This is a genomic window from Zobellella iuensis, from assembly GCF_016746085.1.
Lineage (GTDB): Bacteria > Pseudomonadota > Gammaproteobacteria > Enterobacterales > Aeromonadaceae > Oceanimonas > Oceanimonas iuensis.
In genome coordinates this window covers 1-55,330 of the sequence record NZ_JAERTZ010000030.1, presented here as the reverse complement: position 1 = coordinate 55,330, position 55,330 = coordinate 1, and the positions used below count along the sequence as shown (strand labels likewise).

Annotated in this window: 53 protein-coding genes and 1 riboswitch (1 of these 54 cut by a window edge); of the genes, 29 read left to right on the top strand and 24 right to left on the bottom strand. The window is 63.7% G+C overall.

Annotated elements, in window-relative coordinates; translation table 11 throughout:
* Both JKV55_RS17300 and betT read left to right on the top strand, forming a co-directional pair.
* Positions 1-194, top strand: the end of a protein-coding gene (locus JKV55_RS17300) for a SulP family inorganic anion transporter (RefSeq protein ID WP_202088118.1). It extends 1,444 nt beyond the left edge of the window; the window shows 194 of its 1,638 coding nt (coding positions 1,445-1,638); the start codon falls outside the window, past its left edge; its stop codon occupies positions 192-194.
* Between the two features lie 12 nt (positions 195-206).
* Positions 207-2,225: a choline BCCT transporter BetT gene (gene betT / locus JKV55_RS17295; RefSeq protein ID WP_202088117.1), complete on the top strand. Its 2,019-nt coding sequence runs from the start codon at positions 207-209 to the stop codon at positions 2,223-2,225.
* Between the two features lie 206 nt (positions 2,226-2,431).
* On the opposite strand, the gene JKV55_RS17290 is transcribed toward betT, so the two are convergent.
* Positions 2,432-3,310: an aldo/keto reductase gene (locus JKV55_RS17290; protein WP_202088116.1), complete on the bottom strand. Its 879-nt coding sequence runs from the start codon at positions 3,308-3,310 to the stop codon at positions 2,432-2,434.
* 157 nt (positions 3,311-3,467) lie between these two features.
* On the opposite strand from JKV55_RS17290, the gene JKV55_RS17285 reads away from it, so the two are divergent.
* Entirely contained in the window at positions 3,468-3,806 is a 339-nt protein-coding gene (locus tag JKV55_RS17285) for a hypothetical protein (RefSeq protein ID WP_202088115.1), read from the top strand.
* Here JKV55_RS17285 and murQ read toward each other — a convergent pair.
* Genes murQ through JKV55_RS17270 form a run of 3 tightly spaced genes read right to left on the bottom strand, consistent with a single transcriptional unit; the run spans position 3,803 to position 6,013 of the window.
* A complete protein-coding gene (gene murQ, locus JKV55_RS17280; RefSeq protein ID WP_237332972.1) occupies positions 3,803-4,717 on the bottom strand; it encodes an N-acetylmuramic acid 6-phosphate etherase in 915 nt (304 codons plus the stop codon). The genes JKV55_RS17285 and murQ overlap by 4 nt on opposite strands.
* Before the next feature lie 16 nt (positions 4,718-4,733).
* Entirely contained in the window at positions 4,734-5,828 is a 1,095-nt protein-coding gene (locus JKV55_RS17275; protein WP_202088159.1) for an anhydro-N-acetylmuramic acid kinase, read from the bottom strand.
* The gene (locus JKV55_RS17270) at positions 5,828-6,013 is read right to left on the bottom strand and encodes a hypothetical protein (protein ID WP_202088114.1); all 186 of its coding nucleotides are present in this window, start codon (positions 6,011-6,013) and stop codon (positions 5,828-5,830) included. The genes JKV55_RS17275 and JKV55_RS17270 overlap by 1 nt, the downstream gene beginning before the upstream one ends.
* A gap of 102 nt (positions 6,014-6,115) precedes the next feature.
* Here JKV55_RS17270 and JKV55_RS17265 point away from each other — a divergent pair, with 102 nt between their 5' ends.
* On the top strand, positions 6,116-6,562 hold the full coding sequence (locus JKV55_RS17265; protein ID WP_202088113.1) for an EVE domain-containing protein: 447 nt from the start codon (positions 6,116-6,118) through the stop codon (positions 6,560-6,562).
* A gap of 1 nt (position 6,563) precedes the next feature.
* On the opposite strand, the gene JKV55_RS17260 is transcribed toward JKV55_RS17265, so the two are convergent.
* The 6 genes from JKV55_RS17260 to JKV55_RS17235 form a co-directional block, all read right to left on the bottom strand.
* Positions 6,564-7,358: a Cof-type HAD-IIB family hydrolase gene (locus tag JKV55_RS17260; protein WP_202088112.1), complete on the bottom strand. Its 795-nt coding sequence runs from the start codon at positions 7,356-7,358 to the stop codon at positions 6,564-6,566.
* Between the two features lie 34 nt (positions 7,359-7,392).
* Entirely contained in the window at positions 7,393-8,433 is a 1,041-nt protein-coding gene (locus tag JKV55_RS17255) for an alpha/beta fold hydrolase (RefSeq protein ID WP_202088111.1), read from the bottom strand.
* 97 nt (positions 8,434-8,530) lie between these two features.
* Positions 8,531-10,648 (bottom strand): bifunctional GTP diphosphokinase/guanosine-3',5'-bis pyrophosphate 3'-pyrophosphohydrolase, encoded by a 2,118-nt coding sequence (spoT, locus tag JKV55_RS17250; protein WP_202088110.1) that lies wholly within the window; start codon positions 10,646-10,648, stop codon positions 8,531-8,533.
* Between the two features lie 105 nt (positions 10,649-10,753).
* Positions 10,754-11,029 (bottom strand): DNA-directed RNA polymerase subunit omega, encoded by a 276-nt coding sequence (rpoZ, locus tag JKV55_RS17245; protein ID WP_202088109.1) that lies wholly within the window; start codon positions 11,027-11,029, stop codon positions 10,754-10,756.
* A gap of 49 nt (positions 11,030-11,078) precedes the next feature.
* A complete protein-coding gene (gene gmk, locus JKV55_RS17240; protein ID WP_202088108.1) occupies positions 11,079-11,708 on the bottom strand; it encodes a guanylate kinase in 630 nt (209 codons plus the stop codon).
* Between the two features lie 288 nt (positions 11,709-11,996).
* Positions 11,997-12,788: a glycosyltransferase family 32 protein gene (locus JKV55_RS17235; RefSeq protein ID WP_202088107.1), complete on the bottom strand. Its 792-nt coding sequence runs from the start codon at positions 12,786-12,788 to the stop codon at positions 11,997-11,999.
* Positions 12,789-13,287: 499 nt separating this feature from the next.
* Between JKV55_RS17235 and JKV55_RS17230 the strand changes: the two genes are divergently transcribed.
* From JKV55_RS17230 to bcsC, 9 genes are read left to right on the top strand one after another with little or no spacing between them, the layout of a single operon-like run.
* Positions 13,288-14,820, top strand: a complete 1,533-nt coding sequence (locus JKV55_RS17230) for a BcsE family c-di-GMP-binding protein (RefSeq protein WP_202088106.1) — start codon at positions 13,288-13,290, stop codon at positions 14,818-14,820.
* A 4-nt stretch (positions 14,821-14,824) separates the two neighbouring features.
* Positions 14,825-15,025, top strand: coding sequence for a cellulose biosynthesis protein BcsF (gene bcsF / locus JKV55_RS17225; RefSeq protein WP_202088105.1), 201 nt, complete (start codon positions 14,825-14,827; stop codon positions 15,023-15,025).
* A complete protein-coding gene (gene bcsG, locus JKV55_RS17220) occupies positions 15,012-16,634 on the top strand; it encodes a cellulose biosynthesis protein BcsG (protein ID WP_237332970.1) in 1,623 nt (540 codons plus the stop codon). Before bcsF ends, bcsG begins: the two co-directional genes overlap by 14 nt.
* A complete protein-coding gene (gene bcsR, locus JKV55_RS17215; RefSeq protein WP_202088104.1) occupies positions 16,604-16,825 on the top strand; it encodes a BcsR/BcsP family cellulose biosynthesis protein in 222 nt (73 codons plus the stop codon). The genes bcsG and bcsR overlap by 31 nt, the downstream gene beginning before the upstream one ends.
* Entirely contained in the window at positions 16,822-17,538 is a 717-nt protein-coding gene (gene bcsQ, locus JKV55_RS17210; protein ID WP_202088103.1) for a cellulose biosynthesis protein BcsQ, read from the top strand. The genes bcsR and bcsQ overlap by 4 nt, the downstream gene beginning before the upstream one ends.
* A complete protein-coding gene (gene bcsA / locus JKV55_RS17205) occupies positions 17,532-20,120 on the top strand; it encodes a UDP-forming cellulose synthase catalytic subunit (RefSeq protein ID WP_202088102.1) in 2,589 nt (862 codons plus the stop codon). Before bcsQ ends, bcsA begins: the two co-directional genes overlap by 7 nt.
* Positions 20,117-22,399 carry a cellulose biosynthesis cyclic di-GMP-binding regulatory protein BcsB gene (gene bcsB, locus JKV55_RS17200; protein WP_237332969.1) on the top strand — a complete coding sequence of 761 codons (2,283 nt, stop codon included), beginning with the start codon at positions 20,117-20,119 and terminating at the stop codon, positions 22,397-22,399. The genes bcsA and bcsB overlap by 4 nt, the downstream gene beginning before the upstream one ends.
* A gap of 3 nt (positions 22,400-22,402) precedes the next feature.
* A complete protein-coding gene (gene bcsZ / locus JKV55_RS17195) occupies positions 22,403-23,509 on the top strand; it encodes a cellulose synthase complex periplasmic endoglucanase BcsZ (RefSeq protein ID WP_237332968.1) in 1,107 nt (368 codons plus the stop codon).
* Positions 23,497-26,961, top strand: coding sequence for a cellulose synthase complex outer membrane protein BcsC (gene bcsC / locus JKV55_RS17190; RefSeq protein WP_202088101.1), 3,465 nt, complete (start codon positions 23,497-23,499; stop codon positions 26,959-26,961). The genes bcsZ and bcsC overlap by 13 nt, the downstream gene beginning before the upstream one ends.
* A gap of 74 nt (positions 26,962-27,035) precedes the next feature.
* On the opposite strand, the gene glpX is transcribed toward bcsC, so the two are convergent.
* From glpX to ftsY, 6 genes are all read right to left on the bottom strand, one after another.
* On the bottom strand, positions 27,036-28,043 hold the full coding sequence (glpX, locus tag JKV55_RS17185; protein WP_202088100.1) for a class II fructose-bisphosphatase: 1,008 nt from the start codon (positions 28,041-28,043) through the stop codon (positions 27,036-27,038).
* Positions 28,044-28,072: 29 nt separating this feature from the next.
* The gene (gene can / locus JKV55_RS17180; RefSeq protein ID WP_202088099.1) at positions 28,073-28,723 is read right to left on the bottom strand and encodes a carbonate dehydratase; all 651 of its coding nucleotides are present in this window, start codon (positions 28,721-28,723) and stop codon (positions 28,073-28,075) included.
* A gap of 82 nt (positions 28,724-28,805) precedes the next feature.
* Complete coding sequence (gene rpoH / locus JKV55_RS17175) at positions 28,806-29,663, bottom strand: RNA polymerase sigma factor RpoH (RefSeq protein ID WP_202088155.1); 858 nt, start codon at positions 29,661-29,663, stop codon at positions 28,806-28,808.
* A 176-nt stretch (positions 29,664-29,839) separates the two neighbouring features.
* Positions 29,840-30,793, bottom strand: a complete 954-nt coding sequence (gene ftsX / locus JKV55_RS17170) for a permease-like cell division protein FtsX (protein WP_202088098.1) — start codon at positions 30,791-30,793, stop codon at positions 29,840-29,842.
* The gene (gene ftsE, locus JKV55_RS17165; RefSeq protein WP_202088097.1) at positions 30,790-31,455 is read right to left on the bottom strand and encodes a cell division ATP-binding protein FtsE; all 666 of its coding nucleotides are present in this window, start codon (positions 31,453-31,455) and stop codon (positions 30,790-30,792) included. Before ftsE ends, ftsX begins: the two co-directional genes overlap by 4 nt.
* On the bottom strand, positions 31,456-33,138 hold the full coding sequence (gene ftsY / locus JKV55_RS17160) for a signal recognition particle-docking protein FtsY (protein WP_202088096.1): 1,683 nt from the start codon (positions 33,136-33,138) through the stop codon (positions 31,456-31,458).
* Positions 33,139-33,270: 132 nt separating this feature from the next.
* Here ftsY and rsmD point away from each other — a divergent pair, with 132 nt between their 5' ends.
* Positions 33,271-33,867 (top strand): 16S rRNA (guanine(966)-N(2))-methyltransferase RsmD, encoded by a 597-nt coding sequence (gene rsmD / locus JKV55_RS17155; RefSeq protein WP_202088095.1) that lies wholly within the window; start codon positions 33,271-33,273, stop codon positions 33,865-33,867.
* Positions 33,864-34,145: a DUF1145 domain-containing protein gene (locus JKV55_RS17150; protein ID WP_202088094.1), complete on the top strand. Its 282-nt coding sequence runs from the start codon at positions 33,864-33,866 to the stop codon at positions 34,143-34,145. Before rsmD ends, JKV55_RS17150 begins: the two co-directional genes overlap by 4 nt.
* 6 nt (positions 34,146-34,151) lie before the next feature.
* Here the strand turns inward: JKV55_RS17150 and JKV55_RS17145 are convergent, their stop codons facing one another.
* Positions 34,152-34,469, bottom strand: a complete 318-nt coding sequence (locus JKV55_RS17145) for a putative signal transducing protein (protein ID WP_202088093.1) — start codon at positions 34,467-34,469, stop codon at positions 34,152-34,154.
* A 571-nt stretch (positions 34,470-35,040) separates the two neighbouring features.
* On the opposite strand from JKV55_RS17145, the gene JKV55_RS17140 reads away from it, so the two are divergent.
* Positions 35,041-35,898, top strand: coding sequence for a sulfurtransferase (locus tag JKV55_RS17140; protein WP_202088092.1), 858 nt, complete (start codon positions 35,041-35,043; stop codon positions 35,896-35,898).
* A gap of 201 nt (positions 35,899-36,099) precedes the next feature.
* Here the strand turns inward: JKV55_RS17140 and JKV55_RS17135 are convergent, their stop codons facing one another.
* Positions 36,100-37,476 (bottom strand): class II fumarate hydratase, encoded by a 1,377-nt coding sequence (locus JKV55_RS17135; RefSeq protein WP_202088091.1) that lies wholly within the window; start codon positions 37,474-37,476, stop codon positions 36,100-36,102.
* Positions 37,477-37,548: 72 nt separating this feature from the next.
* Positions 37,549-37,926, bottom strand: coding sequence for an acetyl-CoA sensor PanZ family protein (locus JKV55_RS17130; protein ID WP_202088090.1), 378 nt, complete (start codon positions 37,924-37,926; stop codon positions 37,549-37,551).
* Between the two features lie 90 nt (positions 37,927-38,016).
* Between JKV55_RS17130 and JKV55_RS17125 the strand changes: the two genes are divergently transcribed.
* Positions 38,017-38,268: a YkgJ family cysteine cluster protein gene (locus JKV55_RS17125; protein WP_202088089.1), complete on the top strand. Its 252-nt coding sequence runs from the start codon at positions 38,017-38,019 to the stop codon at positions 38,266-38,268.
* On the opposite strand, the gene JKV55_RS17120 is transcribed toward JKV55_RS17125, so the two are convergent.
* Together JKV55_RS17120 and gpmM are read right to left on the bottom strand one after the other, a co-directional pair.
* On the bottom strand, positions 38,254-39,522 hold the full coding sequence (locus tag JKV55_RS17120) for a peptidoglycan DD-metalloendopeptidase family protein (RefSeq protein WP_237332967.1): 1,269 nt from the start codon (positions 39,520-39,522) through the stop codon (positions 38,254-38,256). The two genes, JKV55_RS17125 and JKV55_RS17120, sit on opposite strands and share 15 nt — an antisense overlap.
* Before the next feature lie 58 nt (positions 39,523-39,580).
* On the bottom strand, positions 39,581-41,113 hold the full coding sequence (gpmM, locus tag JKV55_RS17115; RefSeq protein ID WP_202088087.1) for a 2,3-bisphosphoglycerate-independent phosphoglycerate mutase: 1,533 nt from the start codon (positions 41,111-41,113) through the stop codon (positions 39,581-39,583).
* Positions 41,114-41,341: 228 nt separating this feature from the next.
* Between gpmM and JKV55_RS17110 the strand changes: the two genes are divergently transcribed.
* From JKV55_RS17110 to gpsA, 3 genes are read left to right on the top strand one after another with little or no spacing between them, the layout of a single operon-like run.
* Positions 41,342-41,770 (top strand): rhodanese-like domain-containing protein, encoded by a 429-nt coding sequence (locus tag JKV55_RS17110; protein WP_202088086.1) that lies wholly within the window; start codon positions 41,342-41,344, stop codon positions 41,768-41,770.
* A gap of 35 nt (positions 41,771-41,805) precedes the next feature.
* Positions 41,806-42,291, top strand: a complete 486-nt coding sequence (gene secB, locus JKV55_RS17105) for a protein-export chaperone SecB (protein ID WP_202088085.1) — start codon at positions 41,806-41,808, stop codon at positions 42,289-42,291.
* Positions 42,291-43,298, top strand: coding sequence for an NAD(P)H-dependent glycerol-3-phosphate dehydrogenase (gpsA, locus tag JKV55_RS17100; RefSeq protein WP_202088084.1), 1,008 nt, complete (start codon positions 42,291-42,293; stop codon positions 43,296-43,298). The genes secB and gpsA overlap by 1 nt, the downstream gene beginning before the upstream one ends.
* Positions 43,299-43,609: 311 nt before the next feature.
* Here the strand turns inward: gpsA and nfuA are convergent, their stop codons facing one another.
* Both nfuA and JKV55_RS17090 read right to left on the bottom strand, forming a co-directional pair.
* Positions 43,610-44,188, bottom strand: a complete 579-nt coding sequence (gene nfuA, locus JKV55_RS17095; protein WP_202088083.1) for a Fe-S biogenesis protein NfuA — start codon at positions 44,186-44,188, stop codon at positions 43,610-43,612.
* Between the two features lie 71 nt (positions 44,189-44,259).
* On the bottom strand, positions 44,260-44,955 hold the full coding sequence (locus JKV55_RS17090; protein ID WP_202088082.1) for a ComFC family protein: 696 nt from the start codon (positions 44,953-44,955) through the stop codon (positions 44,260-44,262).
* A gap of 28 nt (positions 44,956-44,983) precedes the next feature.
* On the opposite strand from JKV55_RS17090, the gene bioH reads away from it, so the two are divergent.
* The 9 genes from bioH (at position 44,984) to murI (ending at position 54,376) form a co-directional block, all read left to right on the top strand.
* Positions 44,984-45,754 (top strand): pimeloyl-ACP methyl ester esterase BioH, encoded by a 771-nt coding sequence (gene bioH / locus JKV55_RS17085; protein ID WP_202088081.1) that lies wholly within the window; start codon positions 44,984-44,986, stop codon positions 45,752-45,754.
* Between the two features lie 92 nt (positions 45,755-45,846).
* Positions 45,847-46,167 carry a hypothetical protein gene (locus JKV55_RS17080; protein WP_202088080.1) on the top strand — a complete coding sequence of 107 codons (321 nt, stop codon included), beginning with the start codon at positions 45,847-45,849 and terminating at the stop codon, positions 46,165-46,167.
* A 19-nt stretch (positions 46,168-46,186) separates the two neighbouring features.
* Positions 46,187-46,903 carry a ferredoxin--NADP reductase gene (locus JKV55_RS17075; RefSeq protein WP_202088079.1) on the top strand — a complete coding sequence of 239 codons (717 nt, stop codon included), beginning with the start codon at positions 46,187-46,189 and terminating at the stop codon, positions 46,901-46,903.
* Between the two features lie 103 nt (positions 46,904-47,006).
* Positions 47,007-47,723: a YebC/PmpR family DNA-binding transcriptional regulator gene (locus JKV55_RS17070; RefSeq protein WP_202088078.1), complete on the top strand. Its 717-nt coding sequence runs from the start codon at positions 47,007-47,009 to the stop codon at positions 47,721-47,723.
* 381 nt (positions 47,724-48,104) lie between these two features.
* On the top strand, positions 48,105-48,839 hold the full coding sequence (locus JKV55_RS17065; RefSeq protein ID WP_202088077.1) for an aspartate/glutamate racemase family protein: 735 nt from the start codon (positions 48,105-48,107) through the stop codon (positions 48,837-48,839).
* 129 nt (positions 48,840-48,968) lie between these two features.
* Positions 48,969-50,354 carry an NCS1 family transporter gene (locus JKV55_RS17060; protein ID WP_202088076.1) on the top strand — a complete coding sequence of 462 codons (1,386 nt, stop codon included), beginning with the start codon at positions 48,969-48,971 and terminating at the stop codon, positions 50,352-50,354.
* Between the two features lie 82 nt (positions 50,355-50,436).
* Positions 50,437-51,219, top strand: a complete 783-nt coding sequence (locus JKV55_RS17055; protein WP_202088075.1) for an aspartate/glutamate racemase family protein — start codon at positions 50,437-50,439, stop codon at positions 51,217-51,219.
* A gap of 236 nt (positions 51,220-51,455) precedes the next feature.
* Positions 51,456-51,653, top strand: a riboswitch (cobalamin riboswitch).
* A 41-nt stretch (positions 51,654-51,694) separates the two neighbouring features.
* Positions 51,695-53,503: a TonB-dependent receptor domain-containing protein gene (locus tag JKV55_RS17050; RefSeq protein ID WP_202088074.1), complete on the top strand. Its 1,809-nt coding sequence runs from the start codon at positions 51,695-51,697 to the stop codon at positions 53,501-53,503.
* A gap of 81 nt (positions 53,504-53,584) precedes the next feature.
* Entirely contained in the window at positions 53,585-54,376 is a 792-nt protein-coding gene (murI, locus tag JKV55_RS17045; RefSeq protein ID WP_202088073.1) for a glutamate racemase, read from the top strand.
* A gap of 8 nt (positions 54,377-54,384) precedes the next feature.
* On the opposite strand, the gene JKV55_RS17040 is transcribed toward murI, so the two are convergent.
* Positions 54,385-54,855 (bottom strand): RNA recognition motif domain-containing protein, encoded by a 471-nt coding sequence (locus tag JKV55_RS17040; protein ID WP_202088072.1) that lies wholly within the window; start codon positions 54,853-54,855, stop codon positions 54,385-54,387.
* Between the last annotated feature and the right edge of the window lie 475 nt (positions 54,856-55,330).

The following is a 55,330-nucleotide window of genomic DNA, read 5'->3' as shown; positions in this document are numbered from 1 at the left end:
TCCTGGCGGCGGGCATCAACTTTATCGACTTGAGCGGTATCCATCTGCTCCGGCACCAGGCCAGACGTTGCCATGGCCGGGGTGGGAAACTGTACTTGGTTTGGACCAAACCCGGCGTCATGGCCCGTTTACAACGAGCCCACCTGGTCGATGGCGATGATTGCCATGGCAGGCCAGTGACGATAGGAATCTGAGAGGGATTTCCCATGCTATACAAAACAGTTGTACATGAGCAGAGTAACTGCCTGAACCGGAGCGTTTTTCACGGTTCGGTGGCCGGTATTCTGGTCTTTCTGATCTATGCGATCGCCTTCACCGATCACGCCACGGCCTTTTTCAATGCCGGGCTGGACTGGATAGGTAACACCTTCGGTTGGTACTACATGCTGGCGGTTGCCGCCTATCTGGTGTTCGTGGTGATGATCGGCGTTTCGCGCTTCGGCAAGATCCGCCTCGGCCCCGATGACTCGCGACCGGAGTTTTCGTTGCTGTCATGGTCGGCCATGCTGTTCGCCGCCGGACTCGGCGGCGCCATCCTGTTCTTCGTGATTTCCGAGCCGCTGACCCACTACCTGAATCCGCCGCTCGGCGAGGGAGGAAGCCCCGAGGCCCAGCGCCGGGCCATAGTGCAGACCTTTATGCACTGGGGCATATCGGGATGGGGGCTCTACGTGCTGATGGGCATGGCCCTGGCCTATTTCAGTTATCGCCATCAATTGCCGCTGGCGATTCGCTCGACCCTCTATCCGTTGCTGGGCAAGCGCATCTATGGTCCCATCGGCGATGCCGTGGACATCACCGCCGTGCTGGCCACGGTGTTCGGCATCGCCACCGCGCTCGGCATCGGCGTGATGCAGATGAACTATGGCCTGACCTACCTGTTCGGCATACCGGAAGGGCTGCCCGCCCAGATCATGCTGATCGTGCTGGTGGTGACCCTGGCAACCCTGTCGGTGGTCAGCGGCGTCGGGCGGGGCATTCGCCGGCTGTCGGAGCTCAACCTGCTGCTGGTCGCCGGCCTGGTACTGTTCGTGTTGATCCAGGGCGATACCCTCAAGCTGCTCAATGCCCTGGTGATGAATACCGGCGACTACATGACCGCCCTGGTCGGCAAGAGCTTCGATACCTATGCCTACACGCCCGAGGCCCAGGGCTGGTTCAGCGGCTGGACGGTGTTCTTCTGGGGCTGGTGGATAGCCTGGGCGCCCTTCGTCGGCCTGTTCCTGGCGCGCATCTCCCGCGGTCGCACCATCCGTGAATTCGTCGCCGGTGCCCTGTTTATTCCGCTGATTTTCGTGATGGTGATGATGTCCGTATTCGGCAACAGCGGTATCGACATGGTCGAGCAGGGGCTGGTCGAGTTGGGGGAGCAGGCCCTGAACAGGCCGCCGGCCACCATCTACACCTTCCTCGAGCAACTGCCCTGGGTCGGCCTTACCGCCAGCCTGGTGCTGCTGTTGAGCATCGTCTTCTTCGTCACTTCGGCCGACTCCGGCGCCCTGGTGCTGTCCAACTTCACCTATGTGTTGCGCGACGTGAACCACGACGCGCCCGCCCGGCTGCGAATATTCTGGGCGGCGCTCATCGGCCTTATTACCCTTGCCCTGCTGCTCGCCGGCGGACTGCGTACCCTGCAGAGCGCAGTGGTGATCACCGCCTTGCCGTTTTCGGTGGTGATCTTCCTGACCATGTTCGCCATGTATCGTTCGCTGAAACTCGAAGCCGGCAAGGCCGAAGCCCGCCAGCAGGTGGTCGCCAGCGACTGGCGCGAGCGGCTGGATCGAACCCTGGATGGCCTGACCCTGAGCGGGGCGGAAGCCACGCTGCGCCACGCCATTCGACCGGCCCTGGTCGAACTGGCTGAAGAGCTGACGAGTCGCGGCCATCCGGCCCACATTATCGAACAGGAGGTAAAGGATTCCTCACTGCGTTGCCCGGTCTTGCAGGTTGACTTCGAGGGGGCGCCCAGCTTTGTCTACGGTATCCGCCCGCGGCGTGTGCCGCCGCCGAGTTTCCTGCCCGCGGATGACGACTATTACCTGCGGCTCGACGTGTTCCTGACCGAAAACGGGGCAGGGCAGAACCTCAACGGTTACACCCGGCTGCAGGTGGTGCATGACGTGCTGAACGAATACCAGCACTATCTGCAGACATTCGTCGAGCGAAGCCGGAAGGCCGGCGCTGCCCCTTACCAGGGACCCCTGAGAGGCGGGAGCACCGCCTGAACGGGTGGCTTGCCGGGTATAGGCTGAGCCGGGTCAGTGTGGACTCATGTTTACCGGGCAAGGACACCCGAAGTCGGGCCGTGGCTCTTCATCAATAATAATGACGATGCCTTCCCGGGTAGTGCGCTAGCGGGGGAGGAATCGTTGTTATGTGGGGCCGTCGCCAGGCCGGGCTCACACCGTCACGGGATGGCCCGGTCGCCGTATTAAACGATATCCAGCGGCTCCTTGTGCCGGGGCGGCGGAAAGGCGGCGTCCAGCCGGGCCAGGACCTCGTCGCCCAGCCGCAGGTGCAGGGCCCCGGCGTTCTGTTGCACATGCTCGGGCTGCACCGCCTTGGGGATGGCGATGACGTCGCGGCGGCCGTTCACCGGGCGGATGGCCCAGGCCAGCAGCAGTTGGGCCGGGGTGGCGCCGAGCTCGGCGGCCAGGGCCTGCAGCTCCGGGTGGCCGAGCAGTTCCCGGCGCAGCCGGCCGCCCTGGGCCAGGGGGCAGTAGGCCATGGTCGGCAGCCCCTGCTGGCGCTGCCAGGGCAGCAGCGAATGCTCTATGCCCCGGGAGCCCAGGTGGTAGAGCACCTGGTTGACCGCGCAGCGCTCGCCGCTGGGCAGGGACGCCAGTTCCCGCATCTCATCCAGATCGAAGTTGGACACCCCGAAGCGCCGGATCTTGCCCTGCGCTTGCAGCCGCGCGAAGGCCTCCAGGGTTTCGTCGAGGGGCACGCTGCCCGGCCAGTGCAGCAGGTAGAGATCCAGGTGGTCGGTGCCCAGGCGTTTTAGGCTGCGCTCGCAGGCCTGGATCGCGCTCTGCCGGCCGGCGTTCCAGGGGTAGACCTTGGACACCAGGAAGGCCTGCTCCCGGCGGCCCTTCAGCGCCTGGCCCACCACTTCCTCGGCACCGCCGTCGGCATACATCTCGGCGGTGTCGATAAGGGTCAGCCCCAGCTCCAGCCCCTGCTGCAGGGCCCGGACCTCGTCCTGCCGCGGGGCCAGGCCTTCGCCCATATACCAGGTGCCCTGGCCGATGGCGGGCAGCTCTATGGCCGGCTGGCCGGCCATGGCCCTGAGTGTGACGGTGGCGTCCATCTGTACCTCTCAATTTTTGGAAATGGATTCCGCATTATGGTGGCGCAGCCGGCGCCGCTTTGCAACGGGCGGGCGGCCTTGCTTTTGCTCGTGCTTTGCGTTTGACTGGCTCTTGGCAGATCGGAACTAAAATAAAGACAGGGCACAGGAGCAGCGTATGACCACTTCACCCACCGACGGCCAGGACGAAGTCGCCCTGGTCCGGCGGCATCTCAAGCTCGACCATATGAACCAGTTGCAGATAGAGCAGCTGGCGGAGGTGTTCGGCGCCGAGCCGGGGGTGGTCAAGGTGGTGGTACGCAAGCACTGGCTGGATATCGACTACGACGCCGCCGTGTTGACCCTGGATCGGGTGATCGCCCTGCTGGAAGCCTACGGCGGCGAGCTGTCCCACGACTGGTGGACGGCGTTCAAGGCCCACTGGTACCGCCGCCGGGAAGAAAAGCTGCGCGCCCGCCTGGCCCAGGACGACGACGAGTCCTCCGGTGGGCCCTAACCCTCCAGCGCCCGGCGCAGCACGCCCTGGCCCCGTTGCAGCCGGGCCCGTGCCTCGGCCTTGCCCAGCCCCGACAGCAGCATCAGTATCGCCAGCTTGACCTCCCGGTCGGCGTGCTCCAGCGCCCGGGCGGCGGTGGCCTCGTCCGTGCCGGTGGCCTGCATCACGATGCGGATGGCCCTGGCCTCGAGCTTCTTGTTGCTGGCGTTCACATCCACCATCAGGTTCTGGTACACCTTGCCCAGGCGGATCATGCTGGCGGTGCTCAGCATATTGAGCACCAGTTTCTGGGCGGTGCCGGACTTGAGCCGGGTGGAGCCGGTGATCACCTCGGGCCCTACCTCGGGCTCGATGGCGATGGCCGCCTCCCGGCCGATGGCCGACCCCGGATTGCACGCCAGCGCCACGGTGCCGGCGCCCAGGGCACGGGCGTAGCGCAGGCCGCCGAGCACATAGGGGGTGCGGCCGCTGGCGGCGATGCCCACCAGCACGTCCTTGTCGGAGAGATCGATGTCCCGCAGATCCTGCTCGCCCCGGGCGGCGTCGTCTTCCGCCCCCTCCTGGGCGCGGAACATGGCCGCCTCGCCGCCGGCGATAAGCCCCACCACCATGCCCGCCGGCACGCTGAAGGTGGGCGGGCATTCGGACGCATCCAGCACCCCCAGCCGGCCGCTGGTGCCGGCGCCCAGGTAGACCAGGCGCCCGCCCCGGCGCAGCGCCGCGACGATGAGGTCCACGGCGGCGGCGATCTCGGGCAGCACCCGGGCCACTGCCTCCGGCACCCGTTGGTCCTGGGCGTTGATGGTGGTGACGATATCGAGGGTGCTTTTGAGATCGATATCCAGGGTGTCCGGGTTGCGGCCTTCCGAGGCCAGCCGGGCCAGGTCATTGAGCAGGTCGTGGTGGTGCATGGGGATACCTTCGGGTTCAGCCGGGCGGGTGGATGGCGCCCAGTATGGCGGGGCGGCGGGCGCCGGTCACCGCCGGCAGGTTGCCGGCCAGGCCGTGCAGGGTCTGGTGGGCCAGCCAGGCGAAGGCCATGGCCTCCATGGCGTCCATGTCCACCCCGGCGGCGTTGGTGGTGTCCACCCGCCAGCCGGGCAGCAGGGCGGCGAGGCGTTCCAGCAGCAGGGGATTGTGGCCGCCGCCGCCGCACACCAGCAGTTCGCCCGCCGGCCACTGTTGCGCCTCGCGGGCGATGGCGGTGGCGGTGAACTCGGCCAGGGTGGCCTGCACGTCGGCCACCGCCTCGTCGCCGGTGAGCTGCCGGTCCAGCCAGTGTTCGTTGAACAGCTCCCGCCCGGTGCTCTTGGGCGCGGGCAGGGCCAGCCAGGGCTCGGCCATCAAGCGCGACAACAGCGCGGGCAGCACCCGGCCGCGGCGGGCCAGGGCGGCGTCCCGGTCGAAGGGCGCGCCGGTGTGGCGCCGGCACCAGAGATCCAGCAGCATGTTGCCGGGGCCGACATCGTAGCCCAGCACCGGCGCCTCGGGCGCCAGCACCGTGATATTGGCGATGCCGCCGATGTTCACCACCAGCCGCGCCCGGTCGGTACCGCCCAGCACCTGCCGGTGGAAGGCGGGCACCAGGGGCGCGCCCTGGCCGCCCAGGGCCATGTCCTTGCGGCGGAAATCGTTGATGGTGGTGATGCCGGTTTCGGCCGCCAGCCGGTTGCCGTCGCCCAGTTGCAGGGAGAAGGGCAGGGGGCCGCCGGGCTGGTGCCAGACGGTCTGGCCGTGGCAGCCGATGGCGCTGATGTCGGCGGCCTGCCGGCCGGATGCCGCCAGCAGTTGCAGTACCACATCGGCATAGGCCCGGCCCAGTTCGGCATCGAGCCGGCCCCATTCCAGGGCGGTGACGGCGCCGCCGCCGGCCAGGGCCAGCAGCCGGCCGCGCAGCCCGGGCTCGAAGGGGGCCGTGGTGCGTTCAAGCAGGCGGACTCGTTCGCCGTCGGTCTCGACCAGCACGGCGTCGATGCCGTCCAGGCTGGTGCCGGACATGATGCCGATGTAGCGTTCCATGATCACCAGCTCCCGGGCACTTCCAGCACCGGGCTGACCGGCACGCTGATCACGCCGTTTTCAAAGGGTTGCGGCTCGGGCTCGGCTTCCACCACCGGGGTGGGCTCGGGGGCGGGCGGCGGGGGCGGCGGGGTGCCGCCACAGGCGGTAAGGGCCAGCGCCAGGCCGAGCCACAGCGGTTTGTACATTGCGTATTTCTCCGTGAAGGGTCACTATTTTCAACCCACAAGGTTGCCATAGCGCGGCAAGGGCCGCCAGCATGCGGCACAAATAAATGACGAGGGAGCACCATGGCCTACTGGCTGTTCAAGACCGAGCCCGACACCTTTTCCATCGACGATCTGGCCCGGGCCAATACCATCTGGGAAGGGGTGCGCAACTACCAGGCGCGCAACTTCCTGCGTGACCAGGTACAGGAAGGTGACGAAGTGTTTATCTACCATTCCAGCTGCAAGCAGGTGGGCATCGCCGGCATCGGCCGGGTGGTGCGGGCCGGCTTTCCCGATCCCTTCGCCTTCGATCCCGACAGTGGCTATTTCGACGCCAAATCCAATCCGGACCAGCCCAGCTGGTATGCGGTGGAGCTGGCCTTCGAGCGGCGCCTGCCGTTGCTGCCGCTGGCGGCGCTGAAGGCCAACCCGGCCCTGGCCGGGATGCCGCTGGTGCAGAAGGGCAGCCGGCTGTCGGTGATGCCGGTCACCCCGGCGCAGTGGCGGGCGATACTGGCGATGGCCTGAGTCAGAGCCCGAACAGCCCGGCCAGGTAACGGGCCACGCCGTCTTCGTCGGCGCTCAGGGCGCGTTCGTGGCGGGGCAGGGCGTCCTGCAGCCGGGAGTGGGCGTTGGCCATGACCACGCCGCGGCCCACGCCGGACAGCATCTCGTAGTCGTTCATGCCGTCGCCGAAGGCGATCACCCGCTGCAGGGGCACGCCCTTGAGGCCCATCAGCGAAGCCACCGCCGAGCCCTTGTTGACCTCGCCGTGCATCACCTCCAGGCACTGGGGCAGGGAAAAGGTGATGTTGAGCCGGTCGCCGAAGTGGTCCAGCAGCAGTTCTTCCATTTTCAGCAACTGCTGGTGATCGCCGGCGTAGAACACCTTTTCCACCCCCTGCTTGGCGGTGGCGCGCAGATCGGTGAGCCGGTAGCGGAAGTCGCTGTCGGGGCTGAAGTCGAGCATGCCCGGCATTTCTTCCTCCACCAGCCAGTGCTCGCCCCGGTACACGTTGAGGTGCACCCCGGGCAGGCGGAAGCGGCCGACCAGATCCTCCACCATCTCGGCGGGAATGGTCTGGTTGTAGATAAGCTTGTCGTCCGGGTTGTGCACCATGGCGCCGTTGCTGGTGATCAGGCTGACGTTCAGCCCCAGCTTGTCGCGGATGGAGCGCACGTCCACGTAATGGCGGCCGGTGGCGACGATGAATTCGATATCCCGGGCCACCAACTGGTGCAGCACCTCCCGGGTGTAGTCGGAAACCTGGTGATGGCTGTTGAGCAGGGTACCGTCGAGATCCGACACTATCACGTTGTACATAGACTGTCCTGTGGGCTGAGAACGGGCTATCCGTTCAGGAATGTTGTTCGAAGAACGACAGTGCAGCTTCCAGTGCTTGCCGGCGCAGCGGGTCCTGCTCGATAAAGAGCTCGTGGGCCGCGCCCTCGATCACCAGGGGATTGTCGTCCCGGCAGGATCCCTGGGCCTGGCAGAAGGCCCGCTGCGCTTCGTTGTCGACCACCACGTCGGCGCCGGCCTGCAGGACCAGCAGCGGTGTGGTGATGCGGTCGGCCTTGGCAATGGCGTCGTCTCCCGCCATCAGTCCCTGCCGCAGCCATTGCAGGCTGGCCCCGCCCAGCTGCAGGGCCGGTTGTTGCCGGTACAGCTCGCGGAACAGCCGGTAACGGGTTTCGCTGTGGGTCAGATCGTTGTCGGCGAAGGCCACCTCCATGTAATCCCCCTGGCCCGGCGCATAGCAGACCGTCTTGCCCAGCCAGCGGCAGCCGGTGTCCAGCACCGCCACCAGGGCGTCGGCCAGCCAGCGCGGCATGGGGCCGAGGAAGATGCCCATCATGGGGGAGGAGAGCACCGCCGCCTCCAGCTTCACCCGGGTTTCCGCCAGCCAGAGGGCGGAGACGGTGCCGCCCATGGAATGGGCCAGCAGATAGAGGTGCTGCGGCTGCTCCGGCAGCACCTGTTGCTGCACGAACTGCTCCAGATCCTGCACATAGTCGTTGAAATCGCCCACGTAGCCCATCAGGGGATCGGTCAGCAGTCGCGGCGCCAGGCCCTGGCCCCGGTGATCGTAGAGATAGACGTTGTAGCCGTTGCCGAACAGATCCCGCGCCAGCTCCTGGTATTTGAGGTAGGCCTCGGTGCGGCCGTTGACCAGGATCACCGCCTTGCCGTGCTCCCCCTTCACCAGCTTGGCGTAGGGCAGGCGCAGGCCGTCGCCGGTGTTGAAGTGGCCTTCGACCGCGTGTGTACGCCAGAAGGCTTGCAGGCCATCCAGGCCCAGCCGGTTCAGCTCGGCTTCGGTGGTCAGGTTTGGCGTGGCGGCGGTGGCGACATTCATAAACAGGCAGATCCCGAGCAAGAGCAGGCGAGCGGGCATACAGGCTCCGAGGCGGTACATGGATGGTGACAGGTGCACCGCAGTGTACCGCCAAAACCCGGGAGATAAAATGTCGTTATTTGATCAAGCCGCCACCCTAGTTGCGCTGGCGATAGACCTTGAGCACGTTGGGGGTCACCCGGATTTTGCGCATGATGTTGGCCAGGTGGATACGGCTCTTGGTGGTGATCAGCAGTTCCACCACATAGACCCGGCCGTCCTTTTCTTCGGTGCTGATGCTGTGGATATTGGCACCGGTGGCGGCGATCACATTGGCCAGTTCGGCCAGGGCCCCCTGGTGGTTGATGATCTCGATGCCGATCTCGGTCTTGAATTCGAAGTCGAAGTCCTGCTCCAGATCCCACTGCACCGGCAGGTACTTGTCCGGCTCCTTGCTGTAGCCGCGGATGTTTTTGCACGACTCCAGGTGCACCACCAGGCCCTTGCCCGGGCTGATGTGGGCGACGATGGGATCGCCGGGAATGGGGCGACAGCAGTTGGCGAAGTTGAGCAGCATGTCGTCGGCGCCGCGGATCGGCATCTTCTTCGCCGCCCTGTTGCGCTCGGCGGGGATCTCGTCCAGCTTGCCCAGCAGCCGGCGCGCCACCACCACGCTCATGGCGTTGCCCAGGCCGATGTCGGCCAGCAGGTTGTTGAGGGAGCCGTGCTTGGTGTCCTTCAGTACCTGGGCGACGCGCTCGGCCGGAATGTCTTCCAGGTTCTTGGCGCCCAGGGCGTGGTTGAGCAGCCGCTTGCCCAGCAGCACCGATTCTTCGGTGCGCAGGTTCTTGAGGAACTGCCGAATTTTGGTGCGGGCGCGGGAAGTGACCACGAAGTTGAGCCAGGCCGCGTTGGGGCGGGCGCTGGGGGCGGTGATGATCTCCACCGTCTGGCCCGAATGCAGCGGCTGGCTGAGCGGAAAGGGCTGGCGGTCTACCCGGGCGCCCACGCAGGCGTGGCCGATATCGGTGTGCACTGCGTAGGCGAAGTCGACCGGGGTGGCGCCGGAGGGCAGCTCCAGGATGCGCCCTTCCGGGGTGAACACGTAGATTTCATCGGGGAAGAGGTCGGTCTTGACCCCTTCGATAAACTCGAAGGAGGAGCCGGCGCTTTGCTGCAGCTCCAGCAGGCTCTGCATCCAGCGCTGGGCCCGTACCTGGGCGGTGGTACCGGAGCTTTCGCCGTCCTGCTTGTAGGCCCAGTGGGCCGCCACCCCCTTGTCGGCCATCTGATCCATGTATTCGGTGCGGATCTGCACTTCCACCGGCACCCCGTGCGGCCCCACCAGGGAGGTGTGCAGCGACTGGTAGCCGTTGGTCTTGGGAATGGCGATGTAGTCCTTGAAGCGGCCGGGACGCGGCTTGTACAGGGTGTGCATCTGGCCCAGTACCCGATAACAGGTGTCGATGTCCTTCACGATCACGCGAAAGGCGTAGATGTCCATCACCTCATGGAACTGCAGCTCCTTCTTCACCATCTTCTTGTAGATGGAGAACAGGTTTTTCTCCCGGCCCCGGACCCAGGCCTCGATGCGGGCGTCGTCCAGGCGGCCGCTGATTTCTTCCAGGATGGACTGGATGATCTCACGCCGGTTGCCCCGGGCCCGGCGCACCGACTCGCGCAATACCCGGGTGCGCATGGGGTAGAGGGCTTCCAGGCCCAGCTCTTCCAGCTCGTTCTTGATGCTGTGAATGCCGAGGCGGTTGGCGATGGGGGCGTAGATTTCCAGGGTTTCCCGGGCGATGCGGCGGCGCTTGTCGGGGCGCAGGGCGCCCAGGGTGCGCATGTTGTGGGTACGGTCGGCCAGCTTGATCAGGATGACCCTGATGTCCTGGGTCATGGCCAGCACCATCTTGCGGAAGTTTTCGGTCTGGGCTTCCTTGCGATCCCGGAACTTGAGCTTGTCGAGCTTGGACACCCCTTCCACCAGGTCGGCAACCGGCTTGCCGAACTGCCGTTCGAGCAGCTCCTTGGTGACCGGGGTGTCTTCGATCACGTCGTGCAGCAGGGCGGCCATCAGGGTTTCGTGATCCAGATGCATCTCGCCGAGAATGCGGGCCACCGCCACCGGATGGGTGATGTAGGGTTCGCCGCTGGAACGGGTCTGGCCCTGGTGGGCATCTCGGGCCACCACATAGGCGGCTTTCAGCTGCTCTACCTGCTCGGCCGGCAGATAGCTGGTGGCAAGCTCCTTGAGTGATTCAAACAGATACAATCTATCTATACCCCGACAGTCAACGCCGTTTACACAGTTCAGAGGTGAGGCCCGCTCAGGCCGGGAACGGGCCCGCCGGCGCGGGCCTGAGGGCAAGGCCGATGCTTAGCTGCGGCCTTCGGCGATGGCGGCCACGGCGGCCAGCTCGGCGGCTTCCAGTTCCTGTTGTTCCTGGCGGTCCTGCACGTCCATTACCGCATGGTTGACCAGGCCTTCCTCGATTTCACGCAGGGCCACCACCGTGGGTTTGTCGTTTTCTGCATCGACCAGCGGCTCTTTGCCCTGGGTGGCCAGTTGGCGGGCGCGACGGGCGGCGACCAGAACCAGATCAAAGCGGTTGCCTACCTGCTCAACAGCATCTTCAACAGTAACGCGTGCCATAATGGACTCCAATGATTAAAAAAGGTGCAAAATTCTAATGGATCTTAGCTTATTCCGCCAGTAGCCGGGAAAGCAAGTCCCGGTAACGGACCGCCTGCTTGCCGGTGTTGGCGCGCTCGGCCTCGATAATGGCGCTGAGCTGGTTCAACGCGTGCTCGAAGGTGTCGTTGACCAGCAGGTAATCGTATTCGCTGTAATGGGACATTTCCGACACCGCCTTCTCCATGCGGCCCCTGATCACTTCGGCGCTGTCCTGCTGGCGGGCGTTGAGCCGGCGCTCCAGTTCTTCCCGACTGGGCGGCAGAATAAAGATGGACTTGGCGCTGGGTGACTGTTCCCGGATCTGGCGGGCGCCCTGCCAGTCGATGTCCAGCAGGATGTCGATGCCCTGGGCCAGCTGGGCGTCGATCCACTCGCGGGAAGTGCCGTAGTAGTTGCCGAACACCTCGGCCCATTCGTAGAAGGCGCCCCTGTCGATCAGGGCCTTGAACTGGGCCTTGTCCACGAAGTGGTAGTGCACACCGTCTTCCTCGCCGGGGCGCATGGGTCTGGTGGTGTGGGAGACCGATACCTGCAGCCGGCCGTCGGCACTGGGGCGTTCGAGCAGGGCCTTGATCAGGCTGGATTTGCCCGCGCCGCTGGGGGAGGAAATGATAAACAAGGTACCGATGTGCGCCATAGTGTCTGCCCGTTCGAGGTTGTCTGCCAGCGCCGAGCATGGCGGCTGGAATCAGGGGCGGCAAAGCTTACCAGAAGCCGGCGCATAAAAAAATGGCCGTTGTAAACACAACGGCCAGTCAAAAGTAACTATAGCTTGCTGCGGAAGTGCCCTCCACGCAGATTTCATTATGAGCAGGTGGCCGCTTCGGCTCTATCAGTTTTTACTTGCCGGAAACATCGTAAAAACCGAGTGATTATGCACGGTAAGCTGCACCAATACGGTGCATTTACAGCGAGCCGCAGCTGCTTATTGCTCGTCCGCATCTTCCGAGCGGACCACGCTCACCTTGTGCTGCTCCTTGGTCCACTTGCCCTGGGGCTTGTCGATGTACTGGAAATATTCGTTGGTAAAGCTGCCCTGGTTGCAGGTGTGGCGGTAGAAGGTGGTGGGCACCTGCCGGTGGTCCAGCACCTGGTTGAATACCCCGGGTCCGGTCAGGTCGTAGACCCCTGCTATGGTGTTTTCCCGGATATTTTTCAGCACCTGGGCGATCAGCCTGTCCAGGTTGGGATTGCCCGGCCGGCTGGCGATAAAGTAGTTGGTGAGCTCGTTGTCCTGGCGAATGATATAGAGCTCCTCGTGCTCAGGCCCGATGATAAAGCCGAGTGGCCAGACCGCGTGGGCGTCGATATCCAGGTAGACGCCACCGTGTTGCTGCAGCACCAGCAGCCGCCAGAAGTCCGCCTGGGCCGCCCCTATCTGCAGCCGGGAATAGCTGCGGAAGATTTCTTCCGGGTAATTGGCCCTGATAAAGTCGGCCCGCGCTTGGGTGATCATAAAGCGGTACTCGAAGGTGGGCGAAATCAGCCGGTTGAACAGGTAGTTGAGGTAGACCGGCAGGGTCACCCTGTTGGTGAAGTTGGTCTGCCAGATGATGCGCGGTATCGGCCTGTCCCTGCCTTGCAGCAGGGCACCGGAGCGTTCCGGCAGGGTAAAGCGCATTGTGGGGAAGAGGGCATGAAAGCCGTAGCACAGCATCTTGGTGATGTTGGCGAACAGCTTGATCAGGCGGCTGGTCAGCAGGATATGGGCTTTCACTAAGACTCCTTCAGGGGATCGGGGATGGTGCCGACTCCATAGTAGCATGGCTTTATTACCGGACCGACTCCGGTGATGGGAAACGGAGCGCGCCGTATGCGGCCCAGCCGGCCAAGCCGGGTTGAATGGTCGACAGCTTGGGCACCGGCCTGCGTAGCGGAACCGAGGGCGGTTATCGAAAGGCTTCTGCCGATATATCAGGGAGTTGGCCGATACTGATTATCATTTATCAAGGCGACTAGACTCATTTGATTGTTTTGGTTGGATGTTCTTTTTTTTGTTATTTTTCACCGTTCATTGACTTTTATTATTGGAGTTGTTGATATTTTATCCCGGCCATATGCCGTTTGTTCACTCGTATTTATTGCGGCGCAAAAAAGAGCGGTTAGCACAAAATGCGAAGAAAGCACGGATTAAATTGTATCGGCCGCCAAACGTCACTTTCTCACTAATTCTACTAGACTAGTTTTACACAAGGTCGATAGGGATTTCGACTTGAATGAACAATATAACTTTGGCAATCCGCCACTTGCCGCGCGAGCTCCGTCTGCTCAGCCAGGATGGCCTGTACTGGCTGGCGGTTGAACATAGCGTCGACGCCGAGATCCTGGCCAGGCAGTGCTTGGAAGCGCTGCCGGCCGTCCAACCCTGCACCCTGATCTGTGCCGATATGCCGGTAGAGGGGCTGTTGGCGCCACTGGCCTCGCATGCGGGTCCGGCGCAACTGCAGCTGTTTGAGCTGGAAGCGGGCCAGATCACCCTGGCACTGCGGCACTTTGTCTCCGAGCTCAAACGGCTGGCCGGCGCGCACGACGGGGTTATCCTGTTCATGCTTCCCGCCGCGTCCTGGGGGGCGTTCGATACCGAAGCGGTGATGCGCTGGGCCACGGAGCTCAACGACTGGTTGGGCAAACACCGCAGCAAGCTGCTCTTGGTCTGCCATGGCCCAGGCTGGGAGGAGCAGCCCGCGGCGCTGCCGGCGATGGCCCAACGGGTCCGTGGCCTGAGCCGTCTCTACCGCCAGGGCGATGATGTTTTCTTTCATCTCTACCATCTGCACAATGCGCTGGGCATGCACCTTGCCCAATGCCATAAGCTCGAACTCCGGCAGACGACTTTTGAAGCGTGCGATGCTTCCCTGCTCGTGTCCGAACTCGTCCAGGTCGAGGACAAGGAGCGCTACCTGCTCCTGCGCACCGCCCTGGAGGGATTGCCGCAGTTGTCCCCTAACTGGGTGATATTCGATACCCCGGCTGCGCTATGGTCGGCGGCGGCCGACGCCAGGGCGGCCACGCTGGTATTGGCCATTGATGACAACCGGCAGATCGAGGCGTTGGCACAACAGCTCCATGCCGCGCGTTCCCGCGGCGGCAAGGCCCTGAAAATCGCGGTTCGTGAACTGAGTGCCTGTTTGCGCCATAACGAGCGGCAGCTGCTGCTGGCCTGCGGTGCCAATATGATTATCCCCAGCCGGACGCCCGCGGAACACTTCCTGATTTTGCTCGACGGCTTACAAGGGCAGCTCTGGTTCAGGACGAGTGGTATCGATATTGAAAGCCTGGTACGGCGTCTGCGAACCCCCAGGGTTCGAGGCCTGCTCAGCCCCCGGGAGTTCTTGCACCAGGTCGACGAGCTATACCAGGCCAGGGTGACGGAAATCTGCCACCAGCTGCTCGAGCTGCCCATCCGGCGCATGCTGACCGTGGAACAGTGTCTGGGGCAACTGAGCCTGAGCCGTTTTGGGGACGTGGCCTGTATCCTGGATGGCCATCTCTACCTGTTCCTGTTTACCTGTCGGAACGACGGGCTGGACGCGGCGCTGGCGCACATCTGCCGGCTGCCCTGGCAGGACTTGTTCAGCGATCGCCGGTCGCTGGAGAGCCCCGATGCCCTGCCCAGGGCGGCCCTGGCGCAGGCCACGGCAGTTCCCGTGTTGGATGACGAGAACGACGCGGATGAATCCGCACCCTTTGGGTACAGTCCGGTAACGGAGTTCGCTCCCAGGCGCGTCACCCTCAAAAGAGCGATATAACATCATGATCTACAAGGAAGTAGTTCAAGTTGCCGCCATCAGCAGCCTGTTGACCCTGGCATTGGTTGTGGTGCTGTGGTGGTGGGGCAAGGGGTTCCTGAACTGGTGCCGCGGCCGTCTGTCTCCCCGCTACCTGAAGGCGCGTGGCGTCAGGGTGGCACGCAGCGGCGTGGCAGTGAAAGGAGGCCAGGATGAGTCACGGTGAGTCCGCTCCTGTACCGGGCCGGCCAGGCGGCTGGAGCGGCCTCGGCGGCTGGAATCTGTATTTCTTGCTCAAGCTGGCACTGTTCTGGCTGGGTTACCTGAATCTGCAACCGCTCCCCAACCTGGTGTTTGCCGCCGTGCTGCTGTTTCCCCTGGGGCCGCGGTCGCTGCGGATACTGCGCAATCTGCTCGCCATTCCCGTCGCGGCGGCCCTGCTCTATCAGGACACCTGGTTTCCCCCCTTTACCCGGCTGCTCAACCAGCCTGGCGTACTCGATTTTAGCGGCCTCTATCTGCTGGAGCTGTTGGAGCGTTTTATCAACTGGCAGCTGTGCGGCCTGCTCCTGCTGATAGTGGTGGCCTATATCTACCTGCGGCAGTGGCTGCGACTGACCACCTTCAGCCTGCTGGGACTGGCCTGGCTGGGGATCCAGCCGGTGCTGGAGATGGCGCAACCCGTGGCCGTGGCGCAGGTGCGAACGGAAGCGCCCGCGCCCGCGCCCTCGGCGCAGGCGAATGCCGAGCCGGACAGCAGCATGCTCGATGGCTATTTGCAGGACTTCTATGGCCGGGAGTCCGAACGGGTCGTGGATTTCAGGGGGGCGTCAGAGCCGGTAGCGCCCTTTGACCTGGTGATTATCAATATCTGCTCCATGGCCTGGGACGATCTCGAGGCCGTGGGGCTCAGGGATAACCGCTTGCTGCAGCAGATGGACGTGGTGTTCGATCATTTCAACTCGGCGACCTCGTACAGCGGTCCGGCCGCCATTCGCCTGCTGCGTGCCAGCTGTGGACAAGGTGCGCACGACAGCCTGTACCAAGACGCCCCCGCCCAGTGCCTGTTGATGGATCAGCTGCAGAGCCTGGGCTACAGCAACGAGGCGGTACTCAATCATAACGGGCAGTTCGACAACTTCATCGGGGATATTCGCGCCCAGGGCCAGCTGCCGCTGGCGGCGCTCGATACCAGGGGGCTGCAACGCTCGGTGATAGGGTTCGATAGTTCGCCGATCTGGCGTGATCGGGACGTGCTCGGCGGCTGGTGGCAACGGCGGCTGGGGCGGGAGGATGCCCGGGTGGCCATGTTCTACAACACCACCACCCTGCACGATGGCAACCGCACCGTATTGCCGGATGGCGGTACCCGCCGGGGCGACTACCGGGAGCTGGCGAACCGGCTCATCGATGACTTGACGGTCTTCTTCGAGCAGCTGGAACACAGCCAACGGCGGGTGGTGGTGGTGGTGGTGCCCGAACACGGCGCCAGCCTGCACGGCGACCGGATGCAGATAGCCGGTATGCGTGAAATTCCCAGCCCCTCCATTACCCATGTTCCCGTTGGCATCAGGCTGTTCGGCATGGGCGTCGAACGTGGCCCTGCACCGCAGCGGGTGAGCGAGCCCAGCAGCTATCTGGCCCTGTCGGCCTTTATTGCCCGGCTGCATGACGCGAACGCCGACGCCACTTTGCCCGTATTGCTCGCCGACCTGCCCGTGACGCCCTGGGTGGCGGAGAACGCCGGTACCGTAGTCCTCGACTATGACGGCATCCCTTATGTCCGCCTGAAGGAGAACGGAATATGGCTACCCTATCCGGCCCGTTTCAAGTAACCCAGCGCAGCCGCGCGCGGGCTCGAGATGTGGATGATACCACCCTGCTCGGCCTCGAACTGCAGGAGCTGGCCTATGTCGACACCGCCCGGGAGCGGCAGTGGCAGCAGGCGTTGCGCCGCTGGCCCCTGCTGGCTGAACTGGAGCAGCCGGATTCCGAGGAGCCCGGGATGCTGGGGAGGGTATCTTGATTTCGCTGAGCCTGTGCGGAATACGGGGTGGGGTGGGCACCACCTCCTTGCTGGCGGCCATGGGGCATGCGCTCAATCGCCTGGACCAGCGGGTGCTGCTGGTGGAGCTGTGCCCCGAAAACGTGCTGGGCCTGCATTTCAATCTGGCCGCCCGCGAGGCCGAAGGCTGGGCCCGAGCCATGCTGGATGGGCAGGACTGGCACCGGCAGGCCTGGCAGTTGGCGCCGGGTTTATGCCTGCTGCCCTATGGCAGGCTGGACGAGGCCGAGCAACTGAGGGTGGAGCAACGGTTGCTGGCCAGCCCGCGGGAGTGGAACAAGCGATTGGCACAGCTGGCCGGCCAGTTCGACTGGGTGCTGTTCGACTTGCCCCAGCGTCTGCCCGGGCATGTCGGCAGCATCCGGGGCGATGTCCGGATCCGGGTGCTGGCTCCCGATATGGCCTGCCATGTTCTGCTGCAGCGGCAAGGGGAAGAAGGCTTCTTGCTGGTGAATGGCTACGACTCCGCCAGCCGTTTGCAGCAGGATCTGTTGCTGGTCTGGCGACAGCATCATGGCGAGCGGGTGGTGCCCGTGGTGGTACACCGGGATGAGGCCATGGGGGAAGCCCTGGCCTGTAAGCAAAGCGTCATCGGCTACGCGCCCCAGAGTCTGGTGACGGAAGACGCCATCAGCTTGGCTACCTGGTGCCTGAGCCGGGAGGCGGCATGCTAGCCCGTTATTTCCCTTATGGCGATTTGCGACGGCAACGGGGCGCCGCGCCCGCCACCGCCCTGTTGCTGGCCGGTTGCCATGCCTTGGCCTGGCTGTTTCTGCGCCTGGAGCAACCGGGCTGGCGCCTGGTGAGGGAGCAACTGGAGGTGTGGTTTCCTCACCTGAACCGGCAGCGGCCCCGGCCGGGCGATCCCCTGCGCTATCTGATCCAGGGGGCCTGGCTGTTGCTGGTGGCGCCGTGGCCGGCTCGGCGCCACTGGTTGTTCCGCACCGGCTGGCGCCGGCTGACGGCGCTCTACGGACGCCTGGCAACGGCCGTACGCCTGCGTATGGCCGCTCTCCCCACGCCAGCCGCCGGCCATCCGTTGCGGCGAGGGGGCCGGCACTGGTGGCACGGGCTGCCCCCCTGGGTGCTGCCCTGGCTTTACGGCGTTATGGGTGTGCTCGCCGTGCTGCTGGCCGGGCTCTGCGTGACCCAGCCGTTCAGCTATGCCGGCCAGTTGCTTTTCGTGTTGCTGCTGTGGGGGATGGCCATGCTGGTGCGGCACCTGCCCGGCCGTTTTCCGACCCTGCTGATGATAGTGCTGTCGACGCTGATCTCCTGTCGTTACCTGTGGTGGCGCTACAGCTCGACCCTGAACTGGAACAGCGCCCTGGATCTGACGCTGGGTCTGATCCTGCTGGCGGCGGAAACCTTTTCCTGGCTGCTGCTGGTGCTCGGCTATGTGCAGACCTGCTGGCCGTTGCGGCGCAAGCCGGCGCCGCTGCCCGGCGATAGTCGCCGCTGGCCCAGGGTCGACGTGATGATCCCGACCTATAACGAGCCGCTGGCGGTGGTGCGTACCACAGTATACGCCGCGCTGGGGCTCGACTGGCCCGGGGACAAGCTGCGCATCCACATCCTGGATGACGGCCGGCGCGAGGAATTCCGCCGTTTCGCCGCCGAGGTCGGTGTGGGCTACATCACCCGGCCCGACAACCGCCATGCCAAGGCGGGTAACCTCAACCATGCCCTGGGTTGTACCGACGGCGAACTGGTGGCGATATTCGACTGTGATCACGTGCCGGTACGCTCCTTTCTCCAGCTGACGGTGGGCTGGTTTTTGCGTGATCCCCGGTTGGCGCTGGTGCAGACGCCCCATCATTTTCTGTCGCCGGACCCCTTCGAGCGCAACCTGGGGCTGTTCCGGCGGGCGCCCAACGAGGGGGAGCTGTTTTACGGTCTGGTACAGGACGGCAATGACATGTGGAACGCCACCTTTTTCTGTGGCTCCTGCGCCGTGCTGCGCCGTACCGCCCTGGAAGAGGTCGGCGGGGTGGCGGTGGAAACCGTGACCGAGGATGCCCATACCGCCCTGCGCATGCATCGCCGGGGCTGGAATTCGGCCTATATCCGCATTCCGCAGGCGGCGGGTCTGGCGACCGAGAGCCTCTCTGCCCATGTGGGTCAGCGTATCCGCTGGGCCCGCGGCATGGCCCAGATCTTCCGGATCGACAACCCGCTGCTGGGGCGGGGCCTGGGCCTGTTCCAGCGACTGTGTTATGCCAATGCCATGTTGCATTTTTTGGCGGGCCTGCCGCGCCTGGTGTTTCTGCTCGCCCCCCTGGCGTTCCTGCTGTTGCATTCCTACATCATCTACGCCCCGGCGTGGATGATAGTGCTCTACGTGTTGCCGCACATGATCCATTCCAGCCTGACCAGCGCCCGGATGCAGGGCCAGTATCGCCGGACCTTCTGGGGCGAAGTCTACGAGACGGTGCTGGCCTGGTACATCGCCCGGCCGACCACGGTGGCCCTGTTCAACCCATCGAAAGGCAAGTTCAACGTCACCGCCAAGGGCGGCCTGATGGCACACAACCAGTTCGACTGGATGATTGCCCGGCCTTACCTGGTACTGGCGGCGCTCAACCTGCTCGGCCTGGGGTTCGCCGTCTGGCGATTCTATAGCGGGCCCCAGAACGAACAGGGAACGGTGCTGCTCGCCTCGCTCTGGGTGCTGTATAACCTGCTGATCATCGGCGCGGCCATGGCCATCGCCGCCGAGGTCAAGCAGGTGAGGCAAAGCCACAGGGTGCAGATCAGGCTGCCCGCCGGGATCAAGCTGGCCAGTGGCCACCTTTATCCCGGGGTGCTGCTCGACTACTCCGACGGGGGCGTGGCCGTGGAGCTGCCCCCCTCCCTGCTGTTGCCGGTGGGTTCGGCGGTGTCGCTGCTGCTGTACCGGGGCGAGCAGGAATTCCAGTTTCCCGGCGTGGTGAGCCGGGAGCGGGGAGGGGTGGCCGGGATCAGCCTGGGAAGCCTGAGCCGGCAGCAGAAGATCGATTTCGTCCAGTGTACCTTCGCCCGGGCCGATGCCTGGCTCAACTGGCTGGACGACAGGGGGCCGGAACGCCCGCTGCAGAGCTTTATGGCGATGATCCGGGTCGGTGGCCAGGGCTACTGCCGTCTCTACCAGTTCATGCCGCCCTGGCTGCACCTGCTGCTCAGCCCGCCGCTGCGGCTGTGCACCTGGCTGGGGAGCTACCTGCCGCGCTGGCCCGTGCCGTCATCATCCACTTCATCAAGGGGAAGCCACTCATGAGCCGATATCGTCACTTTTCGATCCTGCTCCTCGGCCTGCTGGCCATGGGCCGCCTGAATGCCAGTGACACTCCCGCCGGCGCCGCACCGCCGGCCCCTGAGCCGGTACCCAGCTGGACGGTATCGCGCACCTTCGGGCAGCTGGATCAGCAGAAAGACCAGCTGCTGTTCGGTCTCCAGAACAACCGGCAGATAGAGTTCACCCTGCGCCGGGATCGCATCGCCAGCGAGGCCGAACTGACGCTCGACTATACCCCGTCGCCCGCCTTGTTGCCGAACCTGTCACACCTGCGCGTTTACCTGAACGAGGTGCTGATGGGCACGGTGGCGATTGAACGCGAGCAGCTGGGAACCAGAAACCGTCACCAGATGACGCTGGACCCCCGGCTGATCAGTGATTTCAACCGGGTACGGATAGAGTTTGTCGGCCATTATCAGGACCTCTGTGAAGATCCTGGCCACAGTGCCCTGTGGTTGAACCTGGCGCAGGACAGCCGCATCAGCCTGCGTGAGCAGGCCTTGGTACTGAGCAACGATCTGGCGTTCTTCCCGCGGCCCTTCTTCGACAAGTGGGATGGCGACAAGACCAGGGTCAACATGGTGTTTGCCGCCGATCCCAGCCTGGGTGAGCAGCGGGCCGCCGGGATCCTGGCCTCCTACTTCGGCAGCCTGGCGGGCTGGCGGGGCACCGAGTTTCCGGTGTGGTTCGATGAGCTGCCGGTCGCCGGCTCTGAGCCCGGGACGACCCCCTCGGTGGTGTTCGCGACCAACGACCGGCGACCCGCCGCGGTGACGGCACTGGATCGCTTCCTGCCGGTGGCGGCGCCGGAAGTGGCACTGATCGACCATCCGGCCGATCCCTTCCGCAAGGTGATGCTGGTACTGGGCCGCCACGATGAGGATCTGGCCGTGGCGGCCAGGGCCCTTGCCCTGGGCGGCAAGCTGCTGCGCGGCGACCGGGTGAGGGTGCTCGAGGCCCAGCCGTTGCAGCCCCGCCGGCCCTATGACGCGCCGAACTGGATAGCCACCGATCGGCCGGTGAGCTTTGCCGAGCTGATTTCCTATCCAGAGCAGTTGCAGGTCCATGGCCCGCAGCCGGGGCCGATCACCCTGGAGCTCAACTTGCCGCCGGATCTGTTCGTCTGGCGCAACCAGGGGATACCGCTGGAGACCCAATATCGTTACACCCCGCCCTCGGTGGACGACGACTCACGCCTGAGCATCAGCCTCAATGAGCAATTTATCACCAGCCTGCCGCTATCGGGCAGCCACCACGGCCGGCTGGCGGCACTGGGTCTGGCGGTCACCGCCCGGGAGACGGCCAATGCCAGCAACAAGCTGCTGGTGCCGGCGCAGAACATGGGCGCGAAGAACCGACTCCGCTACGACTTCAGCTTTGCCAGCACCTTCGGCGGCGCCCAGCCGGATCGCTGCCAGACGGTGCTGGCGGTCGATACCCGGGCGCTGATCGACGAAGGCTCGACCATCGATCTGTCCGGCTACCATCATTTTATCGCCATGCCGGATCTGGCGGCCTTTGCCCGCAGCGGCTTTCCGTTCAGCCGGATGGCGGATCTGTCGGAGACCCTGGTGCTGATACCGGCAACAACGACCGCGACCCGGCTCGCTACCCTGCTGGAGACCCTGGCCGGGATCGCCGCCGAAACCGGCTATCCGGCCCTGGCGCTCAGGCTCAGTGACGACTGGAACGAGGCGCGGGAGGCCGACGCGGATCTGCTGGTATTCGGGACCCTGCCGGAGTCGCAGGGGTATGACGTCGAGCTGGCCGACGTGCTGCAAAAGCCCGGTGCCTGGCTGTTGCAGGGGGCGGTGTCGACCCCGCAGGCAAGGCACCAGGCGAGGCGACGCCTGGAGCAGGGGGCGTTTCCGCCCGAAGCCAGGGTGGAAGTCCGCGCCCGGGGGCCCCTGGCGGCCATCGTCGGTATGCAATCCCCCTATGCGGCGCAGCGCAGCATAGTGGCCCTGCTGGCCAACGACGAAGCGGATTTCCGGTTGTTGCGCGCCACCCTGGGCGACAGCCGCCGCTTGGCGGCGGTATCGGGCTCGGTGGCGCTGGTCCGCGCGAGCGGGGTGGAGAGCCAGCTGGTGGGAAGCCAGTACTATGTGGGCTATCTGCCCTGGTGGCTGAAGATCTGGTTCCTGCTGTCCAGTCACCCGGTGCTGCTGGCCGGTTTGACGGTGCTGTGCACCCTGCTGGCCGCCTTCCTGCTGTGGCGAGCCCTGCGCTGGGCGGCGCACCGCCGTCGGCATGAGGCGTAAGTCATGAAAGCGGCGCTGTTCCTGCTGATGCTGCTGGCGATGCCGGTTTCCGCACAGGAGCCGCAATGCGTCTGGCCGGCCTGGGAGCGGTACAAGGCGGCCATGATGACCGAAGACGGCCGCATCATCGACCATTCCTCACCACGGGCCATCACCACCTCCGAAGGGCAGAGCTATGCCATGTTCTTCGCCCTGGTGGCCGATGACCGGCACAGCTTCCGGCGGCTGCTCGACTGGACCATAGATAACCTGGCCGGCGGCAATTTGAGCCGGCAATTACCGGCCTGGCTGTGGGGACGCGACGAAGAGGGGCGGTGGCGGGTGCTGGATGACAACAATGCCAGCGACTCCGATCTGTGGATTGCCTACAACCTGCTGGAAGCCGGTCGCCTCTGGCAGGAGCCGGAATACAGCCGGTTGGGCACCGAGCTGTTGTGGCGTTCGGCCGCCCAGAGCCTGCGCATGCTGCCCGGCCTGGGCCTGGCATTGCTGCCCGGTACCCTAGGCTTCGAGTCGGCGGAGGGCTGGCGGCTCAACCCCAGCTATCTCCCCCCGCAGTTGCTGCAACGCTTCGCCGCCCAGTCCCGGATATGGGCGGAGCTGGCAGAGACCAGCCGCCGGCTGCTGCTGGAGGGGGCTCCCCGGGGGCTGGCGCCGGACTGGCTGCGGTGGCAGCCCGGAGCAGGAGTGGCGGAGGCAGCCGAGCTGGCCGGCGGCAGCTATGATGCCATCCGGGTTTATCTGTGGCTGGGCATGCTGGATGAGCGCACCCGCGGCGCGAGCGAGTTGCTGGCGCATTTCACGCCCATGCTGGAGCATACCGCCGCCGACGGGTGGCCGCCCGAGCGGGTGGACCGGCTGAGCGGCAGCGCCAGCGGTACCGGCCCGGCGGGTTTTTCCGCCGCCCTGTTGCCGATGCTCAGCCGCGACCGGCGTTTCGACGCGGTGTTGCAGCGCCAACTCGAGCGGCTGCGCACCCAGCCACCGGAAGCCGATGCCTACTATAACCAGTCGTTGCTGCTGTTCGGCCTGGGCTGGTACCAGGGGCGTTACCGTTTCGACCAGGAGGGCCGGCTGCAGCCGGCATGGGACAGCCTATGCGAACAATAGCCCTATTCCCCGCTTGTCTGGTACTGCTCAACACCCTGGCGGTGGCGCAGCCCGTTTCACCGGAACAGCAGCGGGAGTGGCTGCTTGAGCGGCTGCGCACCGGCCAGGCGATCTACCGGGACGACATAGTGCGTGACGCCCTCGGGCGGCTCGAGCTGATTGCCCCCGACCATCCCGACGTGGTGCTGACCCGGCTGTCGATGCTGCTGCAGGCCGGAAACCGGCAGGAAGCCGAGCAACTGCTGCACGAGCTGCGCCGGCGGGGAGCGGATGACCGCCTGCTGCGCCGGGGCGAGGTGCTCCTGACGCTGCACGACCGGGACGGCCGGCTCCAGTTGCAGCAGGCGCGCCTGCTGGCGGCGAGCGGCCAGACGGACAAGGCCGTGGCACAGTATCAGGCCTTGTTCGGGGACGAGCCGCCCGATTTTGCGCTGGCGCTGGAGTATTGGGGGCTATGGAGCGCCGTGGCCGGCCAGCGGTCCGCTGCCGTGGCCGAGTTGCAGGCCCTGGAGCGGCGTTATCCGGGCAATATAGAGCTGCGTAAGTTGTTGGTTAGACTGCTGTTTGCCGAAGCGAGGCCCGATGAGGCCCTGGCCCTGTTGGGGAAGTTGGCGATGGATCCGGGTGCCCGCGACAGTGCGGCGGAAACCGAGTTCGGTTACCTGCACGAGTTGCCGGTCGGCCAGGAGAGCGTGCAGGGGTGGGAGCGCTTCCTGCGGCGTTATCCCGATGCTCCCCTGGCGTCTTCGGCCAGCGAGCGGCTGCAGCAACAGCAACGCCTGCTGGCCGATCCGGCCTGGCAGGCGGGCCAGCGGGGAAGGTCGCTGGTGGAGGCCGGGCGCCATGCCCAGGCCGAGGCGCCGTTGCGCCAGGCCCTGCGTCGTTATCCCGAAGAGGCCGGCCTGCACGGCGCCCTGGGACAGGTGCTGATCCAGCAAGGCCACTATCAGGCCGCCGCCAGCGCCCTGGCCGAGGCAATGCGGCTGGAGCAGAATGGCTACCTGATCAGCAAATGGCAGGAGCTGCACAACTACAGCCACAGCCTGATCTGGCTGCAGCGGGGGGAAGCGGCGCTGGCCGCGGGCCAGTACGAGGTGGCCCGGCAGGCCTACCGGCGGGCCCGTGGGCTCAGGCCCGGGGATGTCGAGGGCCTGCTCGGCCTGGCCGAGCTCGCCCTGGCCGAGGGCGACGACCGGGCGGCGGAGCGATGGCTGCAGCAGGCGCAACGGGAGCGGCCCAACCATGACCGGCTGCTCTATGCCCTGGTCGATTTTTACCGGGAGCGGGCGCCCGAGCAGGCGATGGCGGTGCTCGATGCCTTGCCGCCGGCACGGCGCCTGGATTTTTCCGCGCTGCGCCATCGCGTGCAGCTGGACTGGCTGGAACGGCAGATAGCGGCCGCGCTGGCCGGTGATGACCGGAACGCCGCCACCGCCTTGCTGCAACAGGCGGTGGCATGGGCGCCGTCCGACCCCTGGCTGACCTATCGCCTGGCGAATTTGCTGGTGGAGCAGGGCCGGCTGAACAGCGCCGACGACCAGTTTGTCCGGCTGCTGGCCTGGTCGGGTGGCGGGCCGGAAGTGCGCTATGCGCATGGCCTCTACCTCTCCGCGCAGGAGCGGGATCCGGAGGCGCTGGCGACGCTGCGGGCGATTCCCGGGGCGGAGTGGGATCAGGCCATGGTGGATCTGGCCGCGCGGCTGGAAGGCCGGCAGCGCCGCACCCGGGCCCAGGCCTTGCGCGATGCCGGCGACGGCGAGGCGGCCGAGGCGTTGCTGCTGGCGCAGCCGGGGCCGGAAGCGCGGCTCATGCTGGCCGGCTGGGCTTACCAGGACCGGCGCTACCCGGACGCCATGTGGCACTATCGGGAAGCGCAGCAACTGGCACCCGGCAGCGTGGAGGCGGCCCTGGGGCAGGCCGAAACCCACTTGGCGCAGGGCCAGAGCGACGCGGCCCGCGCGCTGCTGGCGCGACTGGAATGGCCGGCCGATGCCGGCCTTAACGCCCGCCGCCGCCACGCCAACCTGCTGGCGGCGACCGGGGAGGGGGAGCGGGCGGAGCAGGTGTTTGCGCAACTGCTTGCCACCGAGCCGGACGATCCCCTGCTGTATCGGGACGCGGCCCGCTTTCGGGCGAGCCGGGAGCCGCAGCAGGCCCTCGCTATGTATGCGCGCGGCCTGGCCGCCGCCGGGCTGCTGGCACCGGCGCAGGCCAACTCCCGTGACGATCGGGCCTTGACCCGGGCCAGCCGGCCCCAGGACCAGGACGGTTGGCTCGAATCCAGCCTGCGGGCGGACGTGGCGCGGTTGTACCTGCAGCAGTCCCCGACCGTCCAGCTGCAGCATAACCTGGGCTGGCGCACCGACAACAATCCCTCCGGGGTGTCCGATCTTCGCCTGCAGACCAGCATGTTGCGTATCGAGGTTCCCCGGGGCGCGGGCCGCTGGCTGATGCAGGCGGAACGGGTCCAGCTGGAGCCTGGCCGGCCGGAGGCGCGCGATAAGTTCGGCAGCTGCAATTACAGCCTGGCCGGCTGCCGGTTCGACGGACTCGACACGACCGGCGCCGGTCTGGCGGTGGGATGGGAAGGGGAGCGCTGGTCCTGGGACATAGGCCATACCCCCTTTGGCTTCGAGCTCGCCAGCGGGCTGGGCGGGGTGAATTACCAGGGCGACTGGCGCGACTGGGGATACCGCTGGACCCTGTCGCGCCGGCCCATGAGCAATTCGCTCGTTTCCTATGCGGGGGCGGTGGATCCCGTGACCGGCACCGCCTGGGGGGGGGTGACCGCCAACGGCGTGACGCTGGGGCTCAGCCGGGATAAGGGCGAGGCCGACGGCATCTGGTCCAGCCTGGGAGCCCACAGCCTGCGCGGTCAGAACCTGGACGCCAATTATCGGCTGAGCGCCATGGGCGGCTATTATTACCGCCTGGTCGACAAGGCGGACGAGCGGCTGAGGGCCGGCGCCTCGCTGATGTATTGGCATTATGGCAAGGACTTGAGCGAAGACACCCTGGGGCAGGGCGGCTACTACAGCCCCCAGCAGTATCTGTCATTCGGCCTGCCGCTCGGTTATGCCCGGCGTGGCGATGACTGGTCGGTGGCGCTGGAAGGCTCCCTGAGCTGGTCTTACGCCAAGTCCGATGGTGGGGATGCGCTCTACCTGGACGACACCGCCGCGCGGATACTGCAGGCCGGCGCCAGCCCCGATCCGCAGGCGGATCAGTTCAATAGCGCATCCCGCAGCAGTGGCCTGGGAATGCGGCTGCAGGGGCGGGCAGAGCGCCGGCTGAGCGATCACTGGATACTGGGCGGCGGCATCAACTGGCAGCACAGCCGCAACTACGCGCCGGGCCAGGCCTTCCTCTATCTGCGCTACAGTTTCACCCCCTGGCAGGGCAGCCTGCCGCTGCCGGTAGAGCCCGTCACGCCCTATGCCGACTGGCGGTAGCGTTGCCGCCGGCAAGGGAAGGAGTCAAATAAAAAAGGGATGCATTCGCATCCCTTTAGCCGATTTTTCGGACGTTACAGGATAATATCCTGCAGTGCCCGGTCCTTGCGCGACAGGATATGGGTCGAACGGATGCGGCGGATGGTGCGCGACTTGCCGCGGATCACCAGGGTTTCGGTGTGGGCATAGTGGCCGTCGCTGCTGATGCCTTCCAGCAGATCACCCTTGGTAATGCCGGTGGCGGCGAAGATGACGTTGTCGGTGCGGGCCATGTCTTCCAGCTTCAATATCTTGCCGACCTCGATGCCCATCTGCTTGCAGCGCTCGATCTCCTGCCGGCCCAGTTCCAGGTTTTCCTCGTCCGGGCCCTTCACCTCATAGCGCGGCACCAGCCGGGCCTGCATGTCGCCGTCCAGGGAGCGTATCACGGCGGCGGAAATCACCCCCTCAGGGGCGCCACCCACCCCGTAGAGCATGTCCACTTCACTTTCCGGGATACAGGCCAGGATGGATGCGGCCACGTCGCCGTCGGGAATGGCGAATACCCGCACACCCAGGGCCTGCATGGTCTTGATCGCCTTGTCGTGGCGCGGCTTGGCCAGGGTGATCACGGTGACGCGGGACAGGGGCTTGTTCAGTGCCTTGGCCACCGCCTTGATGTTCTGCTCCAGGGACTTGGTCAGATCGATGGCGCCTTTGGCGCCGGCGCCGACGATCAGCTTTTCCATGTACATATCGGGGGCACGCAGGAAGGCGCCCTTCTCACCCACCGCCATCACCGCCAGGGCGTTGGACTGGCCCATGGCGGTCATGCGGGTGCCTTCGATGGGATCCACCGCGATATCCACCTCGTCACCGCCCAGACCGACCTTCTCACCGATATAGAGCATGGGCGCCTCGTCGATCTCGCCCTCGCCGATCACCACCTCGCCGCTGATCTCGATTTCGTTCAGCACATGACGCATGGCCGCCACGGCCGCCGCATCGGCGATGTTTTTGTCGCCCCGGCCCAACCACTTGTAGCCCGCCAGGGCGGCCGCTTCGGTCACCCGGGAAAATTCAATGGCCAATTCACGTCTCATGGAGTTTTCCTAAATAATTCAGATAGTCGCTATTTACCCAGGATCCGCTGGCGGAAGATGCGGTAGACGTCGGGGAGCTGCTCCACCCCGGTCACGCACACGTCCAGATCGTGCAGCTTGCCGTCCTTGATGCCGTACACCCAGCCGTGCACCGACAGCGGCTGGCCGCGTTTCCAGGCGTTCTGCACTATGGTGGTGTGGCACAGGTTGGCCACCTGCTCCACCACGTTCAGCTCGCACATGTAGTCTTCCCGCACCTGCTGGTCTTCTATCGCTTCCAGCGCTTCCTGGTGTTTGTAGTAGATGTCCTTGATATTGCGCAGCCAGTTGTCGATCAGCCCCAGCTCCTTGTTCTGCATGGCGGCCAGGACGCCGCCGCAGCCGTAGTGGCCGCAGACGATGATGTGTTTCACCTTGAGCGCTTCGACGGCGTATTGTACCACCGACAGGCAGTTGAAGTCCGTATGCACCACCAGGTTGGCCACGTTGCGGTGCACGAACACATCGCCGGGCAGCAGCCCGGTGAGCTGGTTGGCGGGTACCCGGCTGTCGGAGCAGCCGATCCACAGGTATTCGGGGGCCTGCTGCAGTGACAGCTTCTCGAAGAACGTCGGGTCTTCGGCCTTGATTTGTTCGGCCCATTCCCGGTTGTTGTCGAACAGATGCTTCAGAATTTTCATGGGGGCTATCCTGCTTTCCAATGGTTGATATGCTCACGGAAAAAAGGCCCCATCGGGGCCTTTTCCACTGATTTGTTATCGCTCAGGCATCCATGGCGGCCTTGAGTTTTTTCAATGCGGTTTTCTCCAGCTGGCGAATGCGCTCGGCGGAGACCCCGTACTCGTCGGCCAGGCTCTGCAGCGTGGTCTTGTCGTCTTCGTCCAGCCAGCGGGCCTGGATGATACGCTGGCTGCGCTCATCGAGGGCGGACAGGGCGGCGCGTAAACGACGGTTGGCGCTCTCTTCCCAGTTCGCCTCTTCCACCTGGTGGGCCACATCCGAGCTCTTGTCTTCCAGATAATGCACCGGCGAGAAACTGGTGTCCTTGTCGTCGTCATCGGAGGCCAGGTCGAAGGCCTGATCCTGGGCGCTCATGCGCGACTCCATCTCCAGCACCTCGGTGGGCGACACCCCCAGGTCCTGGGCGACGGTTTCTACTTCCTGCTGGTTGAACCAGCCCAGCCGCTTCTTGGACTTGCGCAGGTTGAAGAACAGCTTGCGCTGGGCCTTGGTGGTGGCCACCTTGACCACCCGCCAGTTACGCAGCACATATTCGTGGATCTCGGCCTTGATCCAGTGTACCGCGAAGGACACCAGGCGCACGCCCACCGTGGGGTCGAAGCGCTTGACCGCCTTCATCAGGCCGATATTGCCTTCCTGGATCAAATCCGCCTGGGGCAGGCCATAGCCGGAATAGCTCTTGGCGATGTGCACCACAAAGCGCAGATGGGACATGATCAAGCTACGGGCGGCACCGAGATCGCCGTCATTCTGCAGCCGTTCGGCCAATGATTTTTCTTCTTCCGCGCTGAGCACGGGAATGGTATTCACCGCCTGGATATAGGCCTCCAGGCTGCCCTGGGGGACCAGGGAAAAATGGCGCTGAAAATCTGTCGTCATCAAACTCGTGTTCATTACATGACTCCGTATCAAACGGCTGCGGTTCGCACCCTGCAATGACCTGGGTTGTCTGGTTCCGTAGGCAACGGGCTGCGGAAAATGTATTTATCTTATACTAAATGTCAAGCCGGATCGCCTTTCGCTGCCCATTTCAGACCACAAACAGCGGTAAAGGTTCAGCCCGGCTCTATCGCCCTGATATGGCGTCGCACCGAAAAGCCGGAAGCCAGCAGGCTGAGCAGGGTGCCGGTCAGGATCAGCCACAGGCTTTCCCGCAAGCCCAGCCCCAGCAGGTGGAAGTCGCTCTGGTACAGGGCGGCCAGGGCATTGACCTTGTGGCTGAGCCAGAACACCATCACCAGGGTCAGCCACCAGGCCAGCAGGCCGCCGATAATGCCGTACCACAGGCCGACATATAAAAACGGCCGCTGGATGAATCCCTCGGTCGCCCCCACCAGCTTCATCACTTCAATTTCGTAACGGCAGTTGAGAATATTGAGCCGCAGGGTATTGCTCACCACCAGCAGCACCCCGGCCAGCAGCAACACCGCCATGCCCACCACCGCCTGGCGCAGCAGGTCCACTATGCCCGACAAGCGGGCCAGCCAGGCCATGTCCAGCCGGGCCGTAGCGACCGCCGGCTCGGCGTGTATATCGGCCAGCAACAGCTCGGCCGCTTCCGGCACCCGGCCGCTTTCCGACAGATTGAGGATAAACACCGCGGGCAGGGGATTGTCCTCCAGCAGCGACAGCGCCTCGGCAAAGCCGGCGGCGCCGCTGAAATCAGACAGGCCCTGCTCGGGGCTGATGTAGGTGATCTTGTCGATCTCTTCCATTCCCCCCAGGCGTTGTTGCAAGTCGGTGATCTGGGCCGCGTTGACCCCCTGCTGCAGGTAGAGGCTGATCTGGGCCTGGCTCTGCCAGAACTGGCTCACCGACTCGGCATTTTTCAGCAGCACATAAAAACTGGCCGGCAACGCCAGGCTGACCCCCAGTACCGCTATGGTCATCAGCGAACTCAGGGGGGTACGCCACAACTCCCCCAGACTGGCGAACAGCTGGCGCAGGTGATCCACCCAGTACATGGCCAGCCGCTGGGGCCAGGCCAGTTTGTGTCCTTGCTTGCTCATGCGGGCTCCTCCGCCTGCATACGACCGGCGTTCAGGGTCAGGGTGCGGTAACGCAGGGAATTGATAAGGCCGGTGTCGTGGGTGGCGATCAGCACGCTCACCCCCACCCGGTTGAAGGCCTCGAACAGGCGCAGTATCTCCATCGACAGCTCCGGATCCAGGTTACCGGTGGGTTCGTCCGCCAGCAGCAACGACGGCTTGTTGACGATGGCCCGGGCGATGCCGACCCGCTGCTGCTCGCCGCCGGAAAGCATCGGTGGAAAATAGCGATCCTTGCCGTGCAGGCCGACCTTGTCGAGCGCCGCCGATACCCGCCGGCGGATATCCTGGTGGCTGTAGCCCTCGATCACCAGCGGCAGCGCCACGTTGTCGAACACGGTGCGGGCATTGATCAGGTGATGATCCTGAAAAATCATGCCGATACGCCGGCGCACATAGGGAATATCGCCCCGGCGGATGCGGCTGACGTCCTGGCCATTGAAAAAGACCTGGCCGTCGGTAGGTCGCTCCATCACGCTGATCAGCTTGAGCAGGGTACTCTTGCCGGCGCCGGAATGGCCGGTCAGGTACGCCATTTCTCCTTTCTGGAGGTGAAAGCTGACCCTCTGCAGGGCCTGAAAGCCGCCGCTGTATACCTTGCTAACCTGCTCGAAGCGGATCATTTATTCTTCCCGGCTAAAGAGAGCGTCGATAAAGTCTTTTGAGTTGAAGGGGCGCAAGTCGTCGATTTTCTCGCCCACCCCGATGTAGCGGATAGGAATACCAAACTTGTCGGCCACCGCAAAGATCACCCCGCCCTTGGCGGTACCGTCCAGCTTGCTCAGGGTAATACCGGTGATGGGCACGGCCTCGTTGAAGATCTTGGCCTGGCTCAGGGCGTTCTGGCCGGTGCCCGCGTCCAGGGTCAGCATGATCTCGTGCGGCGCGGCGGCATCCACCTTCTGCATCACCCGCACGATTTTCTTCAGCTCCTCCATCAGGTGCGCCTTGTTCTGCAGGCGCCCGGCGGTGTCGGCAATCAGCACGTCTATCTTGCGCGCCTTGGCCGCCTGCACCGCATCGAAGATCACCGAGGCGGCGTCGGCGCCGGTGTGCTGCGCGATCACCGGTATCCGGTTGCGCTCGCCCCACACCTGCAGCTGCTCCACCGCCGCGGCACGGAAGGTATCGCCGGCGGCCAGCATCACCGATTTGCCTTCGGCCTGGAACTGGCGCGCCAGCTTGCCGATGGTGGTGGTCTTGCCCACGCCGTTGACGCCCACCATCAGGATCACATAGGGCTGGTGTTCGCCGTCGATCACCAGGGGCTTGTCCACCTTGGCCAGGATCTCGCCCATTTCCTCCTTCAGCAGCTCGTACAGCGCTTCGCCGTCCTTCAACTGGCGACGGCTGGCCTGACGGGTCAGGTTGTCGATGATCGACATGGTGGTTTCCACCCCCAGATCGGCGGTGAGCAGCTGGGTTTCCAGCTCCTCGAACAGCTCGTCGTCGATCTTCTTGCCGCGGAACAGACCGAAGAAACCGGACCCCAGGTTCTGCCGGGTCTTGAGCAGGCCCTGCCTGAGGCGGGCAAAGAAGCCCGGCTTGGGCGCCTTGGCCGCTTCCGCCTCGGCCCGGGCGGCTTCCTCGGCCAACCGGGCTTGCTCTGCCGCTTCCTCTTCGGCCGCCAGACGGGCCTCTTCTTCTACGGCTTGTCGAGCTTCTTCCTCTGCCCGCACGGCGGCTTCCGCCGCCAGGCGGGCCTGCTCCGCCGCTTCGGCTGCCGCCGCCAGACGGGCCTGCTCCGCCGCTTCGGCTGCCGCCGCCAGGCGGGCCTGCTCCGCCGCTTCGGCTGCCGCCGCCAGGCGGGCCTGCTCCGCCGCTTCGGCTGCCGCCGCCAGACGGGCCTGCTCCGCCGCTTCGGCTGCCGCCGCCAGGCGGGCCTGCTCCGCCGCTTCGGCTTCCGCCGCCAACCGGGCCTGCTCCGCGGCCTCGGCTGCCGCCGCCAACCGGGCCTGCTCCGCGGCTTCGGCTTCCGCCGCCAACCGGGCCTGCTCCGCGGCTTCGGCTTCCGCCGCCTGCCGGGCCTGCTCCGCGGCTTCGGCTTCCGCCGCCTGCCGGGCCTGCTCCGCGGCTTCGGCTTCCGCTGCCAACCGGGCCTGCTCTGCGGCTTCGGCTTCCGCCGCCAGACGGGCCTGTTCTTCCGCCTCCCGTTCGGCCAGAGCTCCTTCTACCTCCGCCACGCCGGCTTCGGCCTCCGGCGCAATGGCCGACTGCTCCGTCGCCTGTTGTTCTTCTGCTGTGTCCCGCTGCTCTTCTTTGTTCTTGCCAAAGCCCAGCCAAGAGAAAAAACCTTTTTTCGCCATCCTGCTCTTACTCGCTTGTATCGGGGAGGAGATTAGTTCTGGCCGTTGCCCGGCCCCTTCATTAGAATACCCGCCCCTTAGGGGTGCAAAACCGCCTTATACTAGCATTTTATTGAAAGACGGCGAAACGAGATGGCAAAAGCAAAAACGGGTGGTGCCACCGCCTCGGGCCCGGGGCAGATTCGCCTGATCGGTGGTCAGTGGCGGGGCCGCAAGCTGCCGGTGCTCAACAGTGAAGGACTCAGACCTACCTCAGACCGGGTAAAGGAAACGCTGTTCAACTGGCTGATGTTCGACATCCGCGGTTGTCGCTGTCTCGATCTGTTCGCCGGCAGCGGCAGCCTGGGTTTCGAGGCCCTGTCGCGCGGCGCCGCCGAAGTCGTGCTGGTGGAACAAGACGCTAAAGTGGCGCAGCAGTTGCGGCGTAATCTGGCCAGCCTGCCCGGAGCCCGGGGGGAAGTGGTCAATGCCGATGCCCTCGATTATCTGCAAACGCCTGCAACCCCCTTCGATCTGGTGTTTCTGGATCCGCCGTTTCACCGGGAGCTGCTACCGGCTGCCTGCAGATGGCTGGAGCAGGCCGGCTGGCTGAGCGATGCAGCCAAAATCTATATCGAGCGGGAGCAAGGACCCGCTTCCCCGCCATTGCCCGCCAACTGGCGGTTGCTGAAAGACAAGCAGGCCGGTCAGGTCTGTTATCAACTTTATCAACGGGAGCATGTGGAATGAAGGTGTTGAATATACTGATGCGGCTGGTCATGCTGGTGTTCTGGGCTGGCATTATCTATGCGCTGACCGGGCCCGAGATCGAGGAGGTCGGCTCCATGCCGATGATCCTGGGCGGCGTGGTACTGTTCATGCACCTGCTGCAGATGCTGATGCTCAAGCAGGCGGCCCAACTGCTCGGCCCCACCCTGAAAGACTACCTGGAGGTGCTGGTATTCGGTTCTTTTGCCATGCATCGCCATCGTGCCCGCTTGAAGGAGCTGATGGAGCAGGCGCGCTAACGGGCGTTATTCTTCGGTGTCGGACTCGTGTCCGCACTGCCAGCAGATCTCGAAACTGGCGGCGTTGCTCTCTCCGCAGCGCCGGCACCGCCAGGAGCCAGGGCTCCCCCGCCGATATTTTTCCAGTATAAGGCGGCTTAGCTCCAGATCCCGGGGGTGGATAAGCAGGGTCACTTCCACCGCGTTCATCGGCAGTTCCCCCAAGGCACCAGAGAGAGCCTCGCCCTGCAGACAGACCTCGATGCCGGCCACTTCCAGTGCGCCCTTCAGGGTATGGGCCTCCAGGCTGTTGGCCGCCTGATATACCGGGATCCACTCGCTCATCGCTTTCCTCGGGAGATCGCAGATAGAAAAAGGGGGTGACATCATGTCACCCCCTTTTGGGTTGTCGTATGGTTAATCCTTAAACCAAGTTGCTCCCTGCAATCCTTGACATTACCTTATCCTTAAGGTGTTCCTCTTCCCGATCCGTCGGTGTGTCCTGGTCATCCTGACCGCGGTTCATCCTGAGCCGCTCGACTGTCTCCGTCCTGGGAGGTGTCCCTTACCGCATCCTGCGGTGTTCCTTTCGCCTTTCCTGGCAGCCCGTCTTCCTGACAGACTTCCTTGCTCCTTGCCCTTCTAACTATAGAGAAGTTTGAGAATCCCTCAAGGCACCAGACTCGCAGAAAAGTTCAACTCATTCATGCAAAAACATATATCACATTGATAATAAAATGAAAAATACGTGTTTTACCGTAAAATTCCCTATATAAAAACGTTTTCTCCAGCCCTACATTGAGAGATCTCTTACAGGGTGAAGAGTGGAAATCGCAAGGTCTTCCCCTGGTTTAAAAACCGTGGCGTCAGAACAGATCGCCGCTTAGGATAAAATGGTCTAATAAAAGGAGTCATCATGAACAGACTGGAATTGCCATCGGCGCTGGTAGACCTCGACTGGCTGGCGGCACATCTCACCCATCCCGATCTGGTGGTGCTGGACGCCAGCTGGCATATGCCCGCCGCCCACCGTGATGGCGAGCGGGAATGGCACCGTCAGCGTATTCCCGGTGCCCGTTTCTTTGATTTCGATCATCGCATCAAGGATCCCCACAGTCCCCTGCCGCATATGCTGCCCGACGAAGTCCTGTTCTCCCGCTCGGCAGCGGAGCTGGGTATAGATAACCACCACAGTATCGTCGTTTATGACAGCAGCGGCATCTTCTCCGCGCCCCGGGCCTGGTGGATGTTCAGGGCCATGGGGCATGAGCAGGTGGCGGTGCTGGATGGCGGCCTGCCCGCCTGGCTGGAGGCAGGGCTGCCCCTGGAGCAGGGCGAACCGGCTCCGGTTGCCGGCGGGCACTTCGTCGCCCGCCGGCAGAGTGTCTGGATTGCGGACGCCGGCCAGGTCGAAGCCGCATTGCGGGATGAGGGCTATCGGGTGCTGGACGCCCGCAGCCGCGAGCGCTTCAGTGGTGAAGCACCGGATCCCCGCCCTGGCGTGCGGCCGGGCCATATGCCGGGCGCCCTTTGCCTGCCATTCGGAGAGCTGCTGGCACAAGGCCATATGCAGCCCAAGCCGGTGCTGGAGCAGAAACTGGCCGGCCTGCTGGCACAGGATCAACGGCTTATCTGCAGTTGCGGCTCAGGCGTCACCGCCGCCATAGTGGCGCTGGCGGCCCATATTGCCGGCCACGAGGAAATTGCCGTCTATGACGGTTCATGGGCGGAGTGGGGCGGCTCGAGCACACTGCCGGTGATCCAGGGCCAATAGCCAGTCATAGAAAAGCCCGCCATACGGGCTTTCCGGCTGTGCGCGCCAGGACCCGCCTTCACCCGAGTTCCGCCCGCCCTGGCTCGGCATGAGCGTTGGGCGGGGGTGAGCGGCTACCGCAGGGCCGGGGCCGAGCGGCACGGCCCACCCGCTGGCAGGATGTGACCAAGCCCGGATGCCGGGCCCTGGTCGTTTGGGCGCTCAGTCCTGCCGGCTGCCCCTGGTCAGGATCGCCGGGTCCAGCAACTGGCGCAGCTCTTCTTCCGACAGGCCGCTGTGCTCCAGGGCCACTTCCAGTATGGGCCTGCGTTCCGCATAGGCTTGTTTCGCGATCTCGGCGGCCCTGGCGTAGCCGATCACCGGGTTGAGGGCGGTCACCAGTATGGGGTTCTTGGCCAGGCTCTGGTCGATATGCTCCTGGTTGACGGTAAAGCCGGCGATGGTGTCGGCCAGCAGCGGGCAGCTGTTGGCCTGCAGCCGGATCATGGTGAGCAGGTTGTTGGCCACCAGCGGCAGCATGACGTTGAGCTGGAAGTTGCCCGACTGGCCCGCCACCGTGATGGCGGTATCCAGCCCGATCACCTGGGCGGAGACCATGGCCACCGCCTCGGGGATCACCGGGTTGACCTTGCCGGGCATGATGGAAGAGCCGGGCTGCAGCGCCGGCAACTGGATCTCGGCCAGGCCGGTGAGCGGGCCCGAGTTCATCCAGCGCAGATCGTTGGCGATCTTCATCAGCGCCACCGCCAGGGTCTTGAGCTGGCCTGAGAGCTCCACCGCCGTGTCCTGGCTGCTCAGGCTGTAGAAATAGTCGTCCGCCGGACAGAAGTCGAGGCTGGTGTGGCGGTTGAGGTAGTCGCAGGCCAGCTCGGCCTGACGCGGGTCGGCGTTGATGCCGGTGCCGATGGCGGTGCCGCCCAGGGCCAGTTGCTGCAACCGGCTTTGCAGCCCTTCCAGCCGTTCCCGGCCGTGGCGCACCTGGGTGGCCCAACCGCCCAGCTCCTGGTCGAAGCGCAGGGGCATGGCGTCCATCAGGTGGGTGCGGCCGGTTTTCACCTGATCCTGCAGTTGCTCGGCTTTGGTGAGGATGGCCTGCTCCAGCCGGTGCAGGGCGGGCAGCAGCTCGCGGCTGAGACCGAGGGCGGCACTGACGTGGATGGCGGAGGGGATGACGTCATTGGAGCTCTGCCCCATGTTGACGTCGTCGTTGGCGGCCACTTCCCGGCCCAGGCTGGCGGCGGCCAGGTGGGCCAGCACCTCGTTCAGGTTCATGTTGGTGCTGGTGCCGGAGCCGGTCTGGTAGACGTCGATCGGAAAGGCGTCGGCATGGCGGCCGGCGATGACCTCTTCGGCGGCCTTGATGATGGCGTCGGCCTTGTCCTGCTCCAGCCGTCGGAGTTCACCGTTGGCATGGGCGCAGGCCGCCTTGATCTTGGCCAGGGCGCGGATAAAGGGGCCGGGCAGATGCTGGCCGGAGATGGGGAAGTTGTTGATGGCGCGCTGGGTCTGGGCGCCGTAGAGGGCATCGGCGGGCACCTGGATATCGCCCATGGAGTCCCGTTCGGTTCTCATCTTCATTACCCTTTCCTTCTGTTGTTGGCCTGGGGCTGCGCAAACAAGAAGCTGTTATTCTTTGGTCTTTTTCAGCCTTTATTCATACAGGCAACAGCTTAGCACTCCTTCCCGGGGCCGGAAGCCCTGGCCCTGCAAAAAGGCGGTGAGGCCCTCTCGCTCTGCTTCCGGCGCCTGCGCCGGATCGCACTCGAGCCGGGTCAGGCCCGCCGCCTTCGCCTCCTGTCTTACCTGGCGCAGCAATTCGCTGCCGATACCCCGGCGGCGGGTCAGGTCGCGCACCGCGATAAAGCCGAGCCGTTCATGCTGACGCCAGGCCAGGGCTACCGCCCTGTCGTTGAAGGTGGCGAGGTAGAACAGGGCCTGGTCGGGCAGCGGTGTCGCCTGCAAGATCAAGGCGGTGTGGGCTCGGTGTTGTTCGGGAAGCTGGGAGAGGCAAGATACGGTCAGGCGCATAATGGGATCCTTTGCCATAAAGGCATCAGTTTAACATGAAGCGCGCCGGTGCAATCGTTATACTGGGCAATCCTGTCGAGAGGTCAGTTCATGGAATGTCGAAGCGGTTGCGGTGCCTGCTGTATCGCCCCCAGTATCAGTGGGCCCATACCGGGCATGCCGGAGGGCAAGGCCGCCGGCGAAGCCTGTATTCATCTGCTGGCGGACATGCGCTGCGGTCTGTTCGGCCAGCCGGAGCGGCCGCCGGTGTGCGATCGCTTCAAGGCCGCCGAGGATGTCTGCGGGGGGAGCCGCAGCGAGGCGCTTTGGCTTATCGACGAGCTGGAATCAGCGACGCGCTAGCCAGGGCTGGGGATCGATGGCCTGGCCCTGGTAGCGGATTTCGAAATAGAGCCCGGGCTGGCTTTGGCCGCCGCTTTCGCCACTCAGCGCGACGGCCTGGCCGGCGCTGACCTTGTCGCCGGGCCCCTTGAGCAGGGACTGGTTATGGCCGTAGAGGCTCAGGTAGCCCTTGCCGTGGTCGATCACCATCACCATGCCGAAGCCGTTGAGCCAGTCGGCGTACACCACCTGGCCATTGGCCACCGCCTTGACTTCCTGCCCCGGTCGGCCGCCGATCAACAGGCCTTTCCAGCTCAGCTCGCCGGTACGGCGGGCGCCGAAGCGATGAATCAGCTGGCCGTTGAGCGGCCAGGGCAGGGAGCCCTTGGCCAGGCCACCGAAGCTGCCGGTGGCGGGCGCCACCACAGGCGTGCGGCCCGAGCCGCCGCCCGAAGGGGCGCTTTGCCGCCTCGGCGCCTGTTCCCGCTCGGCCCGCTCCTGGGCCAGGCGTTCCCGCCCCGCCGCCTGTTCCCGTTCGGCCCGCTCCCGGGCCAGGCGTTCCCGCTCCAGCCGCTCCCGTTCCGCCTTTTCCCGGGCGGCCTGCTCGCGGGCCGCCCTTTCCTGGGCGGCCTTGATCTGCCGCTCCAGCTGGTTGGCGGACTGTTGCAGGCTGGTCAGGCGTTGGTTGCCCTGCTCCAGGCTGGCGTTGAGTTTTTTCAGGGTGTCACTGCGCTTGGCCTGCTGATCATTGAGCTTCTGCTGCTCGCCCTGCTGACGGGCCAGCAACTGGTTGAGCTGCTGGCGGCTCTGCTCCGCCTGGCGACGGTTGTCGGCCAGTTGCTCCCGGGTTTGGGCCAGCTCTTTCAGGGCGGCGGCCCGGGCCTGATTGAGGTGGGCATAATAGTGCAGCAGCCGATCGATGTCGGTGCTGTCCTGGCCGTTCAGCAGTAATTTCAGGTAATCGTGGCGGCCATTCTGGTAGGCGGCCCTGAGCTGTTCCGCCAGCAATCGTTGCTGGCGTTCGGACTGTTGGTTGAGTTCCCCGTGTTCCCGATCCAGTCGGGCCAGGTTGACTTCGAGTTCCGTCAGCCGGTTGCGGGTCTGGTTCAGCTCCCGCGCCAGGGCGGAGATAGCCTTTTCATCCTTGGCGAGCTGCTGTTGCAGTTCCTTTACCTGCTTTTGCTGCTGCTGGACATCCTGCCGTTGACCGGCGATCTGCCCCTGCACCTTCTTGAGTTCGGCGCCGTCGTCCGCCCAAGCAAAAGCACCGGCCATCAGGCCGGTGCTAAGCAATAATGAAGTAATCAGTCTTTGCCTGCCCATAGGGCCCTGATTATTTCAGAACCATCAGAGGCTTGCCAGTCATTTGCTCGGGGATTTGCATGCCCATCAGGCTCAGCATGGTCGGCGCCAGATCCGACAGCTTGCCGCCCTCCACCGGGGTGGCGTCGCGACCCACGTAGATCAGCGGCACCGGCAGGTTGGTGTGGGCGGTGTGGATCTCGCCGGTCTCGGGGTTGATCATCTGCTCGGCGTTGCCGTGGTCGGCGGTGATCAGCGCTTCGCCGCCCACGGCTTCCAGTGCGGCCACCACCCGGCCGATGGAGCTGTCCACCGCTTCGCAGGCCTTGACCGCCGCCTCGAACACCCCGGTGTGGCCGACCATGTCGCCGTTGGGGTAGTTACAGATGATGACATCGAACTCCCGGCTTGTGATGGCCTCGACCAGCTTGTCGGTGAGCTGCTCGGAGTTCATCTCCGGCTGCAGATCGTAGGTGGCGACCTTGGGGCTCGGGATAAGCTCGCGCTTCTCGCCCGGGAAGCAGTCTTCGATGCCGCCGTTGAAGAAGAAGGTGACGTGGGCGTACTTCTCGGTTTCGGAAATGCGCAGCTGGGTCTTGTCGTGCTTAGCCAGCCATTCGCCCAGGGTGTTGACCAGTTGTTCGGGCGGGTAGGCGCAGCTGGTGTGGATGTCGGCGGCGTACTCGGTGAGCATAACAAAGTCGCTCAAGGCCGGGCGGGCGTCGCGCTCGAAGCCGGTGAAGTCCTCATCCACGAAGGCGCGGGTGATTTCACGGGCGCGGTCGGCGCGGAAGTTCATGAAGATGACGGCGTCGCCGTCCTGCATGGCAACCGGCTCGCCCACGGCGGTGGCCTTGACGAATTCGTCGTTCTCTTCCCGGGCATAGGCGGCTTGCAGGGCATCCACGCCGGAGGCGGCACGGAACTCGGCCTTGCCCTGGGTCAGCAGGTCGTAGGCGCTCTGCACCCGATCCCAGCGGTTGTCCCTGTCCATGGCGAAATAACGCCCGACGACGGAGGCCAGCCGGCCTTTGCCCAGTTCGGCGAAGAGGGCGTCGAAGCGCTTGAGGGAGCCCTGGGCGGAGCGGGGAGCCACATCGCGGCCGTCGAGGAAGGCGTGTAAGTAAATTTCATCGGCGCCGCGCTCGGCGGCCAGCTTGATCATGGCGGCGATCTGATCTTCGTGACTGTGCACGCCGCCTGGTGACAGCAGGCCCATGATATGCACCGCCCGCCCTTTGTCTTTGGCCGCGTCCACCGCCTGGGTCAGCGCCGGGTTGGTGAAGAAGTCACCGTCGACGATGGCCTTGTCGATGCGGGTCAGATCCTGATAGACGATGCGGCCGGCGCCGATGTTGACGTGGCCCACTTCGGAGTTGCCCATCTGGCCGTCGGGCAGGCCGACGTCGTGGCCGGAGGTAGAAATAAGGCTCGAGGGGCGGGTGTTCATCAGGTTGTCGAGCACCGGGGTGCGGGCGCTGTATATGGCGTTGTGCTCGGTCTTTTCGCTGTAACCCCAGCCGTCGAGGATGATCAGTACCAGGGGCTTTTTGGTCGAGTTCATAGTGTAACCCTATGTTGTTATTTGAAAGTCAAAGTGAAGAAAGCTGAAACTGTCTGTCATATTACTACAATTGCCGATTTAGTCACCAGCCGTAGACCCGGGGTATTTCCGATGGGGTTCCCAGGCGTCACCTATCGATGGCCGCTATTGGGAGCCCGCTGCTGTTATTTGCCGATACCCCATGTATACTCGGGCTTTTCCGCATTTTGATCCAAAAGAAGTAACAACATGCAAGAGTATCTCGATTTTGCCGCCAATCATCCCTTGCTGACCATGGCCTGGCTGGGCCTGGCGTCGGCGGTGGTGTACATGACCGTCGCTTCCAAGCTGAGCAAGGTGCAGGTGGTGGCGTCCCAGCAAGCGGTGCTGCTCATCAACAAGCAGGACGCCGCCGTGGTGGACGTCCGTTCCGCCGAGGAATTCCGCAAGGGCCATATTGCCGGTGCCCTCAACGTGCCCAACACTCAGCTCAAGGCCAACAACCTGAACCTGATCGACAAATTCAAGGACAAGCCCCTGGTGCTGGTGTGCGAAACCGGCATGACCACCGGCGGCGTCGGCCGTATGCTGACCAAGGCCGGCTTCAAACAGGTGTACGCCCTGCGCGGTGGCATGGCGGACTGGCGCAGCCAGAACCTGCCGGTTACCAAACGTTAATTTCTTCAAACCGCATTCTATATAAGGACATCTTCATGGCTGAAGCAGCAAACGGCGCTAACACCCAGGCCCAGCAACAGGTTGAATTCCAGATCCAGCGCATCTACCTGAAAGACATGTCTTTCGAGGCGCCGGGTACCCCCCTGGTGTTCCAGAAGGAATGGAAGCCCGAGGTCAAGCTGGACCTGGATACCAAGAGTGCCCGCCTGGGTGACAACGTGTTTGAAGTGGTCTTGACCCTGACCGTGACTTGCAGCATGGGCGAGGGGGAAACCGTCTACCTGTGTGAAATCCAGCAGGCCGGCGTCTTTACCATCGGCAACATGGCCGAGCCGCAACTGGCCCATTGCCTGGGCTCCTTCTGCCCCAATATCCTGTTCCCCTATGCCCGTGAAACCGTGGCCAGCCTGGTGAACAAGGGCTCCTTCCCGCAGCTGAACCTGGCGCCGGTGAACTTCGACGCCCTGTTCGCCGCCCATGTGCAGCGTGCCCAGCAACAACAACAGCAGGCGGATGCCTGATGACCCAGGATGCCGCCGCCATCTCGGTTCTGGGTGCCGGCTCCTATGGTACGGCCCTGGCCATTGCCCTGGCCCGCAACGGCCATCGTACCCTGCTGTGGAGCCACAGGCCCGAGCAGGTGGCGACCCTGGCCGCCGAGCGCTGCAACAAGGTGTTCCTGCCCGACGCGCCCTTTCCCGCCAGCCTGGAGCCCGAGGCCAGCCTGGAGCGGGCGGTGCGGGCCAGCCGTAATCTGCTGATCGTGGTGCCAAGCCATGTGTTTGCCGAGGTGCTCCGGCAGATCAAACCCTTCCTGCGGCCCGACAGCCGTATCGCCTGGGCCACCAAGGGTCTGGACCCGGCCAGCGGCAACCTGTTGCAACAGGTGGCGCGGGAAATACTGGGCGAGGGGATACCGCTGGCGGTGCTGTCCGGCCCCACCTTCGCCAGGGAGCTGGCCATGGGCCTGCCTACCGCCATCTCCCTCGGCTCCACCGACGGCGAGTTTGCCAGGGAGCTGGCGGATCTGCTGCATTGCGGCCGTTCCTTCCGGGTCTATCTCAATGACGACATGGTGGGGCTGCAACTGGGCGGTGCGGTCAAGAACGTCATCGCCATCGGCGCCGGCCTGGCCGACGGCCTGGGCTTTGGCGCCAACGCCCGCACCGCGCTCATCACCCGCGGCCTGGTGGAGCTGCAGCGCCTGGGGGTGGCCCTGGGCGCCGAGCAGGAGACCTTTATGGGCATGGCGGGGCTGGGGGACCTAGTGCTGACCTGCACCGACAACCAGTCCCGCAACCGTCGCTTCGGCCTGGCTCTGGGCCAGGGCAAGGATGTCCACACCGCCATGGCCGACATCGGCCAGGTGGTGGAAGGCTACCGCAACGCCGCCGAGGTGCATCAGCTGGCCGCCCGGCACGGGGTGGAGATGCCCATCTGCGAGCAGGTCTACCAGGTGTTGTACCAAGGCAAGAACGCCAAGGAGGCGGCCCTGGCCCTGCTGAGCCGGGATCGCAAGGCGGAGTGACACCGCTTTTGGGCCAGAAGCTGGAAGAGGGTATTGGGGGAACATTAAGGCCAGTTCTGCCTTTTTCGGTTCGGTGACAAACCTCCAAACTGATTCCAACCGGTCACGTCGATGCTAAAACAGGCGGACAAAGGGCACGGCTCCGTCGACCGTCACCTGCCATGGATGGCAGGTGCGAGCCTACAGGGATGTACTTGCGGCGTGTCGGCGGAGTTGGCCCTTTGGCCGGTCTTTCCGAGATCATCAGGCCTTATCGACAAACAAAAGGGGAGCCATCGAGGCTCCCCTTTGTATTGATTGCCGTCGGCGGCTCAGTAGTAGGAGTGCTCGCCGCGTTCGTGTTCGGTGGCATCGCGTACCCCGGTGAGTTCACCCGGAAACAGCTCGAGCAGTTGCTTCTCGATGCCTTCCTTCAGGGTGACGTCGACCATGGAGCAGCCGTTGCAACCACCACCGAACTGCAATATGGCCAGGCCGTCGGGAGTGATTTCGGTCAGCACCACCTTGCCGCCGTGGCTGGCCAGGCCCGGGTTGATCTGGGATTGCAGCACATACTCCACCCGATCGGCCAGGGGGGCGTCTTCCGGCACCTTGGCCATCTTGGCATTGGGCGCCTTCAGGGTGAGCTGGGAGCCCATCTGGTCGCTGACAAAGTCGATTTCGGCCGCGTCGAGAAAGGCGACACTTTGTTGATCAACGATGGCCTCGAACCCCTCGAAAGGCAGGTGCAGATCGTCGTGGTCCACCGCATCGGGAGGGCAATAGGAAACACCGCACTCGGCATTGGGAGTGCCCGGATTGACCACAAACACCCGGATATTGGTGCCTTCCGGCTGTTGTGACAGCAGCTTGCGGAAGTGGCCCTGGGCGGTCTCGGAAATCGTAATCATCGCTATCCTCGTAAACCTGACTAAACAACTCAACTTTTATCATACTCTTGTTGCTGTCGCTTGAATAGTTGTCAGTGCTCAAGAGTGCGGCAGGGCGCCCATACTTCCACCTGCTCCACACCCTGGCTGTGCAGCAGTCGGGTCAGTTCCGCCATGGTGGTACCCGTGGTGATGACGTCGTCGAGCAGTGCTATATGGCGATAGTCCAGGGGCGGTGCGGCAAAGGCACCGTGCAGGTTCTGCTGGCGTTGGCGACGGTCGAGACGGGTCTGGGATGGGGTGGCCCGGGTGCGGCGCAAGGTGCGGCGGTCTACCGGTATGCCCAGCGCCTGGTGCAGCCCGTGGGCGATTTCCCCCGCCTGGTTGTAGCCCCGCCTTAGCCGGCGCCACCAGTGCAGGGGTACCGGCAATATCGCCTCGGGCCAGGGCGGCTCGATCGCCTCGGCCAGCAACTGGCCGAGCAGGCGGCCGTTGAGCGTCTTGCGATGATACTTGAGATCGTGGATCAGCCTGTCATAAGGCGCGACGAAGTCGGCGAATACCCGCATACGCTGCCAGGGCGGCCGGGAGCGCTGGCAGTGGCCGCAGTGGGCGTCTTCCACCGCCAGGGGAAAGGCGCACAGCGGACAGGGACGTTCCAGCCGGGGCAGTTCGTCCCTGCATTGACGGCAGATCAGGGCTTGATGCTGGCAGTCCTGCCGGCACAGCAGGCACTGGCCCCACCAGAGCGGGCAGGATTGTAAGCAGGCGGTCAGGCGTCTTATCATGGCGTGGTATCGATAACGGGTGTCTGTGATGAGTGTATATGTAGAACGACGGGGGCGGGGGCCGGATCTGGTGCTGCTGCACGGCTGGGGCATGAACGGCGCCGTTTGGCAGGGGCTGGCGGAACGGCTGGAAGCCGACTTCCGGCTGCACCTGGTGGATCTGCCCGGTTTTGGCCACAGCCCCGCGTTGCCGCCGTCGGCCGGGCTGGATAACTGGGCCGAGGCGGTCTCGGATGGTATTCCCGCGCGTTCGGCCCTGCTGGGTTGGTCCTTGGGTGGACTGATTGCCACCCATACCGCCCTGCGTACACCCGAGCGGATCAGCGGCTTGATTACCCTCGCCAGCTCTCCCAAGTTTGTGGCCGAGGCCGACTGGCCCGGCATCAAGCCCGGCGTGCTGGCGGAATTCGAGCAGCAACTGGCGGAAGATCACCTGCAGGTGGTGAACCGTTTCCTGGCGTTGCAGGCCATGGGCAGCGAACATGCCCGGGACGACATCCGCCGCCTGCGTGACAGCCTGGCCCGGAAACCCGCCCCCGACGCCGGCGCTCTGGCTGCCGGCCTGGCCTTGCTGGGCGAGGTGGATCTGCGGCCGCAACTGGCCGAGCTGCGGGTGCCGCTGCTGCGGCTCTATGGCCGGCTCGACGGCCTGGTGCCGAGCAAGGCCGCCGCCCTGGTCGACGAACTGGCGCCGAACAGCCTGAGCCATATCGAGCCCAAGGCCTCCCATGCCCCCTTTATTTCCCATCCCGACGCCACCGCCGAGCGGATCCGCCGCTTCCTGCTCGAACTTGCCTGAACCCCGCCCGCCGACCTCCTGTCCCCTGGCCGGGCGGAATCGGGGCAGGGGGGCCATAATAAGGGGACGGTCAACGGCGACGGAGGTGAATGATGGCGATACCGGTAATTCTACCCAACCTGGCCCCCAACCTGGCCCAGCCCACCACGGAAGCGGCCCAGGCCGACAACATCCGCCGCCCGGTGATCCCGGTGATCAAGGCGGTGCAGCCCTATGTGGCCATCCGCAAGCGGGACAGGGACAGGGATCGCAGCCGGCGGGAAGCGGCGTTCGAAGCCTGGCTGGGCCTGCACCAGGGCGGCATCTGCTGGATTGGCGCCAGCCCCGCCATGAGCCGTCGGCTCCATGCGATCAGCCGGCGCTACCACAGCCGGGGCGACAGCGCCGGTAGTGCCCTGGATATCGAAGTCTGATCCCCCGGAGGTCGCCGCCATGGCCAGTTACCCCGTGTTTCTCAAGCGCAAGCAGCAGGTCGCCGACGGCACCCTGGCGTTTTACTTCGACAAACCCGCCGATTTCGTGTTCAAGGCCGGCCAGTGCGTCCGGCTGGTGCTGATCGATCCGCCGGAAACCGACGGGGAGGGCAACGGTCGTATCCTGTCCCTGGCCTCGACGCCCGCCGAAGCGGAGCTGATGGTGGCCACCCGGATCCGCAGCAGTGCCTTCAAGCGGGTGCTGAGCACCCTGGCGCCGGGCACCGAGCTGACCCTGAAAGGCCCCTACGGTGACTTCGTGTTGCCGGCCGATCCCCACGCGCCCCTGGTGTTCATCACCGGCGGCATCGGTATTACCCCGGTGCGCAGCATGCTGCTGCAGGCCTTGTCGGACGGTGAGGAGCGGCGCCTGCTGCTGTTTTATGCCAACCGTCGCCCCCAGGACGCCCCCTTCCTCGAGGAACTGCAGCAGGCCTGCGCGGGCAACGCCCGCTGCACCCTGGTGGCCACCATGACGGCGCCTTCGGCACCGGGCTGGCAAGGGGAGCGGGGTTATGTGGACGAGGCCATGTTGGCGCGCTACCTGGACGATGTGCAGGCGCCGTTCTACTTTCTGGACGGTCCGCCGGCCCTGGTGGCGGCCATGAGGGCCCTGCTGGGCCGGCTCGGGGTGGCCGAAGAGCGGGTGCGCACCGAGGAATTTGCCGGTTATTAGTGGTTCGGGCCGCGAAAATGCCTCACGAAGTGCCAGGAAAATAGATCTGCCGCTTTTCTGTGTGTAAAATTCGCGCTCTTCCGATGAGCAACGAGATGATCACATGGGCAGAGCCTATCAAAACCGCAAAGAATCCATCGCCAAAACGGCGAATGCCAAGAGCAAGGTCTACAGCAAGTACGGCCGTGAAATCTATGTTATCGCCAAGTCCGGCGGAGCAGATCCTGACGGCAACCTGTCTTTGCGCGGCCTGATCGACCGTGCCAAGAAAGATCAGGTGCCGGCTCATGTTATTGAAAAAGCTTTGGAAAAGGCCAAAGGCGGCGCCGGTGAGGACTTTTCTCCCGCCCGTTACGAAGGTTTCGGCCCGGGCAACTGCATGGTGATTGTGGACTGCCTGACCGATAACCCCAACAGGACCATCGGCGATGTGCGCCAGTGTTTCAACCGGGTCAAGGCCAAGCTGGGCACCTCCGGCACTGTCAGCCACATGTTCGATCACTGCGCCATCCTGGCCTTTGCGGGCGACGACGAGGAGGCCGTGCTGGAGGCCCTGATGGCGGCCGACGTGGACGTGACCGACATCGAAAACGAAGACGGCATTATCACAGTGTTCGCGCCTCATACCGAGTATTTCAAGGCCAAGCAGGCACTGACCGAGGCTTTCGAGGGCATCGACTTCGAGGTGGACGCCATCCAGTTCGTGCCCCAGACCACGACCCAGGTCAGCGGCGACGACGTGGCCCAGCTCGAAAGATTCCTCGATATGCTCAACGATGTGGACGACGTGCAGAACGTCTATCACAACGCCGACTACTGATCCCCAGTTCCAGGGGCCGGGCTCCCAGCGTCGACAGACCCTCCTCGCGGAGGGTTTTTTATATCCTGCTGCGGCATCGAACCGGGGAATCGCTAACAATCATCACCCTGTTGGTGCACCAAAATATCGCATTGTTTCTTCCTTCTGAGCTGCAGGGCAGAGCGTCGGCTTGCCATTCCTTTCCCGTCAATAGTTAAATTTCATTTATATTCAAGTGGTTATTATTAGCGCAGTGATTATTTTATCGGTGGTGGCACGATAGTTGCCTTTATTTTTTACGATTAAAATTTATTTCGTAAACATGTTTGCAGGTTGTTAAATGTTGATCTAGTATTAAATCGTTAACAATAAATCAGCATTTATGTGAACGAGGAGTCAGTCGTGAGGATCAAGATCATCAACCCCAACACCACCCAGTCGTTTACCGATGCCCTGCAACGGTTGGCCGATACGGTAGCCCGGCCAGATACCGAAATCCTGGCGGTCAGCCCCGCCAGCGGACCGGCATCTATTGAGAGTTTTTATGACGAGGCCCTGGCGGTGCCCGGCGTACTGGAAGAGATTGCCAAGGGCGACCGGGAGCAGGATATCGACGCCTATGTGCTGGCCTGTTTCGGCGACCCCGGCCTCTACGCCGCCCGGGAACTGACCGACAAGCCGGTGCTGGGCATCGCCGAGGCGGCCTTCCACCTGGCGGCCATGGTCGGCGCCTGCTTCAGCGTGGTGACCACGGCACCCCGGGTCCGTTTTATGACCGAGCACCTGGTCAGCCGCTACGGTTTCGGCGAGCAGTGCAAGAAGGTGCGCACCACCCCCATCCAGGTGCTGGATCTGGCTCATTCGCCGGATACCGCCATCGCCAAGGTGATCGCAGAGTGCCTGCTGGCACGGGAAGAAGACAAGGCCGAGGCCATCGTGCTGGGCTGTGCCGGCATGTCCCAGTATCGTGCCTATATCGAGCAGGAAATCGGCATTCCGGTGATCGATGGCACCGTTACCGCGGTCAAACTCTGTGAGGCCATGGTGGATATGAAACTGGGAACCAGCAAGGTGCTGACCTTCAACTGGCCCCGACCCGAGCTGGCCAACCCCGGGCGTAACCTGAAAATCGCCTGATCCGGGGGCGGCCAACAGCGGCAGTCGGGGACACCCGGTTGCCTTAACAGGATGCACGGCTCAAGGCAGCCGGCACAGGAAAGGGTGGCGGCAACGCGACCCCAGTGATGGAATACCGAGGATAAACCAATGGCAATCCAACAAGTTAACAGCGAAACCGCGATTCCCATGGCCCAGGCCAAGCCGGCGGCTGCCGTCGAAGGGCATGACAAGAAAGCCGGTGAAGAATCCCTGGCTCCCCAGAAACACCGGATCATGGGGCGGGTTTCCTACCTGCTGGCCTGGTTCGGCGGCTGTGTCTCCATCGGTACCTTTACCATGGGCTCCAGCATAGTGGGCACCCTCAACCTGCTGCAGGCAACCGCGGCCATCGCCATCGGTTGCTTCGTGATCGGCATCGCCCTGGCCCTGAATGGCGCCGCCGGCTACAAATACGGCATTCCCTTCATGGTGCAGGCGCGCGGCGCCTTCGGCTTTGCCGGCACCCGCTTTCCGGGGTTGGTGCGGGCGGTGCCGGCCATCGTCTGGTACGGCTTCCAGAGCTGGATCGGTGCCGGCGCCCTGAACGCGGTATCGGCCACCCTGTTCGGTTTCGACAACCTGATACTGTTCTTCATCCTGTTCCAGTTCCTGCAGATTGGCCTGTCGATCTTCGGCTTCCAGGGCATCAAATGGCTGGAAAACGTGGGCAGCGGCTTTATCCTGCTGGCACTGGTATATATGTTCTACAGCGTGATCAACCGCTACGGCGACGAGATCACCACCAATCTGGTGAATATGGAAGGTACCTGGGGGCTGCCATTCTGGGGGGCGACCATGCTGTTCCTCGGTATCTACAGCACCATGATGCTCAACGTCAGCGACTATTCCCGGGAGCTGAAGGAAGGCACCAAGCCGGGCCTGCTCACCGTCATCTATGCCATGTCCATCCTGCCCTGCACCCTGTTCATGGGGCTGATCGGGCTGATGGTGTCCGGCGCCACCGGGGTGTCCGACCCCATCCAGGTGTTCTCCAGCGCCGTCGACAACACCCCGCTGCTGGTGATCACCCTGCTGTTCATCGCCTTCGCCCAGGTCACCACCAACGTGCTCAACAACGTGGTGCCGCCCACCTATATCCTGATGGACGTGTTCAAGCTGAAGTTCCGTACCTCCACCATACTGGTGGGCCTGCTGGCCTTCTGCACCTTCCCCTGGGAACTGGTGAAGGACGAATCCTCCGCCGGGCTGCAGCTGTTCGTGCAGACCTACTCCGCCTTCCTCGGCCCCATCTTCGCGGTGATGGTGGTGGACTACTTCATCCTGCGCCGCCGCAAGCTGGATCTGGACAAGCTCTATGACGAGCACGGCCCCTACCGTGGCGTCAACTACGGTGCTGTGGTCGCCTCCCTGGCCGGCGCCGCCGTGGCCCTGACCTTCTCCTCCGTGTCCTGGTACGCCAGCCTGCTGCCCGCCGGCATCCTCTACTATCTGCTGATGCAGTACTGGCAGCCCTGCCAGCGGTTCCGCCAGTAATGACCTCGGCCCCACCCATCCTGTGATGGGTGGGGCATTTCTTTTTGTCTATGTCACCAATGGATTATGGAGAGATAGCCCCATGGTTATATCACTATTGCATTCTCGCTGCCGTTTTGCCGGTTGCCTGCTGGCCCTGTCCCTGACGACGCCGGTGTGGGCGGTAGCCTCGTCCGACACCGCTTCCCAGTCGGGCACCGCTAACACCATAGTGCTGATCAACCCCAACTCCAACGAACAGGCCACGCAGTCCATGGTTGAGCTCGCCCGGCTCGAAAGCGCGGGGGTGGTCACGGTGGAGGGGAGAAGCAACAGGGGGGCACCGGCCCTGCTCACCACCCCCCAGGACATGCTCGATGCCGTTGCGGGCGTGGTGGCGATCGGCGTGGAAGCCGCGAGGGACGAGCAGGTGGCCGCCCTCATCGTCTCGGCCTTCAGCGATCCCGGGCTGGAGGAGCTGCGTGCCGCGGTGGATATCCCGGTGTTCGGTATCGGTGAAGAGGTATTTCATGAAGCGGCGCGCGGCAATCGCGCCTTCGGCATAGTGACCGTCACCCCGGATGAGTCGCTTATCGAATCCTTCCGCCAGAAAGCGGCCGGGCTGGGATATGAGTCGCTGTATCGCGGCACCAGGGTCACCAGCGGCGATCCCATGGAACTGGTCAAGTCGCCGGCCGAGCTGGATCAGGCCCTGGCCGCCGCGGTGAAGGAGTCGGTGGAGCACGATGGGGCGCAAGCGGTCATCATGGGCGGCGGCCCGTTGTCGGCCTCGGCCTTGCGTCTGCAACCGGACTTCGAGGTTCCCCTGGTGGTGGCCGTGAATGCCGCGACCCGTGCCGCCGTCAAGGCGCTCCAGGGCGAGTAACGGTTTAACGAAGCAGGGGCACAGTATAATGCCGGAGTTTACCGGGGTGATTACTACCGTGCCCCAGGCCAGGCTGATAAAAGGGACTGAACGAGAAGGGGCCTTGGCCCCTTCGTCATTGGGTACCATTGGAGCGGGCGGGTGAGGAATGAAGTGTTCTATGCCAGTATCAACTGCTGATTAGCCATCCAGCTTTCTTGATGGCTGCTTTTGATATACAGCCCAAGCTGCTTTCTCTATAATGCCCCCGCTTTGGTGCCGACAGGCGTAAACGGGAATCCGGTGAGAATCCGGAGCTGGCGCGCAGCGGTAAAGAGGAACGAAAGCGACAAGGAGCATTCCAGGCACTGCCGTAAGGTGGGAAGCCGTCGCTTAGGTGGATGTAAGCATCCGAGCCTTTAAGCCCGAATACCTGCCAAAGATGCCATCAGGAAGGGCCTGGTGGCCGATGCTACGCGTTCTAGGGAAGCACAAAATGTCTAAACAATGGCTGGCAGCTGCCTTGCTGCCGTGGGCGGCCTTTGCCCAGAATTCCTCCGATACCACCGATATCACCATCTACAACAGGGTCAAGCAACCCGCTGCTACCGTGCTGGCGCCGGTGGAAGTCATTACCAAGGCCGAGATAGAGCGGCGGCAGCCCAAATCCGTCACTGAATTGCTGAGGGTGTTGCCCGGCGTGCAGATGGGAAGCAGTGGTGGCCTGGGCCAGCAGACCAGCCTGTTTATCCGGGGGACCAACTCCGATCAATCCCTGGTGCTGATCAATGGCCGCCCCCTGGCGTCCATGGTGGCCGGCTCGCCGGATCTGAGCCAGATACCGGTTGCGAGCATAGAGCGGGTAGAGTATATCCGCGGACCGAGGGCAGTTGCCTATGGCGCCAACGCCATAGGCGGCGTGATCAACATCATTACTACCACGGATGCGGATATCGCCAAGCTCAGCCTGACCGGCGGCAGCCATGACTATGTTGGCACCGATTTGAGTCTCAACCAATGGGTTAGCGAGCAGACCCGGGTGCAACTGGGAACCGGTTATCAGCGGACTAGAGGATACGACATTCAGCCGGGCAATGACGAGCCCGATCGGGATGGTTTTCACAGTCGTTACGCCCGCCTCGGGCTGGAGCATGAATTAAGTCGAGAGTGGAGCCTGTTCCTGGGTGCCAACGGCTGGGACAACCAGACCCGTTACGATGGTGCCTGGGGTGATATCAGTGAAAACCAGAGTTACCAGCTCGACGGCGGGGTGCAATATCAGCATGAAGGTTGGCTGAGCCGGCTGGATGCCAGCTATGGAGAGAGCGAGCTCCGCAGCTGGAAAGAATCCCAGGGCAGGGAAACCAGCGAACCATTGAGTACCGCCATTCATAAACTGAGCTGGTTGAATCAACTGAGAACCACTGAACGCAGCATTCTTACCGCCGGGGTCGATTGGCAGAACGAGCGCATCAAGAGCGAATCGCGTTCTTTTGGTAATGCCTTTAGCGCCCCGGACAGGGATAACCTGGGCCTCTTTGCATCGGCCTACTGGCAGCTGGCGCCCTTCTCCTTTGAGCTGGCGGGGAGGACCGACGATAACGAACAGTTTGGGCGGCATAATACCTGGCAGGCCACTACCGCACTTGAGCTGCCGGCCAGTCATAGGACAACCTTGAGTTATGGCACCGCCTTCCGGGCTCCCAGTTTCGCCCAGCTGTACTGGCCCGGCTTCGAAGCGCCCGATCTGCAGCCGGAAGAAGCGGAAAACTGGGAACTGGGTTTTGCCGGTCAGTACGAACTGGGCGGCTGGAAACTGAATCTCTATCGTAACGAAATCAGCAACCTGATCCAGTATCAGGGGCCCAATATGCCCCATGACAATACCGATGCCCTGATCAAGGGGGTGGAGCTGCAGCTGAATGCCGATACCGGAATAGTGCATCACGTGGTGAGCTTCGATTACACCGATGCCGAAGACAAGCGCAATGACAATCGGCAGTTGCTGCGGCGGGCCAAGCGCAAAGCCAGCTGGCGGGGTGAACTGGACTGGCTGGACGCCAAATGGTCGCTGGAGGCCCTGTATGTAGGCAAGCGTAACGATCAGGATTTCAGTTCCTGGCCGGCCAGGGATCTGGTGCTGCCTTCCTACACCCTGTGGAATCTGGCGGCCAGCTACCCGTTGACTTCCCAGTTGACCCTGAATGGCAAGGTGAACAACCTGTTCGACAAAGATTATCAGAATATCTTCGGTTATCGGGCGCCTGGAGCCGAATTCTATCTCGGCGCGGACTACCGCTTCTGACCCTCAAGCCGGCCTCTGCGCCGGCTTTTTCATTCTGGCCTTTGGCGTTATCATGGCGCTCTTGCACAGCGAGGGCAGTCAGTGGCAACCATTCTTCTCTTCGACTCCGGCATGGGCGGTCTGTCCGTCTACCGCGAGGTATACAAGGCGTTACCTGGCCATCGTTACCTGTATCTGTTCGACAATGCCTGTTTTCCCTACGGCGAACTGAGCGAGCAGCGACTGGTCAGCCGGGTAATAGAGCTGTTCGACGCCTTCGTGAGCCGTCACCATGTCGATATCGTGGTCATCGCCTGCAACACCGCCAGCACCTATGTATTGCCGGCGTTGCGCCAACGGTTGCAGATACCCGTGGTGGGGGTGGTGCCGGCCATCAAGCCGGCCGCCGAATACAGTCGTGTCCATGGCCGGGGAAGGCTCGGTGTGCTGGCCACCCCCGGTACCGTTTCAAGGCAGTATACTGCGGAACTTGTGCGTAACTTTGCCGCCGATTTAGACGTTTCGCTGCTGGGTACCACCGAACTGGTCAAGATGGCGGAAGACAAGCTGTCCGGTCAGGCTATCGACCATCAGCTGCTCGAGCGAGTACTGGCTCCCTGGCTGGGCAGCCAGCAGCCGGATACGGTGGTGTTGGGCTGCACCCATTTCCCGCTGTTGGCCGATGAACTGGGCTGCTGGTTACCGCACACTAAACTGGTAGACTCCGGTGCGGCCATCGCCCGCCGGGTCGGCAGCTTGCTGCCGCAGGCCGGGGCCGACCAAACCGGAGCGAGGGCTCAGGTGTTTTGCACCGAATGGACGCCAAAAGCCCGGCTGCAGGCCGGGGCTTTTGGCGGAGAAGGGTTTGACGAGCTGCGGTGCTTTATACTTTAGATATGGAGTCAGGTTTGCGCCTGGTCATTGGCTTCCTCTTCATCCTTGCGTTCGTTCGCCTCTCTGACTTTCAGTGTCCGTTGTTGAAACTCCGAGTCGTTCAATGCCTGCTGGGCAGCCAGGGCTGCCTCGGTCGGCATTTCCACAAAACCAAATCCACGGCGCTTGCCGGTTTGCTTGTCTTTCATCAAGCGCACCGAAAGCACCTGTCCAAAATTTTCAAACAATGCTCTTACCGAGGCTTCATTGGCCCGGTAGGGCAGGTTGCCTACATAAAGCGTGGTGGTGGGAATGGCCTCCGGAGTCGGGAGGCGGGTCAATAGAGGGACCACCAGACCCCCCAGCAGCAGGCCGAGAGCAAACAAGGTGGCCGCATCCAGCTCCAAGGCTGTCCAACGGATCACAAGATAACCGACCAGGGCCAGTACAAGGGCAAGAAGGGCAGACTGAGCATAAACGGGATATTGGGATAACTTCATTGGCAATCCAATCTCAAGGTGGCTGAATGGGTCCGGCGTGTCAGAGTCGGTTCAGCGGAACACACGCCATTGCTAACAGCATAGCCTCAATTGAGCTACGGGTAGTAATGGCCGGAGGGATAAAGGCATATAAATGTGATCCCGGATAATGCAATCCACCCATGGTGTATGAAATAGCAGCAATACAGTGTTTTCTTAGCAGTGGGCTGTGGGTAACCCTGTGTCTAACCTGTGCTTTTGCTTGGGGTATAGGCAAACGGCCCCGAAAGTGATGTTTTTCACAAAAAAGCCCTTGCGCAAAAAACGCGGCTGCCTATAATGCGCATCCACTGACACGGCGCAACCCGCCGGGTCGCAAGCGGCAAAGAAACTTCGGTTTTAACGCTTGACGAATTAAAAGGACGGCGTAGAATACGCAGCCCTGACCCGAACAAGGTCAACGCTCTTTAACAATCTATCAAGCAAACTGTGTGGG

Excerpts from the sequence above, each read along its gene's own strand:
- JKV55_RS17270 (WP_202088114.1), bottom strand. The coding sequence starts at position 6,013 with ATGTACAAACCGCTGTGGCTCGGCCTGGCGCTGGCCCTTACCGCCTGT.
- JKV55_RS17290 (WP_202088116.1), bottom strand. The coding sequence starts at position 3,310 with ATGGACGCCACCGTCACACTCAGGGCCATGGCCGGCCAGCCGGCCATA.
- ftsY (WP_202088096.1), bottom strand. The coding sequence starts at position 33,138 with ATGGCGAAAAAAGGTTTTTTCTCTTGGCTGGGCTTTGGCAAGAACAAA.
- gmk (WP_202088108.1), bottom strand. The coding sequence starts at position 11,708 with ATGGCGCACATCGGTACCTTGTTTATCATTTCCTCCCCCAGCGGCGCG.
- ftsX (WP_202088098.1), bottom strand. The coding sequence starts at position 30,793 with ATGAGCAAGCAAGGACACAAACTGGCCTGGCCCCAGCGGCTGGCCATG.
- betT (WP_202088117.1), top strand. The coding sequence starts at position 207 with ATGCTATACAAAACAGTTGTACATGAGCAGAGTAACTGCCTGAACCGG.
- JKV55_RS17145 (WP_202088093.1), bottom strand. The coding sequence starts at position 34,469 with ATGAGCGAGTGGATCCCGGTATATCAGGCGGCCAACAGCCTGGAGGCC.
- JKV55_RS17265 (WP_202088113.1), top strand. The coding sequence starts at position 6,116 with ATGGCCTACTGGCTGTTCAAGACCGAGCCCGACACCTTTTCCATCGAC.
- JKV55_RS17090 (WP_202088082.1), bottom strand. The coding sequence starts at position 44,955 with ATGATAAGACGCCTGACCGCCTGCTTACAATCCTGCCCGCTCTGGTGG.
- can (WP_202088099.1), bottom strand. The coding sequence starts at position 28,723 with ATGAAAATTCTGAAGCATCTGTTCGACAACAACCGGGAATGGGCCGAA.
- JKV55_RS17230 (WP_202088106.1), top strand. The coding sequence starts at position 13,288 with ATGAACAATATAACTTTGGCAATCCGCCACTTGCCGCGCGAGCTCCGT.
- bcsG (WP_237332970.1), top strand. The coding sequence starts at position 15,012 with ATGAGTCACGGTGAGTCCGCTCCTGTACCGGGCCGGCCAGGCGGCTGG.
- JKV55_RS17075 (WP_202088079.1), top strand. The coding sequence starts at position 46,187 with ATGGCCAGTTACCCCGTGTTTCTCAAGCGCAAGCAGCAGGTCGCCGAC.
- JKV55_RS17040 (WP_202088072.1), bottom strand. The coding sequence starts at position 54,855 with ATGAAGTTATCCCAATATCCCGTTTATGCTCAGTCTGCCCTTCTTGCC.
- JKV55_RS17055 (WP_202088075.1), top strand. The coding sequence starts at position 50,437 with ATGGTTATATCACTATTGCATTCTCGCTGCCGTTTTGCCGGTTGCCTG.
- bcsR (WP_202088104.1), top strand. The coding sequence starts at position 16,604 with ATGGCTACCCTATCCGGCCCGTTTCAAGTAACCCAGCGCAGCCGCGCG.
- nfuA (WP_202088083.1), bottom strand. The coding sequence starts at position 44,188 with ATGATTACGATTTCCGAGACCGCCCAGGGCCACTTCCGCAAGCTGCTG.
- ftsE (WP_202088097.1), bottom strand. The coding sequence starts at position 31,455 with ATGATCCGCTTCGAGCAGGTTAGCAAGGTATACAGCGGCGGCTTTCAG.
- JKV55_RS17110 (WP_202088086.1), top strand. The coding sequence starts at position 41,342 with ATGCAAGAGTATCTCGATTTTGCCGCCAATCATCCCTTGCTGACCATG.
- JKV55_RS17130 (WP_202088090.1), bottom strand. The coding sequence starts at position 37,926 with ATGCGCCTGACCGTATCTTGCCTCTCCCAGCTTCCCGAACAACACCGA.
- JKV55_RS17120 (WP_237332967.1), bottom strand. The coding sequence starts at position 39,522 with ATGGCCGGTGCTTTTGCTTGGGCGGACGACGGCGCCGAACTCAAGAAG.
- bioH (WP_202088081.1), top strand. The coding sequence starts at position 44,984 with ATGAGTGTATATGTAGAACGACGGGGGCGGGGGCCGGATCTGGTGCTG.
- bcsZ (WP_237332968.1), top strand. The coding sequence starts at position 22,403 with ATGAAAGCGGCGCTGTTCCTGCTGATGCTGCTGGCGATGCCGGTTTCC.
- JKV55_RS17140 (WP_202088092.1), top strand. The coding sequence starts at position 35,041 with ATGAACAGACTGGAATTGCCATCGGCGCTGGTAGACCTCGACTGGCTG.
- bcsA (WP_202088102.1), top strand. The coding sequence starts at position 17,532 with ATGCTAGCCCGTTATTTCCCTTATGGCGATTTGCGACGGCAACGGGGC.
- bcsC (WP_202088101.1), top strand. The coding sequence starts at position 23,497 with ATGCGAACAATAGCCCTATTCCCCGCTTGTCTGGTACTGCTCAACACC.
- JKV55_RS17125 (WP_202088089.1), top strand. The coding sequence starts at position 38,017 with ATGGAATGTCGAAGCGGTTGCGGTGCCTGCTGTATCGCCCCCAGTATC.
- secB (WP_202088085.1), top strand. The coding sequence starts at position 41,806 with ATGGCTGAAGCAGCAAACGGCGCTAACACCCAGGCCCAGCAACAGGTT.
- JKV55_RS17150 (WP_202088094.1), top strand. The coding sequence starts at position 33,864 with ATGAAGGTGTTGAATATACTGATGCGGCTGGTCATGCTGGTGTTCTGG.
- JKV55_RS17135 (WP_202088091.1), bottom strand. The coding sequence starts at position 37,476 with ATGAAGATGAGAACCGAACGGGACTCCATGGGCGATATCCAGGTGCCC.
- rpoH (WP_202088155.1), bottom strand. The coding sequence starts at position 29,663 with ATGACGACAGATTTTCAGCGCCATTTTTCCCTGGTCCCCCAGGGCAGC.
- JKV55_RS17050 (WP_202088074.1), top strand. The coding sequence starts at position 51,695 with ATGTCTAAACAATGGCTGGCAGCTGCCTTGCTGCCGTGGGCGGCCTTT.
- glpX (WP_202088100.1), bottom strand. The coding sequence starts at position 28,043 with ATGAGACGTGAATTGGCCATTGAATTTTCCCGGGTGACCGAAGCGGCC.
- rsmD (WP_202088095.1), top strand. The coding sequence starts at position 33,271 with ATGGCAAAAGCAAAAACGGGTGGTGCCACCGCCTCGGGCCCGGGGCAG.
- murQ (WP_237332972.1), bottom strand. The coding sequence starts at position 4,717 with ATGCACCACCACGACCTGCTCAATGACCTGGCCCGGCTGGCCTCGGAA.
- JKV55_RS17260 (WP_202088112.1), bottom strand. The coding sequence starts at position 7,358 with ATGTACAACGTGATAGTGTCGGATCTCGACGGTACCCTGCTCAACAGC.
- JKV55_RS17255 (WP_202088111.1), bottom strand. The coding sequence starts at position 8,433 with ATGCCCGCTCGCCTGCTCTTGCTCGGGATCTGCCTGTTTATGAATGTC.
- gpsA (WP_202088084.1), top strand. The coding sequence starts at position 42,291 with ATGACCCAGGATGCCGCCGCCATCTCGGTTCTGGGTGCCGGCTCCTAT.
- rpoZ (WP_202088109.1), bottom strand. The coding sequence starts at position 11,029 with ATGGCACGCGTTACTGTTGAAGATGCTGTTGAGCAGGTAGGCAACCGC.
- bcsB (WP_237332969.1), top strand. The coding sequence starts at position 20,117 with ATGAGCCGATATCGTCACTTTTCGATCCTGCTCCTCGGCCTGCTGGCC.
- gpmM (WP_202088087.1), bottom strand. The coding sequence starts at position 41,113 with ATGAACTCGACCAAAAAGCCCCTGGTACTGATCATCCTCGACGGCTGG.
- JKV55_RS17080 (WP_202088080.1), top strand. The coding sequence starts at position 45,847 with ATGGCGATACCGGTAATTCTACCCAACCTGGCCCCCAACCTGGCCCAG.
- JKV55_RS17285 (WP_202088115.1), top strand. The coding sequence starts at position 3,468 with ATGACCACTTCACCCACCGACGGCCAGGACGAAGTCGCCCTGGTCCGG.
- JKV55_RS17070 (WP_202088078.1), top strand. The coding sequence starts at position 47,007 with ATGGGCAGAGCCTATCAAAACCGCAAAGAATCCATCGCCAAAACGGCG.
- JKV55_RS17060 (WP_202088076.1), top strand. The coding sequence starts at position 48,969 with ATGGCAATCCAACAAGTTAACAGCGAAACCGCGATTCCCATGGCCCAG.
- bcsF (WP_202088105.1), top strand. The coding sequence starts at position 14,825 with ATGATCTACAAGGAAGTAGTTCAAGTTGCCGCCATCAGCAGCCTGTTG.